The following is a 54,298-nucleotide window of genomic DNA, read 5'->3' as shown; positions in this document are numbered from 1 at the left end:
GCGCGCCGGCGAACGTCACGCCGGCCAGGCCGTGCTGCATCAGCGCACGGATATTGGCGTGGTCGCTGCCCTCGGGGGTGGCCAGCACCGAGCGGTAGTGCTCGCCGAACGCCAGCAGCGCGTGCTGGTCGCTCAGGCCTTCGAGCAGTGCCAGGCCCAGGGTCTTGCACGACCCTTCGTTCTGCCCGGCGGCGTTTTCCACACCGCCATTGGTGAAGGCCTGTGGCTGGTAGGTGTAGCCCTGGGCGATGAACGCCAGCGTGTCGGCGAATACATGTTCGCCACTGTCGAGTTGGCTGCGCAGGGTGTTCAGGTCAGTCATGGGGTTTTCCTTTGGCGAACGCCGCTTGCTGTTCGGCGCTGGCTTCTTTCTGGTAATGGGTTTTCCACTCGGCGTAGGGCATGCCGTAGACCACTTCGCGGGCGTCATCCAGGCTCAGGTCGATCTGGCGCTCGTCGGCGGCGGCCTTGTACCACTTGGAGAGGCAGTTGCGGCAGAAGCCGGACAGGTTCATCAGGTCGATGTTCTGCACATCGGTGCGCTCGCGCAGGTGCGCTACCAGGCGGCGAAAGGCCGCCGCTTCGAGTTCGAGTTGCTGTTGCGGGTCCATGGGGGTTCCCTTCACGGTGCAGCGGCTCATCCGGCCGCGATGCGGTTCTTCAAATGGCGGCCACCGTTGATGACCACGTTGCTGCCGGTGCTGTACTGGCTGTCGAGCAGGAACATCACGGCCTCGATCAGCGGCTGGGCACCGGGTTCGAATTCAAGCAGGGCCTTCTTCAGCGCCTGCTGGCGGTACTGCTCGTCGCCGTCTTCCTTGAAGATCAGCAGGCCGGGCAGGATGGCGTTGACGCGCACGCTGGGGGCGTACTTCTCGGCGAACGACAGCACCATGTTCTGCAACGCCGCCTTGGTGGCGGCATAGCCGATATGGCTCTTGCTGCCGCGCGAGGAGGTTTCGTCGCAGATGTGGATGATGTCCGACTTGTCCAGCTTGAGCAGTTGCTCACCCAGTGCCAGGTTCAGGTGGTACGGCGCTTCCACGTGCAACTTGAACATGGTGTTCAGGTTGGCCAGGTCATCGTCGAGCCACAGCGAGGCGTTGTGGATGATCGCCCGCAGGCCGTCATAGCGGCTGCGCAGGTGGTCGATCAGGGCCAGGCGGTCCTGCTCCAGGCACAGGTCGGCCTGGAACTGCACGATGTTCGGGTGGGGCGCCTGCGCGCTGATGCTGCGGCTGGCGCTGACGACCGTGTGGCCGGCCTGCGCCAGTTTGATGGCCAGCGCGAGCCCGACTCGCTGGCTGGCCCCGGTAACAAGAATTGGGCTGTTCATGTAATGGGCGGTCAACTTCAGATATTCGCTTGGGTAGGCCCCAGCATACCCGAACTCGCCGCCGTTGCACGCCCCGGGGCGCTGCGTCAGCGGGTGCCCACGGGCGGCGCGGCAACGCTCTGCGGGGCAGGCTTGGGGTGCAGCCAGCTGGCCAGCAGGTGGGTCGACAGCGGGATGAACAGGTAGACCATCAGCGGGGTCAGGGCCAGGGTGCTCAGCAGTACCCGTGGCACCAGGCCGAGCTCGCCCAGCCAGTGGCCGAACAGCAGGTTGAAGGCCAGCGACACCGGAAAGAACGCCAGCCAGATGGCCACGGCCTGTTTCCAGCGCGGTGGACGTTGTGCCAGGGCCGGGCCGAACCAGCCGTCGATGCCGCTGACCCGGTGCTCGTGGGGCTGCTGGAACAGGCCGTTGCCGCGGGCCAGCCAGGCGCTGCGCGAGGCGGAAAACTCCCAGGCATGCAGGGTTTTCTCGTCGGCGAAGCGGAAGATGATCTGGAATTCGTCGTCGTTGGGCGGCGGGGCCAGCACGCCGGAACCCAGGTAGCCGGGAAAGTCGGTAGCCAGCTGTTCGCCTTCGCGCAGCCAGGCGATCAGGTCTTCGTAGCGGCCCTCGGCAACGCGGCGCGCCACCATCAAGGTAACCGGAGGGGTAGACATCGTGTATCTCCTGGTAAAAACCGGCGCGGCGGGTAGCCACGGCCATGCAACGCTGCCCGGGGTGGTGGGTGGCGTTCGAGTGTTCGTGTGGGAACAAGCAAGGATTATTCCGCAAATAAGCTGACTCGTCAGTGCTGATGTGTCGGCTGCCCGGCGCATGGTGCTTGCGGCGGGCTGGTACAAGGGGAGTAGAATTGCCTTTCACTACGCAATCACGGTCTTTACGGCGATGATCGAGCCTGATTCGGCTTCCCTCCCTGATGCTCCCCACCGCCAGGAGGAGCTTTTCCCCATCCGTGAAGTGGCGCGCCTGACCGGCATCAACCCGGTCACCCTGCGTGCCTGGGAGCGCCGTTATGGGCTGATCCAGCCGGTACGCACCGAAAGTGGGCACCGCCTGTATTCCCAGGCCGACATCGATGACGTGCGCAGCATTCTGGGTTGGATCGAGCGCGGCGTGGCGGTGAGCAAGGTCGGCAAGATCCTTGCGCGCAACCAGGCGACCCAGCAGCAGGCCCCCTCGGCCCAGGCGCCCGGCACCCAGGCGGACTGGAAACAGTGGCAGGTGCAGCTGCGCCAGGCCGTCAAGGCATTCGACGAGAGGCGCCTGGAGCAGGTGTACGGGCAGGTCTTCGCCAGCTATCCGCTGGTGGTGGTGTTCCAGGACATCCTGATGCCGGTATGGCACGACCTGTGCGCGGCCGGCGAGGCATTCGGTGCGCAGAGCGAGTGGCTGTTTCTCGATGGTTTCCTGCGTGCCCGGGCCTTGCAGCGCCTGCAACTGGCCCGCGAACAGCAGGAGGTAAGCGTGGTGCTGGCGGCGATGCCAGGGCATTGCCGCGAGCTTGAGTTGCTGGTGGCGGCGCTGATGCTGGGCAGCAGCGAGGTGGTGATCAGGGTGTTGGCCGTGGGGCAGCCGCTGGAGGAACTGAGCCTGGTGTGCGAGCGCATGGCGCCGCAGGCACTGGTGCTGTTCTCCAACCATTCACCGACGGCCGAGCTGCCCAAGCGCTTGATGCGCCTGGCCCAGGGCCTGGATTGCCCGTTGCTGTTTGCGGGGGAGGCGGCGGAGCTGGCCCAGGATGCGCTGATGCGCTCGCAGGTGGCGTGCCTGGGCAGTGAGGGGCGCTTGATGCGTCGGCGCTTGCAGCAGTACCTGGCAGAGCACCTGGATACCTGAAACCCCTTCGCCGGCAAGGCCGGNNCCCTGCAGGGGCCGGCCTTGCCGGCGAAAGCCGCGCTGCGGTGTTAATCCGGATGCAATTCGGGATGCGCCAACCGGTGCTGGCGCAGGATGTACTGGCGCAACCGCTCGATCTCTTGGGGCTGGTGCTGGCTCAGCCGATACGCCGCCAGCCCGTCGGCCGTCTTGCGCTGCAAGGTGCCCTGCAGGTTGATCGGCGCGTCGGCCTCGGGGCTGAACCACAGGTTGAAGGTCTTGGGCGGCTTGCGATTGCGCGGTACCTGCACCAGCACACCGCGAAATGACATCTCGCACACCTTGAGGTCGGTGCTCAGGCCCAGCTCGTCGTCCAGCGCAACCGGCGGCTCCAGCGTGAGGCGCCAGGGGCGCATCATCGGCCCGTCTTCATAGATGCTCGGTGCGCCCAGTTGCAGGCTCACCGCATGGAACTCGTCTTCCACCAGCTGCAGCGGAAAGCTCATCTGCTGGTTCTCGAAATTCGCCTGCAGGGTCACCTGCTCCTGGGCCACCAGCCGGGTCAACAGTTGCTGCACCTCGCTGCCGCCATCAAGGCGCAGGCTGGAGGTGACGTCCGTCAGGTTCAGCTGTGGCGAACGGTGCATGGTCTGAATGAAATCCAGCTCATCCTGGGTCAGGAGGGCATCTGATTGCATGGGCGAACTCGGCAATTTCAATCGGGAATCATTTCTTCGTGGGTGATGGACAACGATTCGCTGGCTTTGTTAAGACCGTCCGTCGGGTTTCTGCGCGTCGAGCAGGGCGTACGCCCGGGCCAGTTCCTGCTCCAGTTCCAGCACCCGCTGCTCGGCGGCCACCTGGCGGCTCACGTCCTTCTGGATACCGATGAAGTACTTGAGCTGGTCGGCCTCGTTGAACACCGGGGTGATCGACAGCTCGTTCCAGAACGGCGTGCCGTCCTTGCGGTAGTTGAGCAGTACTTCCCGGCATGGCTGGCCGCTGCGGATGGCGTCGCGGATGCGTGCCCGGGCCGCATCGTCGCGCGGCTCGCCCTGCAGGAAGCGGCAGTCGCGGTACAGAATGTCGTTGGCCGCGTAGCCGGTCAGGCGTTCGAAGGCCGGGTTCACATAGATCAGGATGGTGTCGTCGTCGCCTTCCTGTTCGGCTACCACGATCCCGTCGTTGGAGGCATCAATCATGCGTTGCAGCAGCTTGGCGTTGATCATCGTGTCGAACCGAATGTGAAAGGGGCACCCAGGCGAAGGATTCTAGTGGATTGCCGAGCGGTCGGCATCTGCATGCGGGCCAATTGCCAGCGTCCGGTACCCGCATCAGGTGGTAGTATCCTACGCTTTTACTCAGCTTCGGGATTAGTTATGAAAGTTGCCATTCTTTCCGGCTCGGTCTACGGCACTGCCGAGGAAGTTGCACGCCATGCCGCCTCGCTGCTCCAGGCGGCGGGTTTCGAGACCCTGCTGGCCAACCGTGCCAACCTGCAGGACGTTCAGGGCTTTGTCCCGCAGGCCTTTCTGGCGATCACGTCCACCACCGGCATGGGCGAGCTGCCCGACAACCTGGTGCCGCTGTACAGCGAGATCCGCGATGTGCTGCCAGGTGCCTGGCGCGGCTTGCCCGGTGCGGTGATCGGCCTGGGCGACTCCTGCTATGGCGACACCTACTGCGGCGGCGGCGAGCAATTGCGCGAGCTGTTCGCCGAACTGGGCCTCGACGAAGTGCAGCCGATGCTGCGTCTGGACGCCAGTGAAACCGTCACCCCCGAAACCGACGCCGAGCCCTGGCTGGCCGAGTTCATCGCCAGGCTGCGCGGCTGATCACAGCGGTTGCGGGCGCTCGCGCAGCAGTGCCAGCCAGGCCTGCGCCGCCCGTGACAGGTAGGCGCCCTGGCGCCAGATGAAGGCGATGTCCCAGCGCAGGTCGCTGGGCTCGCTCAAGGTCACACGCACCACCCCCGGCCGTTCCAGGCCCCGCGCCACCACCCGTGGCAGCAACACCACGCCCTGGCCTGCCGCCACCAGTGCCGCCAGAAAATCCGCCTGGCCGCTGCGTCCGCCTTCCTTCGGGGTAAAGCCGTAGGCCTGGCAGGCCGCCAGCAGGCGATCATTGAGCACGAAGCTGCGCTGGTACAGCAGAAACGGCGTGTCGGCCAGTTGTCCCAGGTTGATGCTGGCGGCAGTGGCCAGTGGGTGGGCTACCGGCAGCAGCGCATCCAGCGGTTCGTTGCAGAAGGGCTGGCACTCGAAGCCCGGCGTGGTGGGCGTGAGGCTGCCGCCCAGCTCCAGCTCGCCGCTGCGCACGGCGTGCTCCACGTTCAGGCTGCCGCCTTCGAGCAATTGCACGGTGATGTTCGGGTAGCGCCGCCGGTACTCGGCGAACAACCCGGCAAACAGCGCGTCGCTGCCCAGCAGCGGCAGCCCCAGGCGCAACTCGCCCCGCGCCAGCTGGCCAAGGTCGTCGAGTTCGTTGTGCAGTTCCTGGCGCAGCCGCAGCATGGCCTCGCCGCGGGCCAGCACGATCTTGCCGGCGTCGGTCAGGTGCAACTGCGAGCCATGGCGATCGAGCAGGGCCATGCCCAGGTCGTGCTCCAGCTGCGCCACCTGCTTGCTCACGGCCGACTGGCTGATATGCAGGGTCTGCGCGGCCTGGGTGAAGCCGCCGCGATGAACCACTTCGACAAAACTGCGTAGTTGCTTGAATTCCATTGCCTGAATTCCATTATGGAATGCAGGCCAGTCTAACAATTCGCTTTTTGCATGGGCAGCGGGATTTTAAACTGCAGGCCTCAGAGGACCCCTTCGATGACTGCCGTTTCATTCAAGAAATTTTCGCGCTTGCTCGCTGAACTGGGCGTGCTGCTCGTGCTGTACCTGCTCGGTTGCCAGCTGTCGGCCTGGCTGCACTGGCCGATCCCGGGCGGTGTGGTGGGCATGGCGCTGTTGCTGCTGGTGTTCGCCACCGGGCGGGTCAAGCCGGCCACCCTGCAGACCGGCGCCACCCTGCTGATGGCAGAGATGCTGCTGTTCTTCATTCCGGCGCTGATGAGCCTGCTCGACTACGGCCCGCTGCTGCGCAGCGAAGGCTGGCGCATTCTGCTGGTGATCGGTGCAAGCACGCTGCTGGTGATGCTCGCCACTGCCTTCACGGTGGAGTGGGCGTGCCGCTGGAGGCTGCGCCATGACGCTTGAGCCGATGTCGCTGTTCTGGCTGGCGCTGACCCTGCTGGCCTACCTGGGCAGCCGCTGGCTGTACCGACGTACCGGGCGCTACCTGCTGTCGCCGCTGATCCTGGTCCCGGTGGTGCTGCTGGCGGTGGCGGTGCCGTTGCACACCGGTTACGCCGAGTACGCGCGCAACACGCACTGGCTGATGTCGGTGCTGGGCCCGGTCACCGTGGCCTTTGCGGTGCCGATCTGGCAGCAGCGGGCGCTGCTGGCACGCCACTGGTCGGCCCTGTCGCTGGGCATGCTGGTGGGCAGCGCGGCGTCCATCGGTAGTTCGTGGGCCCTGGCCCATGCGTTGTCGCTGGACAATCAGGTGAGCCTGTCGCTGCTGCCACGCTCGATCACCACACCCTTTGCCATGCCGCTGGCCCACGACCTGGGCGGTGTGCCGGAACTGACCGCGGTGTTCGTGATGTTCACCGGGGTGCTCGGTGCCCTGATGGGCGGGGTACTGCTCAAGTACCTGCCCTTGCGCACGCCGCTGGCACGCGGGGCGCTGTTCGGGGTGGGGGCGCACGGCGCCGGGGTCAGCCGAGCCCATGAGGTGGGCGGCGAAGAGGGCTCTGTGGCGGGGCTGGTGATGGTGCTGACGGGCATTTTCAACCTGTTCATGGCGCCACTGTTACGTCACCTGCTGTAACTATTTACTGCCCTGACCCGATGGGCCAATAAGCTGGCTGGCAATGCAACACCCGCCATCGAATCGCGCCTCTAGACTGACCGGCAGCAGAGCACACCCATGTGCCGAGGTGATTGCAATGACCGCCGCCAACCCTTTGCCCGACAACGCGCTGCCCCCAGGAAGTTGCAGCCCCGAACCAGGACCTGCGTGATGCCCCTCGCCGAGATTCCCTTGAGTGTCTGGCGTACCCGTGGTCGCAGTTTCACGTTTCGCCAGCAATCGATTCGCTACTGGAGCGCAGGGCAGGGCGAGCCCCTGCTTCTGCTGCACGGCTTCCCCACTGCCAGCTGGGACTGGCACTACCTGTGGCAACCCCTGGCCCAGCGCTTTCGCGTGATCGCCTGCGACATGCTCGGCTTCGGTGACTCGTCCAAGCCGTTGCACCACACCTACAGCCTGCTGGAACAGGCAGACGTACAGCAGGCCCTGCTCGAACACCTGCAGGTTCAGGAGCCGGTGCACCTGCTGGCCCATGACTATGGCGCCACGGTGGCCCAGGAACTGCTGGCCCGTCACCACGAGGGGGCGGCCCAGGTGGCCAGTTGCGCGTTTCTCAACGCCGGCCTGTTCCCGGAGTGCCACCGTGCGTTGCTGGTGCACAAGCTCCTGCTCAGCCGGCTTGGCTGGCTGGTGGCGCGCTCGTTCGGGCGCGACGACCTGGTCAGGAATGTCACCCACCTCTATGGCCGCAGCACACGCCCCAGTGAAAGCGTGCTGGATGACTGCTGGAGCCTGATCGCCTCCAACCGTGGCAATCGCATCCTGCACAAGCTGGCAGCCTATGTACCCGAGCGCGTCACCTGGCGCGAGCGCTGGGTGGCGGCCTTGCAGCAGTCAGGCGTACCGCTGCGCCTTATCAATGGCGCCGCCGACCCGGTATCGGGCGCGCATGTGGTGGCGCGTTACTGCGAACTGGTGCCCCAACCCGACACCGTGACCCTGCAGGGCATCGGCCATTATCCGCACACCGAGGCACCGGTACAGGTGCTGCGCCACTACCTGGCATTTCGGCAGCAACCCCTGCCAAGCCTGGCGCACAAGGTCGCCTGGTCCTGATCATCCCGCTGCCTTATCGCCTGCCATTCAGCGTCCGCCCGGTTGATTGTCCGGGGCCGGGCGCTGGCTGACACTGGCTGCCATATTCCTTGCAGTTAACGGAGTGCCGAGATGACCGAGTCGATTCGCCTGGATGAAAAAGTAGTGATTGTGACCGGCGCTGGCGGGGGCCTCGGGGGTGCCCATGCGCTGCTGTTCGCCCGTCATGGTGCCCACGTGGTGGTCAACGACCTGGGAGGCTCCACCCATGGTGAGGGCGCCAGCGCATCGGCGGCCGACCGTGTGGTGGCCGAGATTCGCGAGGCGGGCGGCACGGCGGTGGCGAGCCATGACTCGGTCACCGATGGCGAGCGTATCGTCCAGCAGGCGCTGGACACCTTCGGCCGCGTGGATGTGCTGGTCAACAACGCCGGCATCCTGCGGGACAAGACCTTTCACAAGATGGAGGACAGCGACTGGGACCAGGTGTACCGCGTGCATGTGGAGGGTGCCTACAAGCTCACCCGCGCCGCCTGGCCGCACCTGCGCGAGCAGAACGCGGGGCGGGTGATCTTCACCTCGTCCACCTCGGGCATCTACGGCAATTTCGGCCAGGCCAACTACGGCATGGCCAAGCTGGGCCTGTACGGGCTGACCCGCACTCTGGCGCTCGAGGGGCGCAAGCACGGCATCCTGGTCAATGCCATCGCCCCCACCGGTGGCACGCGCATGACCGAGGGGCTGATTCCGCCGCAGGTGTTCGAACAGCTCAAGCCCGAGCTGATCAGCCCGCTGGTGGTGTACCTGGGCAGTGATCGCTGCCAGGACACCGGCGGGCTGTACGAGGTCGGTGGCGGCTGGGTGGGCAAGGTGCGCTGGGAACGCAGCCTGGGGGTGGGCTTCGACCCGCGCCAGGGCATGAGCGTGGAAGACATCGCCGCAAGTTGGGATGCGATCGGCGATTTCGAGGGCGCGGTGCACCCGCAGGACAGCCTCGAGGCGTTGCAGCAGATGATGGCCAATCTGCACAGGCACGCAGGCTGAACCGGGCCGCACAAATAAAAAAGGCCGCTGCAAAAGCAGCGGCCAAGCAAGACGTAGATCAAGGAGCTTCAAAATCAACGTCGGTGAACCTGAAGGGGGAGGGTTCAACGTGTCAGGTGGTTACTCTAGGGGGAGAGGATTAACCTGACATTAACCGCCAAACCATCGGCCCAGCGCCTGGCGAAACCGCGTTTCGCTGCAAGCCCGGCCAGCATAGCCAGCCCCCCTACCGAAAAAAATAGACGTTTCGGACATTCACTGTTGCAAAGTGGGTAACAGTGCACCAAAACAGGTCACTGTGGTTCATAGCCCATGCGCCAGCTGATTGCCTGAGCCGCCGCCTGCAGCTGCTGCGCCGCCGGGCCCTGTTCATCGGCATGGAAAATCGAGGTAGGGCCCACCACGGTCAGCACGGCAGCGATGTTGCCCATGGCGTTGAACACCGGTGCCGACAGCGCATCCACCCCCGGCATCAGCAGGCCATGCACATGGTGCAGGCCGCGTGCGCGGATCTGCGCAAACAGCGCTTCGTAGTCTGCGGCGTCCTGGCCCAGGGCAAGCAGTTCCTGGTCGCGCAACTCGATGGTCTCGCGCTGGGGCAGGTAGGCCCCGAACACCAGCCCGGTGGACGAACTGAGCAACGGCAGCACCGAGCCGATCTGCGTCACCACCGTCACGGCGCGCACCGCAGGTTCGATGTTCACCACCGTTGCGCCCTGGTTGCCCCACACCGCGATAAAGCAGCTTTCATTGAGCGCGTCACGCAGCTGTGACAACGGCATGGCCGCCACTTTGAGCACGTCCATCCCGCCCAGCGCGGCCAGGCCCACGCGCAGGGCTTCACGGCCCAGCCCGTAGTGGTTGGTGGCCGGGTTCTGCTCGGCAAAGCCGCTGGCGATCAGGGCCTGCAGGTAGCGATGCACCTTGCTCGCGGGCATCTGCACATGCTCGGCCAGGCGCGACAGCGAGGTGGCCGGCGAGAGCTGGGCCAGCGCCTTGAGAATGTCGGTACCGACCTCCGCCGAGCGGACCTTCTGTTTGCCGTTGCTGTCGGCGGTTCTGGTTTTGCTCATGGGAAAGGGGTCCGTGTTGACAGGTGGGCGTCTTTATAGCTTGACGGGTTACAGGTATCAAATTACGTTATGCGTAATCAGTTTACGATAATAATAACGCTACCTGACTGGAGGCTCGATGAACGTCGATTCCACTCCCGCCCTCGCTTACCAGAGCGGCTTCGGCAACGAATTTGCCAGCGAGGCATTGCCCGGCGCCCTGCCGGTTGGCCAGAACTCCCCGCAAAAAGCCCCGTATGGCCTGTATGCCGAGCTGTTTTCCGGCACCGCATTCACCATGGCGCGCAGCGAGCAGCGGCGTACCTGGCTGTACCGTATCCGGCCATCGGCACTGCACCCGGCATTCGAACGCCTCGAGCGCCAGTTGAGCGGCGGCCCGCTGGGCCCGGTAACCCCCAACCGGCTGCGCTGGAGCCCGCTGGACATCCCGGCCGAGCCCACCGACTTCATCGACGGCTGGGTAGCCATGGCGGCCAACTCGGCGGCGCAAAAGCCGGCCGGCATCAGCATCTACAACTACCGCGCCAACCGTTCCATGGAGCGGGTGTTCTTCAACGCCGATGGCGAACTGCTGCTGGTCCCCGAGCAGGGCCGCCTGCGCCTCGTCACCGAGCTGGGCGTGCTGGACGTGGAGCCCCTGGAAATCGCCGTGCTGCCCCGTGGCCTGAAGTTTCGCGTCGAGCTGCTCGACAGTCAGGCGCGTGGCTACATTGCCGAAAACCACGGCGCGCCGCTGCGCATTCCGGACCTGGGCCCGCTGGGCAGCAACGGCCTGGCCAACCCGCGCGACTTCCTCGCGCCGGTGGCCCACTACGAAGAGCAGCAGGGCCCGGTGCCGCTGGTACAGAAGTTCCTCGGCGAGCTGTGGGGCTGCGAACTGCAGCACTCGCCGCTGGACGTGGTGGCCTGGCACGGCAACAACGTGCCGTACAAATACGACCTGCGCCGTTTCAACACCATCGGCACGGTCAGCTTCGATCATCCCGACCCGTCGATCTTCACCGTGCTCACTTCGCCTACCAGCGTACCGGGCATGGCCAACATCGATTTCGTGATTTTCCCGCCGCGCTGGATGGTGGCCGAGAACACCTTCCGTCCACCGTGGTTCCACCGCAACCTGATGAACGAGTTCATGGGGTTGATCAAGGGCGAGTACGACGCCAAGGCCGAAGGCTTCCTGCCCGGCGGCGCCTCGCTGCACAGCTGCATGAGCGCCCACGGCCCGGATGCCGAAACCTGCGCCAGGGCGATTGCCGCCGACCTTGCACCGAGCAAGATCGACAACACCATGGCGTTCATGTTCGAGACCAGCCAGGTGCTGCGCCCGACCCGCCATGCGCTTGAATGCCCGCAACTGCAGGCCGACTACGACACGTGCTGGGCCACCTTGCCGAGCACCTTCACCCCGAATCGGAGATAACCATGAACCAGTCCGCCATTGCCCGCAGTTGGGTCGAGCACGCCAACGGGCATAGCGATTTCCCGCTGCAGAACCTGCCGCTGGGTATCTTCAGCCGTGGCAGCGACGAGCGTCGCTGCGGTGTGGCCATCGGTGACGCGATTCTGGACCTCGACGCGGTGCTGGCTGCCGGGCTGTTCGACGGCCAGGCCCGCAATGCGGTGCAGGCCACCCGCGGTGGTGCGCTGAACGCCTATTTCGCCCTGGGCCGTGAGGCCCGCGTGGCCCTGCGCGAGCGCCTGCTCGAACTGCTGGGTGCCGACAGCCCGCACCAGGCTGCGCTGAAGCCGGCCCTGTACCCGGCCGCCGAGTGCCAACTGCACCTGCCGGCGCGCATCGGCGACTACACCGACTTCTATGTAGGCATCGAGCACGCCAAGAACGTCGGCAAGCTGTTTCGCCCCGACAACCCGCTGCTGCCCAACTACAAGTACGTGCCGATAGGCTACCACGGCCGTGCCTCGACCATTCGCCCGTCGGGTACCGATGTTCGTCGGCCCAACGGCCAGACCCTGCCTGCCGGGCAAACCGAGCCGAGCTTCGGCCCGTGCGCGCGGCTGGACTACGAACTGGAGCTGGGCATCTGGATCGGCCAGGGCAATGCCATGGGCGATGCCATCCCGGTAGCGCAGGCAGGCGAACACGTGGCCGGCTACTGCCTGCTCAACGACTGGTCGGCCCGCGACATCCAGGCCTGGGAATACCAGCCGCTGGGCCCGTTCCTGTCCAAGAGCTTCATCTCCACCGTGTCGCCCTGGGTGGTCACCGCCGAAGCGCTGGAGCCGTTCCGCTGCGCCCAGCCGGCACGCCCCGAAGGCGATCCGCAGCCGCTGGCGTACCTGCTCGACCCGCGTGACCAGGCGGGTGGCGCGTTCGACATCGAGCTGGAAGTGCTGCTGCTGACCGAGCGCATGCGCGAGCAGAACCTGCCGGCGCATCGCCTGACCCTGAGCAACACCCTGAGCATGTACTGGACCGTGGCGCAGATGGTTGCGCACCACAGTGTCAACGGCTGCCAGTTGCAGCCAGGCGACCTGTTCGGTTCGGGCACCCTGTCGGGCGCCAAGCCTGGCCAGTTCGGCAGCCTGCTGGAGATTACCGAGGGCGGCAAGGTGCCGATCGAACTGGCCAGTGGCGAGGTGCGCAGGTTCCTCGAAGACGGCGACGAGATCATCCTGCGCGCGCGCTGCAAGCGTGATGGCGTGGCGTCGATCGGTTTTGGCGAGTGCCGCGGCAAGATCCTGCCGGCACATTGAGAGGGTACGAGCATGGAACTGTATACCTACTACCGTTCTACCTCGTCGTACCGCGTGCGCATTGCGCTGGCGCTCAAGCAGCTGGATTACCAGTCGCTGCCGGTCAACCTGCTCAAGGGCGCGCAGCGCGAGGCCGAGTTCCTGGGGCTGAACCCCCAGGGGCGCATCCCGGCGCTGCGTATCGACTCGGGCGAGCTGCTGGTGCAGTCGCCGGCGATCATCGAGTACCTGGAGGAGGTTTATCCACAGCCTGCGCTGTTGCCGCAGTCGCCGGTGGCGCGGGCGCAGGCGCGCGCCGTGGCGGCGTTGATCGGTTGCGACATCCACCCGCTGCACAATGTCAGCGTGCTCAATCAGCTGCGTGAGCTGGGGCATGACGACACCCAGGTGAACGCCTGGATCGGCCACTGGATCACCCAGGGGCTGGCGGCGGTGGAGCAGATGATCGGCGAGGCGGGGTTCTGTTTCGGCGATGAGCCGGGGCTGGCGGATGTGTACCTGATCCCGCAGGTGTATGCGGCCGAACGGTTCAATGTGGACCTGTCGGGCTGGCCACGGATTCGCCGGGTGGTGGCGCTGGCCGGTGAGCATGATGCGTTCGTGCAGGCGCACCCTTCGCGTCAGCCGGATGCCCCCTGATGGCCCATTCGCCGGCCAGGCCGGCTCCTGCAGGCGCTGCGCGGCCCGTGTAGGAGCCGGCCTGGCCGGCGAAGCTTTCAGTGCACCGAAGGCGTCGGCGGCGGCAGGTGGCTCAGCCGCTCGGTCAGGCGCAACCGCTGGATCGGGTCATCCGTCAGCATCAGCGCATGCTCCAGGTCAAACCGCTCTGCCTGCGGGCAATCCAGCCGCTGATACAGTGTCGCCCGCGCCAGGTAGTCGCTGGCGCTGGCCGAGCCCAGCAACAGCACCCGCTCGGCATCCTTCAACGCCGCCAGGTCATCATCATTGCTTGCATGCAACTGACGCAGGTTGCGCGACAGTCGTTGCAGCATCTGCTGTGCGCTGGCCGTCACCAGATGCTCGGCGCTCAACGGCAACTGCGGGCCGAACTGGCGGCTGAGCAACTCGCGACAATCGGCCGGGTACAACCGGCGCCCGCCGCAGGGGTCCAGCAGGTGATCGGCCCCCGGCACGCGCAACAGGAAATGCCCCGGAAAATTCACCCCCTCCAGTGGTATCGACAGCCCGCGGGCCAGCTCCAGCGTGAGGATCGCCAGTGCCAGCGGTTGTCCGCGACGACGTTGCAGCACCTTGTTCAGCAGCGCCGCCTGCGGGCGCAATGGGTGATATTCGTCCTGCTGGAAGCCCGCCGCGCTGAGCGCCCGCAGCAACGGCTGCGCCAGTTCGCTCACCGGCAGCATGGGCAGGCTCTGGCTGACCTGCTGCTGCACGAGCTGCAATTCGCCCAGCACCTGGGCCGGCTGCACGCTGGCATCGTGTTCGGCAGCGATCCACAGCGCCGCCTCGAACAGGGCGGCGGGGTTGCGTTCCAGGCAGGCCAGGCAGGCTTGGCGTGGGGTCATGGCAGTCTCCGCTCAAGCTTCTGTTGTAGCGCCGGCAGGGGCGTTCGTCCAGTGCCGCAACGTGTGCCTTCGCGCCGCCTATACTGGTGGGAGCACTGACTCACGAGGGCTGGGCAATGTTCGCTCTCATGCAAAGCACGCGCACCCACTCACTGCACCTGTGCGTCGACCCGGCCACGGGCCTCAAGGCGGTGATCGCCATTCACAACCAGCGGCTGGGCCCGGCCATGGGCGGTTGTCGCTATCTGCCTTACCCGGACGACGACACCGCAATGACCGATGCCATTCGCCTGGCCCAGGGCATGAGCTACAAGGCTGCCCTGGCGGGCCTGCCGCTGGGCGGTGGCAAGGCGGTGATCATCCGCAACCCCCATGTGGAAAACCGCGCCGCGCTGTTCGAGTCCTTCGGGCGCTTCGTCGACAGCCTGGAGGGGCGCTACATCACCGCGACCGATAGCGGCACCTCGACCCTGGACATGGACTGCATCGCCCAGAGCACCCGGCACGTCACCAGTACCACCACCGCCGGCGACCCTTCGCCGCATTCGGCCATGGGCGTGTTCGCCGGCATCCGCGCCACGGCGATGGCGCGCCTGGGCACCGACAACCTGGAAGGGTTGCGCGTGGCTGTGCAGGGGTTGGGGAATGTCGGGTTTGCCCTGGCCGAGCAGTTGCATGCGGCGGGGGCGGTACTGCTGGTCAGCGACCATGACCCGGGGCGGGTGCAACTGGCCATGGAGCAGTTGAATGCGCTGCCGGTGGCCAGCGAAGCGCTGGTCAGCACGCCTTGCGACATCTTTGCGCCGTGCGGGCTGGGCCCGGTGCTCAACAGCCAGAGCGTCATGCAGCTGCGCTGTGCCGCGGTGGCCGGCTCGGCGAACAACCAGCTGACCCACCTTCAGGTCGCCGACCAGCTCGAAACCCGCGGCATTCTGTATGCCCCGGACTACATCATCAATTCCGGCGGGCTGATCTACGTGGCGCTGACCCACCAGGGCCAGGACCTTGGCACCATCACCGCGCACCTTGCGCGCATCCCCACGCGGCTGACCGAGGTCTTCGCCCACGCCCAGGCCGAGAAGAGTTCGCCGGCCCGCGTGGCCCAGCAACTGGCCGAGAAGCTGGTGTACAACGCCTGATGCCTACTCGGCGGGCTGCTCGGCAAGCAGCTCGGACAACGCGTCGGGCTGGCTCTTGAAGGCCTTGGCGAACACATCGCGGTTCTTCGCCATGTAGATACCCGCTTCCTCGACCTGCTGTTCGCTCAGCGACGGCACGGCCTTCTGCAGCACCTCGGCGAGCAGTTCGGCCAGCTCGAGCATCTTGTCGTGACGGTCTGCTTCAGCTTTATCCATGAACAAGCGCTCCAGATCGCGGCTGCTGCGGTATACCACTTCGACGGCCATTCATCACCTCACATGCCTTTCGATAATTGATGTGTACGAGTACTGTGTTTTTATACAGGTAAAAGCATAAGGCAAACCACCACGTTTGGGTAGTGGCATTTTTATAGCTCAATTTGCTCGCAATGGTGGGGTGGCGGGTGTCTTGCGGCAATCGGTCGCCTTCTCAAGCTGTGCCGCTGGCCTTTTTACTGCATGCAGGCAAAGCGTCACCTGGGTGGCGCATCCTCCCTTCGTCGTTTCCAAGGAATTCGCATCGTGAACATCAAATGGGCTGAAAAAGTGCGCAAGGGCCTGCATGGCTCGGCGGATTCGCTGGGCAACCTGTGCGTGGAGGCCTTTCATTACCTGGCACTGTTCGGCATCGGTGCCATCACCGCCTATGCGGCGGTGTCGGCATTCATCGAGATGATCGGCAAGGGTGGGGTGAGCGTCGATGACATCCTGCTGCTGTTCATCTACCTGGAGCTGGGGGCGATGGTGGGGATCTACTTCAAGACCAACCACATGCCCATCCGCTTCCTTTTGTACGTGGCGATCACCGCGCTTACGCGCCTGCTGATCGGCGATGTGTCGCACCACAAGGCCCCCGACGTGGGCCTGCTGTATGTGTGCGGCGGGATCCTGCTGCTGTCGTTCTCGATCCTGGTGGTGCGCTACGCCTCGTCGCGCTACCCCTCCACCAAGGCCATCGACGCCAGCGGCAAGGAAATCGAAGAGGCCAAATAGCCTTACGCCCCCGCGCGGCGCTCGCTGGCGGCGCGCAGGCCCGGGGTGCGTGCACCGTCGCGGGTCATGCTGGCCAGAATCTCCATGGCGCTGTGGCCCTGCTCGATGGCAATGCCAAAGCGCACGCTCTCGATCAGGCGCGCCAGGCGCTTGGGGTCATTGCGCTGGGCCGGGCTGATCAGGCGCTTGGCCACCACGCCCTGATCGTCGGACAGGGTCAGCATGATGCTGCCATCGAGCCGCTCGATACTCAGGTTGACCCGGTAGGTGTCGGCAAATGCAGCGTTGATCTGTTGGAAGGGGTTGATCATGGGGCTGTACCTGGCAAAGACATGTTCTGATTGACCGGGCCCTGGCCAGGTTGGTTCAGGTGGCGTTGCGGGGCAGGTGCCGAGTGGTCAATAAAAAAGGCGAGCCGTGGCTCGCCTTCTTTCATTGCCTTGGCTGTCAGGCCTGACGGGCCTGCAGGGCTTGCTCGTTCTCCAGGAATTCTTCCTGCAGCAGGGCATCGGCTGCCGGGGCGGTTGCGACCTTCTGGGTCACGCCACGTTTGCCGCGCAGTTTGCCGAACAGGTGCTCGAGGGAATGCTCGAGTTTGGTCGCGGCGCCTTCGATGGCCTGCTCCAGGCTATCGGCCTTGTGGCTGACGGAAATCGGTTGATGGCCTTTGGGGCGTGCCTCCATCTGGCAGCGCATGTCGTGGGGGCCTGGCTTGTCGCCGTTCTCATCGCGCAGGTGGACTTCGATGCGGGTGAGGTCTTCTTCGTAGCGTTCGAGCGTGCTTTCTACCGTAGTGCGTACCCACTCTTCGAGACGGGCACTGCTTTGGATATGGTTGTCGCTGTTGACTTGGATTTGCATAGTTCAATCCCTTATTCAGCTAGCTCGCAAGAGAACGATGCGGGCCATTGCGGCCTGTGGAAATCATCGCCTCTTGACTACAAGGTCAGGCAGTTGGCAGAACTTTTCAAGTGCTTGAAGAAGAAAAATATTTTGTGGCAATTAAACAGGTGAAAGGTTGTCTGGGGGTGTCCTGAGTCAATGCGCGGCCCCCCGGCAAGGTGCGCTCCTGTAGGAGCCGGCCTTGCCGGCGAAGCAGACGCTACCGATCAGAAAGCAATCGATGTCTGCAGATAGACCGTCCGTGGCTCACCCACATACTTGCCCTTGTTGTTGTCGTCGAACGAGCGCGTGAAGTACTGGTGGTTGAAGATGTTCTTCACCCCCACCGCCACGTTCAGGTTCGACAGCTGCGGCCCGAAGTCATAGCCGGCGCGGCTGCTGAACAGCATGTAGCCCGGGATGCGCCCGGCCGCGCCGTCTGCGCTTTGGGCCGAGGTGTTGGCGTTGTCGGCGAACTGGCTGCTCTGGTAGGTGCTGTCCAGGTTCAGCTTCCACGGCCCGTCGGTGTAACCCAGCCCCAGCGTGCCCTTGTGCCTGGAGGAGAACGGCACACGATTGCCCTTGTTCGGCCCATCTTCGCGGATTGTCGCGTCAACGAAGGCATAGCTGGCGTACACATCGAACCCGGCCAGCGCCGGCGTGAGGCCGTCCAGCGCGTACTTCACGCTAGTTTCCAGGCCCTGGTGGCGGGTTTCACCACGGGCGATCACGTCGTCGGTGGTCTGGTTGCTTTCGTACTGGTTGTCGAAATTGATCAGGAACAGCCCGGCCTCGGCCTGCAGGTTGCCGTTGTCGTAGCGCGTGCCCAGCTCCCAGGTGCGGGCCTTCTCGGGCTTCACTTCACCCTGGTTCACGCGGTTGGGCATCTGGCTGTACTGCACGCTGCCGAACGAACCCTCGGTGTTGGCGTAGAGGTTCCAGCTGTCGCTCAGGTGGTACATCACGTTCAGCGCCGGCAAAGCGGTGTTGTAGTCGCCCTTGTATTCCAGGCCCTTGAGCTTGTTGCTCTGCTGCGACTTGATCATCTCGTAGCGGATACCCGGGGTGATGGTCCACTGGCCGATGTCGATGCGGTCATCCAGAAACAGCGCATGGGCATCGGTGCCGCCACGGGTGTCGCGGTCGTTGGGGCTGGAGGTGGTCGGCAACTGGCCGGCGCTGATGCTCTCCATGTAGCGCAGCTCGTGCCCGGCCTCGTTGATGTAGCGGTAGCCCAGGCCCACCTCGTGGTGGCTGTCGCCCAGCGCAAAGCCCTGGGTGAAACGGGTTTCGATGCCGCGCACCCAGTACTCGCGCGGCGACAGCGAGATCGACCTGTTCTGCACCAGGTAGCCACTGCGCAGGGTCTTGGTGAAGAAGCTGTTGACGCTGAACTGGCGCTCGCCTTCCTTGTAGTCGTAACCGGCGTTGAACATCGTGCGCCGGCCCCAGAACTTGTCCTGCAGGCGGGTCGACTGGTACGGGTCGGCGTCGTAGTCGGCCACGTTGAGGCCGCCGGGCATCTGCGCCTCGCCCTCGTAATACTGCGCCATGGCATGCAGGCTGTTGGCCTCGTCCAGTTGCAGCTTGCCCTTGAGGATCAGGTCGTCGATCTGCGTGTCGCTGTGCTCGCGCCAGTCGCCACCGCGGGTGCCCGAATACAGGATCGCGCCGCCCAGGCCGTTGTCGGCGGTGCCGCCGGCCAGCAGGTTGGCGCTGCTCTTGAAACCGTCGTGGCTGGAGGAGGGGCTGGTCTGGGTCTGCAGGCCGGCCTTCAGCGTGGGTTCGTCGGGGATCGCGCGGGTCACGAAATTGACGATGCCGCCCACGTTCTGCGGCCCGTAGCGCACGGCGCCGCCGCCGCGTACCACGTCCACCGCGTCCATGTTGCCCAGGCTGATCGGCGCGAACGACAGCTGTGGCTGGCCATAGGGCGCGAACGGCACCGGAATGCCGTCCATCAGCACCGTTGAGCGCGAGGCCAGGCGCGGGTTGAGCCCGCGAATGCCGAAGTTCAGCGCCATGTCGTGGCTGCCGGTGCCGTTGTTTTCCGGCGCATTCACCCCGGGGATGCGGTTGAGCACTTCCCGTGCGCTGCTGGCGCCGGTGCGTTCGAACTCTTCACGGCGGATCACGTCTCGCGCGCCGGGGTGTTCGAACACGTTGTCCTGGGTGGCTTCACCCAGCCAGTCGCCGACCACGCTGGAGCTGCCCAGCTCCAGCGGCGCGCCGGCGGCCGGGGCCAGCGGTTGCAGGCTGTAGGCGTTGTCGCCTTCGGCGCGGGCCTGCAGGCCGGTGCCTTCAAGCAGCGCGGCCAGGCCCTGTGCAGTGGAATACTCGCCTTCCAGGCCACGGCTTTTCACGCCCTGGGTCACCTGCGAGCCGAACGAGATCAGCACGCCGCTTTCACGCCCGAACTGGTTCAGGGCGTCTTCCAGCGACATCGGGGCGATGTGGTAGGTGCGTGCCTGGGCGGCGTGCAGGGGCGCAACGGCGCCGAAGGTGAGGCTGGCGCCCAGCAGCAGGGCATGGGCGAGGGGGCTTAGGCGAAGCGGCATGCAAAGGGTCCTTGAGAAGGTCGGGGCAAAGGGTTCTGCCTTCTCTGTCACGCGAGATGAAAAAACGGCTCAAGGTTCTGAAAATAATCTCAGGCGCGGGCTTCTACCGTGACCCAGTAGCGGGTGAAGCGCCGCACGCGCACCGGCAGCGACACCTCCAGCAGGTCCAGGATGCGTTCGCTGTCGGCCAGCGGGTAGCTGCCCGACAGCAGCAGGTCGGTCACCGCCGGATCGCACGTGAGCTGGCCGCGACGGTAGCGGGCCAGATCGTCGATGAAGTCCCCCAGGCGCGTATGCGCAGCCACCAGCATGCCGTCGACCCAGGCGCCGGTGTTGGCATCCACCGCATGGGTGGCGCCCCAGCGTGGCCCGTCGAAACGCGCCTGCTGCCCGGCTTCAAGCGCATGCCCGGCAAGCATCGCCCGGCCCTGCAGCACCGCCACCCGGCTGTGGTCGGCCCACTGGCGCACGTTGAAGCGCCCGCTCGACAGCTGCAGCAGGCCGTTGCCGGTCACCACGCGCAGGGGGCGGGGGTCGTCGGCCACATTGAGCAGCAGTTCGCCTTCGAGCAGGTGGATCAGCCGCTGTTCGCGGTCCAGGCGCACGTCGGCGGCGCTGGCGGTGTTCAGGTGCAGGTGCGTGCCGTCGTCCAGGCGCATCTGGCGGCGCTGGCCCAGCGGGCTGCGGTAGTCGGCCAGCAGGGGCGGCAGCGGGTTGTGCTGCTGCAGGGCCAGCCCGCAGGCGCCGCCCACCCCGAGCAGCAACAGCGCCTTGAGCGCGCGCCGCCGGCTGGCCGAGCGTGGCGCCTGCAGGGCGGCGTGCGCCAGTGGCGAAGACAGCCCGCGCAGGCGCTGATTGACCCGCTGTATGTGTTCCCAGGCGCGGCGGTGTTCTTCGCTGGCCTGCAGCCAGCGCTCCATGGCCAGTTGCTGGCGGCTGTCGAGGGCACCGCCCTGCAGTTCGATCAGCCAGTGCACCGCCTGTTCTGCCACCTTTGGCGAGAATTCCTGGGCGCTCACAGGGCGAAGTAGCAGCGCATGGCCGCCTTGTTCAGATGGCGCTTCACGGTGGCCAGCGAAATGCCCAGCTGCCGGGCGATGTCGGCGTAGCCCAGGCCGTCGACCTGAGCCATCAGGAAGGCGCGCTTGACCACCACGGGCAGGCCGTCGAGCAGCCGGTCGAGTTCGATCAGGGTTTCCAGAATGATCGCGCGATGTTCTTCGCAAGGCGCCACCGCTTCGGGTAGCTGGGCCAGTGCCTGGTAGTAGGCGCGTTCCAGGTCCTGGCGGCGGTAGTGGTTGAACAGCACGCGCTTGGCCACCGTGGTGAGGAAGGCGCGAGGTTCGTTGAGCGTTGGTGTTTCGCGCGCCTGCAGCAGGCGCATGAAGGTGTCCTGGGCCAGGTCGGCGGCGCTGTGCGGGCAGCCCAGGCGCTGTCGCAGCCAGCCGGTGAGCCAGTTGTGATGGGCGCTGTAGAGGCCTTCGAGCGAAGCAGGGGCGGGCTGGGCACTGGGCACCGTGACAACTCCGGCGCCGGGGGTGCGCAAAAGAATAAGAATTGTTCGCATTGTAGGATTTGACGCCACAGGCTTCAAGCCACCCGCTGCAAGCGGCCATACCACCGATCTGCTTCTTCATGGCCGGTTGAAGCGGTGTCTTTGCATCTGCGAATATTAATCATTAATATTACGCCCCTCCTCACACTGGACCCGCTGTCATGAAAAGCAAAGCCGCCGGGCTGCCCTTCAGTTATCGCCTGGCCGTGACCTCGCGCAGCCTCGCGGCGCTGCTCGGCGGTTACCTGCTGGCGGCCATGGCCAGCGTGTGCATCACCTTGTTGCTGCCCATGCCCAAGGCCGACGCGGTCGTCACCGGCATGATGCTGTCGTTTCTGTTCTACCTGGTGGCGATCCTCTGGTGCTTCGCCTGTCGCAGCGCCTGGCATGCCTGGCTCGGGGTGCTGCTGCCCGGCGCCGCGCTGGCCGCCATCAACGGTCTGGCCTACTGGATGCAAACCCCATGAAAGAAGGCTTTCGCCAGGCCATGGCCTGGCTGCACACCTGGGCCGGGCTGATCTTCGGCTGGCTGCTGTTCGCGATCTTCCTCACCGGCACGCTGTCGTACTTCAAGAACGAAATCAGCCACTGGACCCAGCCGGAGATCCCGTACCGCACCCTCGACACCACCGCCAGCCTGAGCCTGGCGCAGCGCTACCTGCAAACCAACGCCGCCGATGCCGGCAGCTGGTTCATCCAGTTGCCCGAAGCACGCGACCCGACCCTGCGCGTGGGCTGGCGTGCACCCGGCGCCGGCCGGCGCGATTTCAACGAAAAGATCCTCGACCCCGCCACCGGCAATCAACTGCACCCGCGCGACAGCAGCGGCGGCGAGTTCTTCTACCGCTTCCACTTCCAGTTGCAGATGCCCTACCCGTGGGGCCGCTGGCTGTCGACCTTCTGCGCGCTGATGATGCTGGTGGGGCTGGTCACCGGCATCATCACCCACAAGAAGATCTTCAAGGAGTTCTTCACCTTCCGCCCCGGCAAGGGCCAGCGTTCCTGGCTCGACGGCCACAACGCGATCGGCGTGCTGGTGCTGCCGTTCCACCTGATGATCAGCTACAGCAGCCTGGTGATCTTCATGGCCATGGTGATGCCGGCCAGCATCAGCACGATGTATGGCGACAACCTCCAGGCCTATTACAACGAGCTGTTTTCGCGCGACGAGCCGGTCAAGCCGGCGGGCACCCCGGCACCGCTGGTGCCGCTGGCGCAGCTGTATGCCCAGGCGCGCCAGCAGGCGCCCGGCAGCGAGATCAGCTGGGTCGAGGTGCAGAACCCCGGCGACCTCAACGCACGTGTGCGCCTGGTGCGTGCCAGCAACGAGGGCATCGCCCAGAACCGCGGCGCCGGCTGGCTGTTCGACGGCGTGCAGGGTACCCCGCTCAAGGCCCCGGGCGAGCAGAGCACGCCGTTGGTGATTGCCGCCGGCATGTACGGCCTGCACATGGGCCACTTTGCCGGCCCGACGCTGCGCTGGCTTTACTTCGTGTTCGGCCTGGCCGGCACTGCCGTGATCGGCACGGGGCTGGTGATGTGGCTGGGCAAGCGCCAGCTCAAGCACGCCAAGAGTGGCACCCAGCCCTTCGAGCTGCGTCTGGTCGAGGTGCTCAACATCGCCAGCATGAGCGGGCTGATCCTCGCCGTGGCGGCGTTCTTCTGGGCCAACCGCCTGTTGCCGGTGGCCCTTGAAGGACGTGCCGATCTTGAGGTCGACAGCTTCTTTGCCGTCTGGGGCCTGGCCCTGCTGCACGCACTGTTGCGCCCCGGGCGCCGCGCCTGGGGCGAGCAACTGCTGCTGGGCGCGGTACTGTTCGCCGCCTTGCCGGTGCTCAACGCCCTGACCACCGGCACCGGCCTGCTGCCTGCGATCGCCCAGGGCGACTGGATGATTGCCGGGTTCGACCTCACGGCGCTGGGCTGTGGCCTGCTGCTGGCCTGGATGGCGCGCAAGATGCTGCGCCCGCAGGTGTTGGCGCCCAAGCGCGCGGCACGCACGCCCAGGGCCGCACCGCTGATCGAAAGCGAGGTGCAGTGATGCTGGCCATCGCGTTGTTCGGCTTTGCCGCAGTGGCGGCGTTGTGCCTGGCCATGGAGCGCCATTACACCGACCTGCTGGGGCACAAGCCTACGCCCCGCCGCCTGCGTGGCCTGCGCATGGGCGGCTGGTTGCTGATCGCCGTGGCACTGGGGCTGGCGGTGCGTCACAGCGGCTGGGCCATGGGCCTGGTGGAGCTGAGCGCGGTAGTGATGGGCGGCTTGTGCGCGTGGGTGTTCGTCCTTCCTTACGCCCCGCGCCTGCTGCTGGGCCTGGCCGCGGCCAGCCTGGTGCTGGCGCCGCTGGCACTGCTGGCGCCGTACTGAAACGATGAGCGAGCCGCTCGACAGCCACGACGACGCCCCGGGCCGCGCACGTTTCGTGCAGGTGTTCGTGGCCCAGCGTGCGCGCATGGAGCGCCTGGTCAGCCGCCGCGTGGGCTGTCGGGCCACCGCCGCCGACCTGGTGCAGGAACTGTTCCTGCGCTTCTGGCGTCGCCCGCAGGTCGAGGTCGAGGCGCTGGACACCTACCTGCTGCGCTGCGCCGGCAATATCGCCATCGACCACCTGCGCAGCCAAGGCGCCCGCGAGCGGGTCAACGACAGCCTGCTGGCGCCGCATCAAGACAGCCATGCCAGCGAGCCCGAGGCCGCGCTGGAGGCCGGCAGCGACCTGCGTCGGATCGAGGCTGCCCTGCGCGAGCTGCCCGAGCGCACCCGCCAGATCTTCCTGCTCAACCGTATCCATGGCCGCACCTATGCCGACATTGCGCGGGCCATGGGCCTGTCCCAAAGCGCCGTGGAAAAACATATGATGCGTGCCCTCGAGGCCTGCAAGGCGAGTATCGCCGCCGAGCCTGCCGTGCCCCGCAAGCCAGGGAATGCCCCGCGATGAACGCTCCAGCCCCACCTACCGCCGAACAGCAGCAGGCCGCGCTCGCCTGGCTCGGCCAGATCAACCAGCAGCCCGCGCGTGCCGAGAGCGCCGCGTTCAAGCGCTGGTTGCTGGCCGACCCTGCGCACCCGCAGGCCTGGCGCCAGGCCCAGGCGCTGTGGCAGCAGACCGCCGCGCCTGCAGCACGCCTGGCCGCCGAAGACGCCCCGGTACTGGAGGCCTACCTGCGCGCGATGGACCGGCCCCGGCGCCGTTGGCCGGCCCGTGTGGCCGGGTTGGCACTGGCTGCCAGCGTGGTGCTGGGCGTGGCGATGGGGGCGGGCTGGCACCCGGCCAACTGGGTCGATGACCTGGGCGCCGATTACGTGGCCGCGGTGGGCGAGCTCAAGGCCGTGACCCTGGCCGACCAGTCGCACCTGCTGCTGGATGCCGACAGCGCCATCGACGTGGACTTCAGCGGTGGGCAGCGTCGCGTGCAGGTGCGGCGCGGCGCGGTGTTCTTCGAGGTGACGCATACCGGTGCGCCGTTCACCGTGCAGGCCGATGGCGGCGAGGTGCGGGTGATGGGTACCCGGTTCGAGGTGCGTCGCCAGCCCCAGGGCACCACCGTTACCGTGCTCTCGGGCAAGGTCGGGGTCACGCCGGCGCCGGGGCAGGCGCAGCAGGTGCTCACGGCCGGCCAGAAGGTGGAGTACGCCCAGGGCCTGGCCGGTGCAGTGCAGGGCGTGGACAGCGAGAACCGCCTGGCCTGGCGCCAGGGCTGGCTCAACTACTACCAGGCGCCGCTGGCGCAGGTGGTCGACGACCTGGCGCGGCATTACCCCGGGCGCATCGTGCTGCTGGACGACGCCCTGGCGGCGCGCAAGGTCAGCGGCAGCTTCCCCGCCGCCGACCCGCTGGCGGCGCTGGACGCCCTGGGGGCGGTGGCCGGCTTCCAGCGCAAGACCCTGCTCGGGCGGGTCACGCTGCTGCGCTGAAAAATATTTTCACGGCCCGGTGAGGTAAGTACGTGCGACAACCGTGTAGTGATTGAAAGTGCGATTCATTCGCATGAAACAGGTTCACTCACAGGTCGACGGCATGAAGTTCAGGGCAAAATCATCGTTGGTGCGTTGCGTTTCAATCGGGCTTGGGGCGGCAGCGTGGCTGCCGCTGGGGGCGGGCGTGAGCCAGGCGGTGGCGGCGCAGCAGGTCGAGCAGGTGTACCGCTTTGCCCAGCCCAGCAAACCCTTGCCCCAGGCGCTCAACGACTTCAGCCGGGTGACCGGGTTGAGCGTGGTCTACACCGTCGAGCTGCCCGGCCTTGCCGCGCCGGCCCTGACGGGCACGTTCAGTGCCGAGCAGGCCCTGCAGCGCCTGCTGGGCAACAGCGGCTTCACCTACCGCCGCGTGAATGCGCGCACCCTCACCGTCGAACCGCTGGCCCAGGCCGGTGCACTCAACCTCGAGCCCACCACGGTCTCGTCCCAGCAGGATAGCGTCGGCAGCTACCAGCCGCCGGCCACCAGCGCGATCATGCGCAGCCAGGTGCCGAACCTGGAGATCCCCCAGGCCATCAACGTGGTGCCGGCCCAGGTGCTCGCCGACCAGGCGCCGCGCAACCTCGACGATGCGCTGAGCAACGTCAGCGGCATCACCCAGGGCAACAACTTCGGCGCCACCGCCGACACCGTGATGAAGCGCGGCTTCGGCGACAACCGCGACGGCTCGATCATGCGTGACGGCATGCCGCTGGTGCAGGGGCGCAGCCTCAATGCCAGCACCGAGCGGGTCGAAGTGCTCAAGGGCCCGGCCTCGCTGCTGTACGGCATCCAGGACCCGGGCGGGGTGATCAACGTGGTCAGCAAGCGCCCGCAACTGCAGCGCTACAACGCCGCGAACCTGCGCGGTTCCAGCTATGGCAGCGGCAAGAACGGCAGCGGTGGCGGGCTCGACAGTACCGGCGCGCTGGGCGACAGCAACTTCGCCTACCGCCTGGTGCTCGACCACGAGGACGAAGACTACTGGCGCAACTTCGGCACCCACCGCGAGACGCTGGTGGCGCCGTCGCTGGCCTGGTTCGGTGAAGACACCCAGGTGCAGCTGGCCTATGAGCACCGCGAGTTCCTGTACCCGTTCGACCGCGGCACGGCCATCGACCCGCGCACCAACCACCCGCTGAACATCCCCAGCACACGTCGGCTGGACGAGCCCTTCAACAACATGGAAGGGCGCTCGGACCTGTACCGCCTGGAGGTCGACCATCAGCTTGCCGATGACTGGAAACTCCACTTCGGCTACAGCTTCAACCGCGAAACCTACGATGCCAGCCAGGTGCGCGTCACCGCGGTTGACCCTGCCAAGGGCACCCTCACGCGCAACCTGGACGGCACCCGTGGCGCCCTGAGCAGCGACCGCTTCGCCACTGTCAGCCTGGACGGCAAGCTGCAACTGGCAGGCATGCAGCACGACGTGCTGGTGGGGGTGGATGACGAGTACCGCAAGGTGTTTCGTGCCGACCTGATTCGCGGCGCCCGCAACACCTTCGATTACCTGGACCCGGTGTACGGCCAGGTCCAGCCCGGCACCGCCGTGCGCGACAGCGACAGCGACCAGACCGACAAGCTGCGCAGCAACGCGTTGTTCTTCCAGGACTCGATCCACCTCGACGAGCACTGGATTCTGGTGGCCGGTGCGCGCTATCAGCAGTTCGACCAGTACGCCGGTCGCGGCCGGCCGTTCAAGGCCAACACCGACAACAGCGGCCAGGCCTGGGTGCCGCGTGCGGGGCTGGTGTACAAGGTCGACGACACGCTGTCGTTCTATGGCAGCTACACCGAGTCGTTCAAGCCCAACTCCAGCATCGCGCCGATGACCGGTGGCCTGGTGCTGGATTCCTCGATTGCCCCCGAAGAGGGCAAGTCGTGGGAGCTGGGCGCCAAGCTCGACCTGCCGGGGGCGATCACCGGCAGCGTGGCGTTGTTCGACATCACCAAGCAGAACGTGCTGGTGGCCAATTTCGACACGGCCACCGGCGACACCCTGTACAGCAGCGCCGGCGAAGTGAAGTCGCGCGGCCTGGAGATGGACCTCACCGGGCAGGTGAGCGAGCGCTGGAGCCTGATCGGCAGCTATGCCTTCACCGATGCCCAAGTGTCCCAGGACCCCAAGCTCAAGGGTAACCGCCTGCAGAACGTGGCGCGGCATACCGGGTCGCTGTCGGCGGTGTATGACGTGGGCAGCCTGTTCGGTGGTGATCGCCTGCGGGTCGGCGCCGGGGCGCGCTATGTGGGCGAGCGGGCCGGCAATGCGGAGAACGATTTCGACCTGCCGGCGTACACCGTGGCGGATGCGTTCGCCAGTTATGAAACCCGGCTGGATGAGCACAAGGTGCGCTTTCAGCTGAACGTGAAGAACCTGTTCGACAAGACCTACTACAGCTCGGCGGTGAACCGCTACTTCGTGGCAGTGGGGGATGCGCGGCAGGTGAGCCTGTCGAGTACGCTGGAGTTCTGAGAGCACAGGAAGAACACCCACCGTGAGGGCGGTGGGGGCCCTGTGGGAGCGGGCTTGACCCGCGATCAGCGGCGCATGGCCAACCGATAATCCCCCGGCGTGGCCCCCACCACCTGCCTGAAGCGATTGCTGAAATGGCTGGCACTGGCAAACCCGCACGCCAATGCCACCTCGCCCAACGCCCCGTCGCCACAGCGCAGCAACTGGCGTGCCCGGGCCAGGCGCCGCGCCAGCAGGTATTGGTGCGGCGGCAGGCCGAAGCTTGCGCGGAACATCCGTGCAAAGTGGTAGTGCGACAGGTTGCACAGCAACGCCAGCTCACCCAGGCTGATCGCCTGCTCAAGGTGCGCCTCGATGTAGTCGGCCAGGAGCCGGCGCTGATGCGTCGCCAACCCGCCCTTCAGGCGCAGCCCCCGACGCAGCCCCACCTGGTTGAGCACCGCATGGTCGAGAATCTCGTGGGCCAGGCTGCTGGTCAGCAGGCGCTCGCCGGGCTCGTCCCAGTTCAGCTCGATCAGCCGGCCAAAGCGCAGCGCCTGCTCCGGGTCGTCGATGAAGGTCGCTTCGTGCAGTTGCACCTCGCGCGGTTCGCGGTCCAGCAGGCGGGTGCAGGCCAGGGCGAACTGCGCCTGGCTGATGTACAGGTGCGCCAGGCGGATGCTGCCATTGATCACCCAGTTCGAGGCGTGCTCGGCCGGCAGGATGCACAGCTTGCCGGGCCCGCCCTTGGCGGCGGGGCGATCCCGGCGAAAGGTGCCGGTGCCGCCGGCGATATAGCACGACAGCGTGTGGTGGCTGGGCGCTTCGTAGTCGCGGGCGTCGTGGCGGTTGTTCCACAGGGCTGCGACCAGCTCGTCGCCGAGCTGCGCACTGTGTTCCAGGCGGGCATTGGGCGAGGCGTGCATGGCTTGAAAGACTTGCAACTGGTCCAGCGGCGTCATGGGGTCTACCTCTGTCGGCCATCCTACTCGCGGCCACCGGGCCTGACAGCCCCGCCCAGCAAAAAACCGCAAGTTTGTGCAAGCGCACGGGGCGGCCCGCGCCGGACACTTCAGGCTGTCGTGAGGAGTGCATGCCATGAACCTGTCGTTGTACCTGCTGACCGTGCTGATCTGGGGCACCACCTGGATCGCCCTGAAACTGCAACTGGGGGTGGTGGCCATCCCGGTGTCCATCGTTTATCGCTTTGCCCTGGCGGCGCTGGTGCTGTTTGCCGTGCTGTTGATCGGGCGGCGCCTGCAGGTGATGAACCGGCGCGGGCACCTGATCTGCCTGGCCCAGGGGCTGTGCCTGTTCTGCGTGAACTTCATGTGCTTTCTGACGGCCAGCCAGTGGATCCCCAGCGGCCTGATCGCGGTGGTGTTCTCCACCGCCACGCTATGGAACGCACTCAATGCGCGGGTGTTCTTCGGGCAGCAGGTGGCGGCCAACGTGCTGGCGGGTGGGGCGCTGGGGCTGGGCGGGTTGGGGCTGCTGTTCTGGCCGGAGCTGGCCGGGCATGCGGCCAGCCGCGAAACCCTGATCGGCCTGGGCCTGGCGTTGCTGGGTACGCTGTGTTTCTCGGCGGGCAACATGCTCTCGAGCCTGCAGCAGAAGGCCGGCTTGCGGCCGATGACCACCAATGCCTGGGGCATGCTCTACGGGGCCGGAATGCTGGCGCTGTACTGCGTGGTCAGCGGTATTCCGTTCGCGATGGAATGGAATGTGCGGTATGTGGGGTCGCTGCTGTACCTGGTGATCCCGGGGTCGGTGATCGGCTTTACCGCGTACCTGACGCTGGTGGGGCGCATGGGGCCGGAGCGTGCGGCGTACTGCACGGTGCTGTTCCCGCTGGTGGCGCTGAACGTGTCGGCGTTCTACGAGGGGTACCAGTGGACAGCGCCGGCGCTGGGCGGGCTGGCGCTGGTGATGCTGGGCAATGTGCTGGTGTTCCGGAAGGGGCGGGTGGTGACGCCTTCGCCGGCAAGGCCGGCGCCTACCAGGGCCGCGTAACCCTTGCAGGAGCCCGCCTTGCTGGCGAATGGCAGCCTTACTTCCACACCTGCGGGTTCACCAGGTCGCGCGGGCGCTCGCCCAGCAGTGCCGCGCGCAGGTTGTCGATGGCACGGTTGGCCATCGCCTCGCGGGTTTCGGCCGTGGCCGAGCCCACATGCGGCAAGGTCACCGCATTGGCCAGCTGGAACAGCGGCGATTCGCTCAGCGGCTCCTTCTCGTACACATCCAGCCCTGCACCGCGAATCGTGCCCTGCTGCAACGCCGCCACCAGCGCCGCCTCATCCACCACCGGCCCGCGCGACACGTTGACCAGAAACGCACTGGGCTTCATCAGCTTCAGTTCGCGCTCGCCAATCAGGTGCCTGGTGTTGGCCCCCAACGGCACCACCAGGCACACGAAGTCGGCTTCGGCCAGCAGTTGATCCAGGCTGCGGTACTGCGCACCCAGTTCCTGCTCCAGCGCGGTCTTGCGGCTGTTGCCGCTGTAGATCACCGGCATGTTGAAGCCGAACCGGCCACGCCGCGCAATCGCCGCGCCAATGTTGCCCAGCCCGACGATGCCCAGCGTCTTGCCATGCACGTCGCTGCCAAAGTGTGCCGGGCCCACGGTGGCTTTCCATTCGCCGGCCTTGGTCCAGGCGTCCAGCTCGGCCACCCGCCGCGCTGCGCTCATGATCAGCGCAAAGCCGAGGTCGGCGGTGCTTTCGGTGAGGACGTCAGGGGTGTTGGTCAGGGCGATGCCGCGCTGGTTGAAGTAGGCCAGGTCGTAGTTGTCGTAACCCACCGACACGCTCGACACCACCTGCAGCTGCTCAGCGTTGTGCAGCTGCGCTTCGCCCAGCTTGCGCCCCACCCCGATCAGGCCGTGGGCCTGGGGCAGCGCTTCGTTGAACTGGGCATTGATGTCGCCCAGCTTGGGGTTGGGCACGATCACGTTGAAGTCTTGCTGCAGACGCTCGACCATCGGGGCGGTGATGCGGCTGAAGGCCAGTACGGTCTTTTTCATCGGCGAACTCGCTGCGGGCAGGGGAGAATGGGTAGCACGCTATCATTCTCCGCCGCCCCTGTGCAGCAAGATTTCAGGTGGCGATGAGCAGCTCGTGGGTCTTGAGGTCGGCCTCGTGGGCCGCGAGGATCTCCGGCAGCGAGTTGCGCAGGTACTCGACCCAGGTCTTGATCTTCGCATCCAGGTACTGGCGCGAGGGGTAGATCGCGTACAGGTTCAGCTCCTGCAGGCGGTACTCGGGCATCACCCGTACCAGGCTGCCGTCGCGCAGGCCGTCGATGGCCGAGTAGATCGGCAGCACGCCCACGCCCATGCCGCTGCGGATCGCCGCCTTCATGGCATCGGCCGAGTTCACCTGGAAGGGCGCCTGGGTGATGTTCACCACCTCCTGGCCCTCGGGGCCGTCGAACAGCCATTTTTCCAGCGGGATCACCGGGCTCACCATGCGCAGGCAGGCGTGCTTGAGCAGGTCGGCCGGCTTGTGCGCCACGCCGTGGCGCTTCACGTATTCGGGCGAGGCGCACACGATGCTGTAGGTGATGCCCAGGCGCTGCGACACGAAACCCGAGTCCGGCAGCTCGCTGGCGAGCACGATGGACACGTCGTAGCCCTCGTCCAGCAGGTCGGGCACGCGGTTGGCCATGGTCAGGTCGAAGGTCACGTCGGGGTGGGTTTCGCGGTAGCGGGCGATGGCGTCGATGACGAAATGCTGGCCCACGCCGGTCATCGAGTGCACCTTCAGTTGCCCGGCGGGGCGCGCATGCGCGTCGCTGGCCTCGGCCTCGGCTTCCTCCACGTAGGTGAGGATCTGCTCGCAGCGCATCAGGTAGCGCTTGCCCGCTTCGGTCAGTGCGATGCGCCGGGTGGTGCGGTTGAGCAGGCGGGTTTGCAGGTGCGCTTCAAGATTGGAAACCGCCCGCGACACGTTCGCGGTGGTCGTATCCAGTTGCACGGCAGCGGCGGTGAAACTGCCGACTTGCGCGACGCAACTGAAAGCACGCATGTTTTGCAGGGTGTCCATGGGGCGCTCTCAAGGAAGACGACAGAATTGTGACATGAAGTAACCAAAGCAGTCTTCAGACTAAAGCCGGATTATCGCGGTTTTCGTAACAAAGATTCGCAGTAAAGCACGCTTATCGCCAGTGCGGCGGCCCCCTAGAATTGCGTCACCTAGCGTCATCCACCTTCTAGTCGGGAACTCGCAGCTGTGCCGCGTCGCATCATCAGAGCGCTGAATGCGCTCAGTGTCTGTGCCTTTAGCTTGACCTTGAGCGGCTGTATCGGAACCTGGGGCATCGCCCCGCAAAGCAAGACGCTGCAAGCCAATACCCTGACCACCGACGCGGCCATCCGAGCAGCCGCGCAGGATGCCCACTGGCCCGACCAGCAATGGTGGCAAGCCTATGGCGACCCGCAACTGGCGCGCTGGATCGCCCTGGCGCTCCAGGGCAGCCCGACCATGGCCATGGCCGCTGCCCGCGTGCGTGAAGCCAGGGCCATGGCCGGGGTGATCGAGGCCGACGAAAAACTGCAGGTCAGCGGCCAGTCCAGCCTCAAGCGCCACAACTGGCCCGAAGACCAGTTCTATGGCCCCGGCGCGCTGTCCGGTGCCAACACCTGGGACAACAATGCCACCCTGGGCCTGAGCTATGCGCTGGACCTGTGGGGACGCGAGCGCAATGCCAGCGAGCAGGCCGTGGACATGGCCCACATGAGCGTGGCCCAGGCGCGCCAGGCGCAGCTCGAACTGCAGAACAACATCGTCAAGGTGTACATCCAGCTGTCGCTGCACTTTGCCCAGCGCGACATCGTCAAGGCCGAGCTGGCCCAGCAGGAGCAGATCCTGGCCCTGGCCGAACGGCGCCTGGCCGGCGGCATCGGCACCCATTTCGAGGTCAGCCAGGCGCAGACGCCGCTGCCCGAAACCCATCGCCAGCTCGACAGCCTCGATGAAGAAATCGCCCTGGCGCGCAACCAGCTGGCCGCGCTGGCCGGCAAGGGCCCGGGCGAGGGCGCGCAGTTGCAGCGGCCGAATCTCTCGTTGGCCACCGCGCTCAAGCTGCCGTCGGCGCTGCCTGCCGAGCTGGTGGGGCAGCGTCCCGACGTGGTTGCCAGCCGCTGGCAGGTGGCGGCCCAGGCGCGCGGTATCGATGTGGCGCATGCCGGCTTCTTCCCCAACGTCGACCTGGTCGGCGGGCTCGGCTTCATGGCCACCGGCGGCGGTGCGCTGGAGTTTCTCACCGGGCGCAAGTTCAACTACAACGTCGGCCCGGCCATCAGCCTGCCGGTGTTCGACGGTGGCCGCCTGCGCTCGCAACTGGGCGTGGCCTCGGCCGGCTACGACATCGCCGTGGCGCGCTACAACCAGACCGTGGTCGAGGCCCTCAAGGGGGTGTCCGACCAGTTGATCCGCCGCCACTCGATGGACGAGCAGCAACACTTTGCCGCCGAGTCGGTGGCCTCGGCGCAGAAGACCTACGACATCGCCATGATCGCGTTCCAGCGCGGCCTCACCGACTACCTCAACGTGCTCAATGCGCAGACCCTGCTGTTTCGCCAGCAGCAGATCCAGCAGCAGGTGCAGGCCGCGCGCCTGACCGCGCATGCCGAACTGGTCACCGCCCTGGGCGGTGGGCTGGGCGCCGGCAACGATGTGCCGACGCCGGATAAGCAGGCCGCACCGGCCACCCCGCGCTCCCTGGCGGTGTTCGACAAATGAGCGCCATGACCCTGCCGTTTCGCTGGCTGGCATCACTTGAATGGCGTCGCGGCTTCTTCGAATGGGCGCGCAGCGACGGCGTCACCTGGGTGTACATCTTCAAGGTGCTGAGCGCGGCGTTTCTCACCCTGTGGCTGGCCATGCGCCTGGAGCTGCCGCAGCCGCGCACCGCGATGATCACCGTGTTCATCGTGATGCAGCTACAGAGCGGCCACGTGTTCGCCAAGAGCTTCTACCGCCTGCTCGGCACCCTGGCCGGCTCGTCGGTGATGGTCGCGCTGATCGCGATCTTCCCGCAGAACACCGAGCTGTTCCTGCCCAGCCTGGCGATCTGGGTGGGCATCTGCTCGGCGGGGGCGATGCGCTACCGCAACTTTCGCGCCTATGGCTTCGTGCTGGCCGGCTACACCGCGGCCATGGTCGGCCTGCCGGCCCTGCAGCACCCCGACGGTGCATTCATGGCGGCAGTGTGGCGGGTGCTGGAGATCTCCCTGGGCATCCTGGTGTCGACCCTGGTCAGCGCCGCGATCCTGCCGCAGTCGGCCAGTGCCTCGATGCGCAACGCCCTGTACCAGCGCTTTGGCGTGTTCGCCGGCTTCGTCGCCGAAGGCCTGCGCGGCGACAGCCAGCGCGACCGTTTCGAAAGCAGCAACGTGCGCTTCATCGCCGAGGCGGTGGGCCTGGAAAGCCTGCGCAGCGTGACCGCCTTCGAAGACCCGCACATGCGCCGGCGCAACGGCCGCCTGGGCCGCATGAACAGCGAGTTCATGGCCATCACCACGCGCTTCAACGCCCTGCACCAACTGCTCGAGCGCCTGCGCCAGCGCGGCCCGCTGCAGATCGTCACGGCCATCGAGCCGGGCCTCGACGCCCTGGCCAACCTGCTCGACGGCTATGCCGGGCGCTCGCTGACCCACGCCGATGCCGCGCGCCTGGCCGAGCAACTGGCCGCCTACAAGGACGACCTGCCCGAGCGGGTACGCAGCCTGCGCGCCGCCTACCTCGACACCGCGCCCAGCGACGCCGACCTGCTCGACTTTCACACCGCCTACGAACTGCTGTACCGCTTCGTCGACGACCTGCACAGCTATGCCCAGACCCACGCCTCGCTGGCCGAGCACAGCCACGCCCGTGAGCAATGGGACGAACCCTACGTGGCCCAGACCAACTGGCTGGTGTCGCTGGCCGCCGGCGTGCGGGCCGCGTTCATCCTGCTGGTGCTGGGCAGCTTCTGGCTGGCCACGGCGTGGCCCAGCGGGGCCATGATGACCCTGATCGCGGCGGCCACCGTGGGCCTGTCGGCGGCCACCCCCAACCCCAAGCGCATGTCGTTCCAGATGGCCTGCGGCACCCTGTTCGGCGCGCTGGTGGGGTTCTTCGAAACCTTCTTCGTGTTCCCCTGGATCGACGGCTTCCCGCTGCTGTGCATGGTGCTGGCGCCGGTGTTCGTGGTGGGCGCGTTCCTGGCCTCGCGCCCGGCCTACGCCGGTTACGGCCTGGGCCTGCTGATCTTCTTCTCGACCGGCTCGGTGCCCGACAACCTCACCGTGTACAACCCCTACACCTTCGTCAACGACTACATCGCCATGGTCATCGGCATGCTGGTGTGCGCGGCGGCCGGGGCGATCATCCTGCCGCCCAACAGCCGCTGGCTGTGGAGTCGCCTGGAGCAGGACCTGCGCGGCCAGGTGCTGTTCGCCATCAGCGGGCGCCTGCGCGGGCTGGGCTCGGCGTTCGAGAGCCGCACCCGTGACCTGCTGCACCAGGCCTATGGCCTGGCCGTGGGCCAGCCCCAGGTGCAGAGCAAGCTGCTGCGCTGGATGTTCGTGGTGCTGGAGGTGGGCCACGCGATCATCGAGCTGCGCAAGGAACAGGCGATACTCCCGGTGCACCCTTGCTATGCCGAGTCCCAGCCCTGGCGCCAGGCCATCCGCGTGATGGGCCGGGCGCTGGCGCGGCTGTTCCTGCAGCCCACCGCCAGCAACCACGAGCGTGCGCTGGTGGCAGTGGACCATGCGATCAGCCGCGTGCAGGCCACCGACGAACCTTTCGCCCGGCACTTCGACACCTCGGCCCTGCGCCGGGTGCAGAGCTACCTGCACTTCATCCGTACCTCGCTGCTCGACCCACAATCGCCGCTGGCCCACCTGCCCGCGACGCAAGGACTGCCCGATGCCCCGTGAAATCGCCTTCCACGGCCTGTACATGCCGACCATGACCTTGATGTTCCTGTTCGCCGCAGGGCTTGCCTGGGGGCTGGACCGGTTCATTGCCGGGCATGACGGCTACCGTTTTTTCTGGCACCCGGCGCTGCTGCGCCTGTGCCTGTTCATTTGCCTCTTTGGCGCCATGGCGCTGACCGTCTACCGTTGAGACCCTAGTCGATGAAAAAGTTTTTCAGCCTGATCGCCACCTTGCTGGTACTGGCAGCTGCCGTGGCGATCGGCCGGCAATTGTGGGTGCAGTACATGAACACGCCCTGGACCCGCGACGGGCGGGTACGCGCCGACATCATCAACGTGGCCGCCGACGTGCCCGGCTATGTGGTAGAGGTGCCGGTGCGCGACAACCAGCTGGTGAAGAAGGGCGACCTGCTGATCCAGATCGACCCCGAGCACTACGAGGTGGCGGTCAGGCAGGCGCAGGCGCTGGTAGCCTCGCGCAAGGCCACCTGGGAGATGCGCAAGGTCAATGCGCACCGGCGTGCCGACATGGACAACCTGGTGATCTCGCGGGAGAACCGCGACGACGCCAGCAACATCGCCAACTCGGCTCTGGCCGACTACCAGCAGGCCCAGGCGCAGCTGGCGGCGGCAGAGCTGGACCTCAAGCGCACGCGCATCCTGGCCACGGTGGACGGCTACGTGACCAACCTCAACGTGCACCGCGGCGACTATGCGCGCACCGGTGAGCCGAAGATGGCGGTGGTCGACAAGGACTCGTTCTGGGTCTACGGCTTCTTCGAGGAGACCAAGCTGCCGCATGTGAAGGTGGGCGATCAGGCCGACCTGCAGATGATGAGCGGCGAGGTGCTCAAGGGGCATGTGGAGAGCATCTCGCGCGGCATCTATGACCGCGACAACCCTGAAAGCCGCGAGCTGATCGCCGATGTAAACCCCACCTTCAACTGGGTGCGCCTGGCCCAGCGGGTACCGGTGCGCATCCACATCGACGAGGTGCCCGAAGGCTTCCTGCTGGCAGCGGGCACCACCTGCACGGTGGTGGTCAAGCCGCGCGATTGAGCGCGTGCCGCTGCCATGGCGAACGTTCAGCGGTGCATGAACTGCGGCTCGCGCTTCTCGGCGAAGGCGGCCATGCCTTCCTTCTGGTCCTCGATGGCGAAGGTGGAATGAAACAGCCGGCGCTCCTGGCGTACGCCTTCGCTCAAGGTGGTTTCGAAGGCGCCGTTCACCGCCTCCTTGGCCATCATTGCTACCGGTCCGGAGTAGCCGGCGATCCGCGCCGCGACACGCAAGGCTTCGTTGAGCAGCGCCGCGTCGCTCACCACCCGGCTCACCAGGCCGCAGCGCTCGGCTTCGTGGGCGTCCAGGGTGCGCCCGGTGAGCACCATGTCCATGGCCTTGGCCTTGCCGATGAAGTGCGCCAGGCGCTGGCTGCCGCCGGCACCGGGGATGGTCCCCAGTTTGATTTCCGGCTGGCCGAAGCGCGCGCTCTCAGCGGCGATGATGAAGTCGCACATCAGCGCCATCTCGCAGCCACCGCCCAGTGCGTAGCCGGCCACCGCAGCGATCACCGGCTTGCGAAAGCTGGCCAGGCGCTCCCAGTCCACGGTCACGAAGTCGCTGGTGTACACGTCGATGTAGTTGCGGTTGCGCATGGCCATGATGTCGGCCCCGGCGGCGAACACCGTGTCGGTGCCGGTCAGCACCACGGCGCGCACGCTGCGGTCCTGTTCCAGGCGGTCGAGCACGCCGGCCAGCTCCGCCGCCAGTTCGGCGCACAGGGCATTGAGCGACAGCGGCCGGTTGAGGCGAATCAGCGCCACCGCGTCAATCTGTTCCAGCAGCAGGTAATCGAGTTTCATCCGTGTAGTCTCGTTCAAGGGGTGAGTGCAAGGGGGCGTCAGAGATGACGCGCATCGACCAGTACCGGGCAACCGGCCTTGTCGATGACTTTGCTGCTGATCGAGGGGTCGAACATGCGGTCCAGCCGCGACAGGTGGCGGTGGCCCATCACGATCAGGTCGCTGCCCAGGCGCTTGGCCTCGGCGACGATGCTCGACACCGGGTCGCCATTGACCAGGTTGCCTTCGGTCTGGAAGCCGCGTTCGCGCAGGTGGGTCACCGCCTGCAGCATGCTCATGTCGGCCACCTGCTGTTCATGGCTGGCCGCCGGGTATTCGGTTTCGTCCTGCGGGCTGATGTGGCCGTCCTGTTCGGGCAGCGCGTAGGCACGGTCGACCGCCAGCAGCACATGCAGGCGATGACGGGTCTGCTCGCAGAACGTGCTGACGGTTTCCAGGATGCCGTGGCTGCGTGGCGAGCCATCGATGGCGATCAAAACGACGCTGTACATGGGGCAGGGTCCACTCACTGTGCAAAGAGCAGCATTCTTGAAAAAAGCATGCGGCGCGGTAAATGGTGCAGCGTGCAATGACTAGTTGCGCCACATGCAGGGGCTGTGAGCGCGGCGGAAACTGTTAAGCTTTGCCCCGGACTCAACGAAGCAATGAATGGATGCTTGCCATGCACTTTCCAGATATGAATTTGCTGGTCGCGCTGGATGCGCTGCTCGATGAAGGCAGTGTGGTCGGCGCGGCGCGGCGGATGAACCTGAGCCCCGCGGCCATGAGCCGTACCCTGACGCGCATTCGCCATGCGGTGGGTGACCCGATTCTGGTGCGCGCCGGCCGCGGCCTGGTGCCCACGCCCAAGGCCATGGCCCTGCGCAGTCAGGTGCGCAGCGTGGTGGAGCAGGCCAACCAGGTGTTCAGTTCCAGTGACGAGGTCGACCTGCAGAGCCTGGAGCGGGCCTTCAACCTGCGCGCCAACGATGTGTTCATCGCGCCCTTTGCCGCGCCCCTGCTGGAAACCATGCGCGAACAGGCGCCGCACACGGTGCTGCGCTTCGTGCCCGAAGGCGAGGGCGGCGACGAGGACGCCGCACTGCGCGACGGGCGCCTGGACCTGTACATCAGTGCCACGCGCAACCTCGGCCCCGAGATCAAGGTGCAGAGCCTGTTCTCCACCACCTTCGTCGGCCTGGCGCGGGTCGATCACCCGATCTTCGATGACGAGATCACCCCCGAGCGCTTCGCCGGCTACGAGCAGATCAGCGTGTCGCGCCGTGGCCGCGCCGCCGGCCCGATCGATGCGGCGCTGGCCGGCATGGGCCTGCAGCGGCGCGTGGCGCTGATCACCCCGAGCTTTCATTCGGCGATGTTCTCGCTGCCCGACTCCGAGTTGCTGCTGGCGCTGCCCGAGCACGTGCTGATGAGCGTGGCCCGGCTCGGCCTGCCGCTGCGCTCGTTCCGCATCCCGATGGCGCTGGAGGCGGTGACCATCATGCAGGCCTGGCACCCGCGCTTCGACAACGACCCCGCCCACCGCTGGTTGCGCCAGACCCTCAAGGAATGCTGCTCCAGGCACTACGCCTGAGCCCGGGGCAGGCACGCGTTATCGATGGCTTTTGTGGATTGCGTTTGACGCAGCAATAAACTGCGAATATGTCAGTTTTCGTCATCTATTGGCCTCCATAGACTTGCCGGGTACTTAACTACCCGGAGTCCTCCTGCCATGTGTGTGCCTTTTTTCTGCCGTGCTTCAGCGCCTGTGGGCGGGGGCCGGCCATGACGTCGCTGGCGGCCCAGGCGCCCTTGGGGGCCACCCCGGCGCCCGCCGCGGCGCCTGCCAAACCGGCCGCCCCGGCTGCTTTCGGCCTGCGTATCGTGGTGGGCCTGGTCGGCGTGCTGCTGGCGGTGCTGTGCGCCGGCCTCAACGAGATGGTCACCAAGATGGCCCTGGCCGACATCCGTGGCGGGATGCACATCGGCGCCGACGAAGGGGCCTGGCTGGTGGCGCTGTACTCGGCCACCTCGGTGTCGGCCATGGCCTTTGCGCCCTGGTGCTCGGTGACCTTCTCGCTGCGCCGCTTCACCCTGTGTGCCATCGGCGCCTTTGCCGTACTGGGGCTGCTCTGCCCGTTTGCACCCAACCTCGAAAGCCTGATGCTGCTGCGCACCCTGCAAGGCCTTGCCGGGGGCGCGCTGCCGCCGATGCTGATGAGCGTGGCGCTGCGCTTTCTGCCCCCCGGCATCAAGCTCTACGGCCTGGCCGGCTACGCCCTGACCGCAACCTTCGGGCCGAGCCTGGGCCTGCCGCTGGCGGGCATGTGGACCGAGTATGTCGGCTGGCAGTGGGCGTTCTGGCAGATCATCCTGCCCTCGCTGGTGGCCATGGGCTGCGTGGCCTGGGGCCTGCCGCAGGACCCGTTGCGCCTGGAGCGCTTCAAGCAGTTCGACTGGCGCGGCCTGTTGCTGGGGCTGCCGGCCATCTGCTCGATCGTGATCGGCCTGTCCCAGGGCGACCGCATGGGCTGGTTCAACTCGCCGCTGATCTGCTGGCTGCTGGGCGGCGGGGTGGTGCTGCTGGTGCTGTTCATGATCAACGAATGGTCGCACCCGTTGCCGTTCTTCAAGCTGCAGATGCTGCGCAACCGCAACCTGACCCACGCCCTGATCACCCTGGGCGGGGTGCTGGTGGTGCTGTCGGCCGTGATCATCATCCCCACCAACTACCTGGCCCAGGTCCAGGGCTATCGGCCCGTGCACATCGGCCCGGTGATGCTGCTGGTGGCGCTGCCGCAACTGCTGGCGCTGCCGCTGACCGCGGCGCTGTGCAACATCCGCGCGGTGGACTGCCGCTGGGTGCTGGCCATCGGCCTGGGCATGCTCGCCATGTCATGCCTGGGCGGCACGCAGATCACCTCGCAGTGGGTGCGCGAAAACTTCTATGTGCTGCAACTGTTCCAGATCTTCGGCCAGCCGATGGCGGTGATCCCGCTGCTGATGCTCGCCACCGGCGGCATGACCCCGCAGGACGGCCCGTTCGCTTCGGCCTGGTTCAACACCATCAAGGGCCTGGCTTCGGTGGTGGCTGCCGGGGTGCTGGAGGCCCTGACCACGGTGCGCCGGCATTTCCACTCCAACATGCTGGTGGACAACCTGGGCAACTCGCCGCTGGCTGCCAGCGATGCGCCGGGGCTGGCCAGGCGCATCCATGAGCAGGCCGTGGTGCTGACCTCGGCCGACCTTTACCTGTGCATGGCGCTGCTGGCACTGGCGCTGATCGTGCTGATTCCCTTTGTGCCTACCCGGATCTACCCGCCGCGTGCAGTGGCCTAGTCCCGTCGAGAGAGAAAGACATGACCTCAAGTAAAACTTCCAGACTCACCCTGATCGCCGTGGCGGTGATCGTCGTCGCCGGCCTGGCCTATGTGGCGCTGCCCGCGCTGTTCGGCAGCGGCGGCACGCAGTCCACCAACGATGCGTACGTCACGGCCGACTACACCGTGGTGGCGCCCAAGGTGTCGGGCTTCATCAAGGCGGTCCACGTCGAGGACAACCAGCAGGTCAAGGCCGGCCAGGTGCTGGCGCAGATCGACGACCGCGACTTCCAGGCGGCGCTGGCCGCCGCCGACGCGCAGTTGCTGATGTCCCGCGCGCAGTACCAGAACGCCCGCGCCACCCTCGAACGCCAGGCTTCGCTGATTGCCCAGGCCCAGGCCACGGTGGCTGCCGACGAGGCGGCGCTGGCGTTCGCCAACCATGAACTGACCCGTCACACCCGCCTGGCCGAGCAGGGCGCCGGCACCGTGCAGAACGCCCAGCAGGCGCGCAGCCGGGTCGATCAGGCCCAGGCACGCCTGGCCAACACCCGTGCGGCGCTGGCCGCGGCACGCAAGCAGGTGGACATTCTCACCGCGCAGGTGGAGGCAGCCCAGGGCGGCCTCAAGCATGCCGAGGCCGCGCTGGACCGTGCCCGCCTGGACCTGTCCTACACGCAGATTGTCGCACCCATCGACGGCATGGTCGGCGAGCGCGCCGTGCGCGTGGGCGCCTACGTCAACCCGGGCGCACGGCTGCTCTCGGTGGTGCCGCTGGCACAGGCCTACGTGGTCGGCAACTTCCAGGAAACCCAGCTGACCCACGTGCAGCCAGGCCAGGCAGTGCTGGTGAGCGTGGATACCTTTGCCGGTGAACAGCTGCGCGGCCATGTACAGAGCGTGGCCCCGGCCACCGGCCTGACCTTTGCCGCAGTCAAGCCGGACAACGCCACCGGCAACTTCACCAAGGTGGTGCAGCGCATCCCGGTGAAGATCGTGCTCGACGCCGACCAGCCATTGCTCAGCCGCCTGCGCGTGGGCATGTCGGTGATCGCCAGAATCGATACCCAGAGCCCGGCCAGGGCCCAGGCCGGCAACGAGGTCAGCGCTCGATGAACTTCGCACAGGCTACTTCGCCCTTGCTGCTGGGCGCCATGCTGACCCTCGGCGCCTGCAGCCTGGGCCCCGATTTCGAAGCGCCGCGCTCCACCGCGCCGTCGGCCTGGCCGACCCTGCAGGAGAAGGCCGGCCCCAGCCAGCCCGAGGCGACACCGCTGCAGGCGCGCTGGTGGGATCAGTTCAACGATGCGCAGTTGTCGTCACTGGTACAGCGCGCGGTCGAACGCAACCTGGACCTGCAGGTGGCCACCGCCCGGCTGATGCAGAGCCGCGCGGTGCGCAGCAGCATTGCCTCCGAGCAGTACCCGTCGGTCGACCTGAACGGCAACTACAGCCGCGCCCGCAACAGCGAGGACGGCCTCAACGACCCGTCCGGCAAGAACGGCAAGTCGGCCTTCAACCTGTGGCAGGGCGACTTCACCGCTGCCTGGGAACTGGACTTGTGGGGCCGGGTGCGGCGTGAGGTGGAGGCCGCCGACGCCAGCGTCGAGGTGGCCGAAAACGACCGCCAGGGCGTGCTGCTGTCGTTGCTGGCCGAGACCGCCCACGACTATATCCAGCTGCGTGCGGTGCAGAGCACCCTGGCGGTGATCCGCGAGAACCTCGACGTGTCGCGCCACAGCCTGCGCCTGTCGCAGATGCGCCTGAACGATGGCGTGGCGACCAACCTCGACGTGGCCCAGGCCAAGGCGCAGGTGGCGTCCATCGAGGCGCGCCTGCCCACCCTGGAAGACCGCCAGGCGCAACTGATCAACGCCCTGAGCCTGCTGCTGGCCGAACCGCCACGCAGCCTGCAGAACGAACTGCTGCAACCGGCACCGATGCCGCAGACCGCGCAGCGCTTTGCCATGGGCCTGCCCTCAGAACTGGCCGAGCGGCGCCCCGACATCCGCCAGGCACAGGCGCAACTGCACGCCGCCACGGCCAGCATCGGGGTGGCCAAGGCCAACTTCTATCCGAGCATCCGCCTGTCGGGCAGCGCGGGGTTCCAGTCGCTGCAACTGTCGGACTTCGGCAACTGGAGTTCGCGCCGGTTTGCCATCGGCCCGCAGTTGAGCCTGCCGATCTTCGAAGGCGGGCGCCTGACCGGCGTGCTCAAGCTGCGCGAGGCGCAGCAGCAGGAAGCGGCTGTGCAGTACCAGCAGGTGGTGCTGCGCGCCTGGCACGAGATCGACGATGTGCTGCGCCTGTACAACGCCAGCCAGCTGCGCCGCGACTTGCTCGACGAAGCGGTGCGCCAGAGCCGGGTGGCGCTGGACACCGCGCGCAACCAGTACGTGGAGGGCGCGGTCGACTTCCTCAACGTGCTGACCGTGCAGAGCGCCTTGCTGGCCAACCAGGAGCAGTGGGTCGAAAGCTCGGCGGCGGTGTCGCTGGCCATGGTCGGCCTGTACAAATCCCTGGGTGGGGGCTGGCAGTCATTTGCCCCACCGGCCCAGGCCAGCGCTGAACTCGATCGAGGGCAGCGGTCAAAGCACCCATGAGGCCTGCGCCGGCCGTGCCCCGGCACGGCCGGCGCCGCGCCGGGGTTCACATGTCATCCAGAAAAGGACGCAGGTATGAATATTTCCTTGCACGGCAAGCGTGCGATCGTCAGCGGCTCCACCGCCGGTATCGGCTTTGCCATTGCCCACGGGCTGGCCGAGGCCGGTGCCGAGGTGGTGGTCAACGGGCGCACCAAGGCCCGTGTCACGCGCGCCGTCGAACAGATCCAGCGCAAGTTGCCGGGGGCCAAGGTCAAGGGCATCGCGGCCGACCTGGGCACGGCCGAGGGGGCGGACATCCTGTTTGCCAAGGAGCCGGAAACCGACATCCTGGTCAACAACCTGGGCATCTTCGAGCCCAAGGGCTTCTTCGAGATCAGCGACGAGGACTGGCAGCGCTTCTTCGAGGTCAACGTGATGAGCGCGGTGCGCCTGTCGCGCCATTACGCCAAGGGCATGGCCACGCGCGAGTGGGGCCGGGTGCTGTTCCTGTCGAGTGAATCGGCGCTGCAGATCCCGACCGAGATGGTGCATTACGGCACCACCAAGACCGCCCTGCTGGCGATTTCCCGCGGGCTGGCCGAGACCCTGGCCGGTACCGGCGTGACCGTCAATGCGGTGCTGCCGGGCCCGACCCGCTCCGAAGGCGTGGGCGGCTACTTCAGCCAGATGGCCAGGGAGCAGGGGGTGGACAGCGAGACGCTGGAGGCCCGGTTCATTGCCGAGCACCGCCCCAGCTCGGTCATCAAGCGCCTGGCCACGGTCGAGGAGGTCGCCAACATGGTGGTCTACCTGGCCTCGCGCCAGGCCAGCGCCACCACCGGCGCAGCCCTGCGCGTGGATGGCGGCGTGGTTCGTTCCATCGCCTGATGCACCCTGCCGCGCCCGGGCGAGCGACTCGCCCGGGCGCGGCCTTCAGCCGGCAATCGCCGGCAGGCTGGCCGGTTGCAGCCCGTAGTCGAACTCGGCGAACAGCCGGGCAAAGCGCTTGAGCGATTCGGGCGCGTCCATGCGTTCCATCACCACTTCGATGAACACCAGCGTGTCGGCCTGTGCGGCCTGGGCCAGCGCATCTTCGAGCTGGTCCTCGGTGTGCACGGTGAAGCTGCGCGAGCGCTCGCGGGTGTCCAGCACGCTGGCCAGTTGCGCATAGCGCCAGGGGTTCACGTCGTTGTAGCTGGCATGCTCGCCCAGGATCAGCCGTTCGATGGTGTAGCCATCGTTGTTGATCAGGAAGATCACCGGCTTGAGGTTGTGCGCCAGAATCGTCGACAGCTCCTGCACGGTCATCTGCAACGAGCCGTCGCCGATGAACAGCAGTTGGCGGCGTGTCGGTGCGGCCAGCAGGCTGCCCAGCAGCGCGGGCAGGGTGTAGCCGATCGAGCCCCAGATCGGCTGGGTGATGCAGGTTGCCCCGGTCGGCAGGCGCAGGCCGCTGATGCCCGCCGACGAGGTACCGCTTTCGGCGATGACCAGGTCGTCGGCTTCGATCAGGTGGCCGATGCGCTGCCAGAAGCGCAGCTGGCTCAGCGGCTTGCCCGACAGCGCGGCGAACGCCGGGCTGGCACTGAACGGCGGGATGCGCTGGGCGCGGCGCTCGCGTGCCAGCGCCTGTTGGCCCAGCGCCTGGAGCACCTGGCCCAGGCTCACGGCGGTGTAGTGCTGCCTGGCGATCGAGGCCGCGTAGGCGTGCAGCTGGATCAGCGCGCCGTCCATGAAGCTGTGGGAGAACAGCGCGGTGCTGGTGTCGGTGAAGCGTGCGCCAAGGCTGATCACGCAGTCGGATTGCTCCAGTGCCGCACGCACGCCGGGCGCGGAGCCGGCACCGGCGTAGGTGCCGAGGAACAGCGGGTGCGACTCGGGCAGCATGGCCTTGGCCGGCGGCAGGCAGGCGAAGGGCAGGTCGAAGCGCTCGATCAGGTCGAGCACCTGGGGCACCAGGCCAAAGCGCGCCACGTCCATGTCCACCAGCAGCACCGGCGAGCTGGCGGCATCCAGGCGTGCCACCAGCGCCCGTACCACCGCCTGCAGTTGCCCCGGCTCGCTGCGCGGCTCGCTCAGTTGCAGCGGCGTGTCGGGCACCTCGATCGGCAGGGTGGCCAGGTCGCTGGGCAGTTGCAGGTACACCGGGCGGCGTTCGCGGTAGCAGGTCTGCAATACACGGTCGATTTCCATGGCGGCGTTTTCCACGGTGATGCGCGCCTGGGCCACGGTGAACTGGCGCAGGGTCACCATGATGTTGTCGTAGTTGCCGTCGCCCAGGGTGTGGTGCATCAGGGCCCGGTCGATGATCGCGTGCAGCGGCGGCATGCCCGACACCATGATCACCGGCACCCGCTCGGCATAGGCGCCGGCGATGCCGTTGAGTGCACTGAGGTCGCCCACCCCGTAGGTGGTCAGCACCGCGCCGAAGCCCTGGGTGCGGGCGTAGCCGTCGGCCGCGTAGGCCGCGTTGAGTTCGTTGCAGTTGCCGATGAAGTCGAGCGTGGGCAGCGCCTCGACCTGTTCGAGCAGGGTCAGGTTGTAGTCGCCGGGCACGCCGAACAGGTGGCGGATGCCGAATTCCTGAAGGCGGCGCAGCAGAAAATCGCCAATGGTCATGTCCATGAGTAGGGGAGCCTCGTGATCCTTGAGAGAGGGTGCGCCGCTAGGGCTGGCGGCGCAGGTCGATGACGTTGCCGGCCTTGCCTTCGGAACGCTTGAGGGTGTGGCACGGGTGCAGCTGGATGTGGGTGCTGATGCCCACGTGCACCTTGATCTGGTGGCTCAGCTGCTGGCAGGCGGCCTGTTGCTGCTGGGCGCTCAGGCCGCTGTGTTCCGGGCGCAGCTCGACGTGTACGGCCAGCACGTCGAGGTTGCCCTGGCGGCTGACATGCAACTGGTACACCGGGCTGAACATCAGCAGCTTGAGCAGTTGCTCCTCGATCTGGCTGGGGAACACGTTGACCCCGCGGATGATCAGCATGTCGTCGCTGCGCCCGGTGATGCGGTCGATGCGGCGCATGGCGCGACCGTTGCCGGGCAACAGGCGGGTGAGGTCGCGGGTGCGGTAGCGCACCATCGGCAGCGCTTCCTTGCTCAGGGTGGTCAGCACCAGTTCGCCGAACTGCCCGTCGGGCAGCACCGCGCCGGTGACCGGGTCGATGATCTCGGGGTAGAAGTGGTCTTCCCAGAGTGTCGGGCCGTCCTGGGTGTCGAGGTGCTCCATGGCCACCCCCGGGCCCATCACTTCCGACAGGCCGTAGATGTCCAGGGCCTTGATGCCCAGGCGCTGTTCCAGCTCGCCGCGCATCTGTCCGCCCCACGGCTCGGCGCCGAAGATCCCGGCGCGCAGCGACAGCGACTGCGGGTCGATGCCCTGGCGTTCGATCTCTTCGGCGATGTTGAGCATGTAGGACGGCGTCACCATGATGATGTCCGGCTGGAAGTCCTTGAGCAGCTGCACCTGGCGTGCGGTCTGCCCGCCCGACATCGGGATCACCGTGCAGCCGAGTTTCTCGGCGCCGTAGTGTGCGCCCAGGCCGCCGGTGAACAGGCCGTAGCCATAGGCGATATGGATGCGGTCGCCGCGCCGCCCGCCCGCAGCGCGGATCGAGCGCGCCACCAGCGAGGCCCACACGTCGATATCGTTGCGCGTGTAGCCGACCACGGTGGGCTGGCCGGTGGTGCCGCTGGAGGCATGCAGGCGCAGCACCTGGTCCATCGGCACGGCGAACAGGCCGAAGGGGTAGTGGTCGCGCAACTGTGCCTTGCTGGTCAGCGGGAAGTGCGCCAGGTCGTCGAGGTGCTTGAGGTCGTAGGGGTGCACGTCCAGTGCATGGAACTGCTCGCGGTACCAGGCCACATGGGTATAGGCATGCAGCAGGGTCTGGCGCAGGCGCAGCAATTGGTGCTGGCGCAACTCGTCGAGGCCGGCCTGTTCCAGGTGGTCATCGAACGGTTGGGCGAAGGGCACCGGGGCTAGGGCGGCGACAGGGCTTGCGTGCAGTAAAGTCGATTCGATCGGCATCGGGTCTGTTCTCTACCAGGAAGGGGAGTGGTCAAGGGCGCCCACGCTCGCGCTGCCATGCCCGCGCGCCGGGTGGGGCCGGGCGCGCAGGTGGCAGGGGCGGGCGCTGCGGGGTCAGCCGGCCTGGGTCAGGCGCAGCAGCTGGTTGAAGATGTTCTTCTGGTGCATCTCTTCGGTGCCGCCCACGCTGGCAAAGCCCAGCGCGTCCTTGACCAGGGTGGCGATGTCGCCTTCGTGGTAGCCCAGGCTGCCGTACAGCTTGAGCAGGCTGATGGCGCTGTGGATGAAGTCCTGTGCGGCGCCGAGCTTGGCGATCGAGCAGCTCATCAGCGCCTGGGGGTCGTTGCCCAGCAGCTGGTCGAGCGCGGCGTACACCATCCAGCGGTTGCGCTCCATGCCCATGGCGATGTCCACCAGGCGCTTCTGCACGTACTGGTGGGTGTCGATGGCGCTGTTGAAGCTCTGGCGGTTGGCCGCGTAGTGCATGGCCTCGGCCAGGAACGGCGTGGGCAGGTTGGCCGCTACCAGGCCGTAGTACGCACGCCCCAGCGAGATGATCCTGATCAGTTGCTGCAGGCCGCGGCCCGGCTCGCCCAGTACCTGTTCGGCCGGCACCGGCAGGTTGTCGAAGTGCAGCGGGCCGGTGGGCAGGTGCTTGTTGCCCAGCTTGTCGTCCGGCTCGCCACGGGTCAGGCCGGGGGTGTCCTTGTCGATGATCACCAGGGCGATGTTGTGCTTGGAGTCGGTGGCCAGGCGGGTCACGATCAGCAGGAAGTCGGCCACCGGTGCATGGGCGATGTTGAACTTGCTGCCGGTCAGCCGGTAGCCGTCCTCGCACGGGGTCAGCAGGCTGTGGATACTGCGCACGTCGGTGCCGGTGCCCGGTTCGGCGATGCCGGTGGCGCTCAGCGCGCCGGCCAGGATTGCGCTCAGGTAGCGGTCCTTCTGGGCGTCGCTGCCGTAGAGCATCAGGGCACGGACCATGCCGGCCTGGGCAATCACCGACAGCAGCAGCTCGGGCGTGCGGATCGACGAGGCCAGGCCTTCCAGCGCGGCACTGAAGCCCCACCAGTCTTCACCCAGGCCGCCGTATTCGAGCGGGATGACCAGCTTCCACAGGCCCGCGTCGCACAGGCGCTGCCAGCCGTAGTGATCGAAACCGGGGGCGGCGCTGCGCCGCGCCTCGGCCAGTTCCACGCCGATGGCGCGGTAGGTCGACAGCAGCGCGAGCTGCTGTGGAGTCCAGGAGAGTTTCATTGAGCGTACCTTTGCAGTCGGTTCGCCGGGGCGCCTGAGCGTCGGCGAACGGTTCGTCCCTGAGCGCCGGCTCAGCCTTCCTGGAAAGCCAGGACCTGATCCTTGAATGCCTGGGGCACAGGCACGGTGGCCTGTTTGTCGTAGTCGAACATCACGTGGTACGACTTGGCCCTGGCCACCACCTCGTGGGTATCGTCCTGGCGGCGCATGGTGTGCTCGATCTCGAAACTCTTGGTGCCGAATTTCACCACGGCGCTGCTGACCACCAGGGTTTCGCCGTACATGGCCTGCTTGAGGTAGTCGCACTCGCTGCGCACCATGATGTGCGGCAGTTTTTCGCTCTTTGGCAGTTGCAGCAGGTGGTGCATGTAGCAGAGGTAGGCATGTTGCATGTAGTCATAATAGATGGGGCTGCTTACATGGCCCATCGAGTCGGTGTCGCGGTATTTGATTTCAATGACGGTCTCAAAGCCTTTCTGGCTCATGCTGCACTTCCTTTTGTTTGTTCTGTTTGAAGTTGGCGAAATGTTATTGAAACTTCTCGGCAACTTGTTCGGTCCCTTGAAAGTGGGTTTCAAGTTGTTTCAAATGCTAGGCAAGTTGAACTTGCAAGGCTACTCGCGTTTGTTTGCAGGGAACTCGCTTTCGCGCTGCAGCGCTTGTCTGTCGTGGGGTTGCTGGCTGCTGGTTGTACGCCATGGTTCGTTTGTGGGGGCGGCCTTGAGGGTGGCGTTGAATTGCTCGCATTTCGCCGCCGACAACGAACTTTGGTCATGAATATTTAATATTCCTGGCAATGCGAGCAATCCACGGCGGGTACACGGGCACGGCTCTTGTGTGTGGGGTTTTTAATGCGAGTAGTTGTTCGGCAGGCATTCTTTTAGCATGGCCGCCACTCAGGCGCCGTTGTTGTAGCGGCCCTGTATCGCCATTCAGGGAGTGCAGTGTTCATGACCAATCAAGACAGGGTGGCGGTGGTCACCGGTGCGGCCAGCGGTATTGGCGCGGCGACCGCCCTGCAGCTGGCACGGGAGGGTTTTCAGGTGGCGTGCCTGGACCGTGACGAAGGCGGCCTGGATCGCACCCTGCATGCGCTGGGCCCAGGCCATCGGCCGTTCGCCCTGGACCTGTGCGATGAACAGGCAGCGGCCGCGGTGTTCGCCGAAATCGCCCGGTGGCGCGGGCGCATCGATGGCCTGGCCACCTGCGCCGGGGTGGTCGACACCACGGCATTCGACGACCTGAGCGTGGCGCGCCTGCGCCAGTTGCTGGAGGTCAACCTGCTTGCCACCTTCAGCGTGGTGCAGCACAGCGTGCCCTTGATGCGCGCCGGCGGGCATATCTGCACCGTGGCCAGCGTCGCCGGCATTCGCGGCGGCGGCCTGGCCGGCACGCTCGGCTACGCCACCAGCAAGGGCGCGGTAATCACCCTGAGCAAGGGCCTGGCGCGCGAACTGGGCCCGCGCGGGCTGACCGTCAATTGCGTTGCCCCGGCGGTGATCCGCACGCCGATGCTCGATGACACCACGCGCGTCGCCGGCAAGCTCGAACAGCTGCACGGCATGACCGCCTTGCGCCGCGAGGGCCGTGCCGAGGAAGCCGCCGAGGTGATCGCCTGGCTGCTGTCGGGCAAGGCCTCGTTCGTCAGCGGCACCACCATCGCCGTGGACGGCGGCCTGGCGATGCTCTGAGGCGCTTTCTTTTCTTCCTTTTCTTCTCTGTACAGGACGTCAACCATGGCAGTTTCCAAGGACAACCCACTGGCGCTTTGCCGCACCTTTTTCTTCATTCCCGGCGCCGACGAGCGCGCGTTGCTGGCGGCACTCGACGGCGATGGCGACGTGCTGGTGCAGGAGCTGGAGGACTTCACCCCACCGGCGCGACGCCCCGAGGCGCGTGCACTGGCGGTGGATATCCTGCAGCGCTGGCGCGCCTGCGGGCGGGTCAGTGCGGTGCGCATCAACCCGTTTGAAACCTGTGGCCACGAGGACCTGGCGGCAGTGATGGCTGGCCGCCCGCAGGTGGTGATGATGTCCAAGGTCGAGCGCCGCGAGCAGATGATCGAGCTGGACCAGATGATCACCGAGCTTGAGGGGCGCCATGGCATCGCTGCCGGCAGCACGTTGATCGTGCCGAACATCGAGACCGCGCTGGGCGTGGTGCGCGCCATCGAGATCGCCGCCGCCAGCCCGCGTATCAAGGCGATGCTGGTGGCCACCGAGGATATGGTGGCCGACCTGGGCGCCGGGCGCAGCCGCGCCGGCACCGAGCTGTATTACCCGCGCTCGCGCTTTCTGCTCGAATGCGCGGCGGCGGGGGTGCTGGCCATCGACTCGCCCTACACCTTTGCCGACGCGCAGGGTGCCGAAGCCGACATGCAGTTCGCCCGCTCCATCGGCTACCAGGCCAAGGGTGTGGTCAACCCGGCGCACGTGGCGGTCGCCAATCGCTACCTCACCCCCGCTGACGCGGACGCCGAGCTGGCGCGCCGGCAGGTGGCGGCGTTCGAGGCGGCGGCCCAGGGCGGCAACGTGCGTGCCGAAGTCGATGGCCTGGTGGTGGAAGTGCCCAGCTACCTGCAGGCTCTGCGCTTGCTGGAGCGTTACGAGCAGTTGCAGGCGCGCCAGGCGCTACGCCGCTGAGCTGTGCGGCTGCGCGCGGGCGCGGGCGGTGGCCAGCGGCATGGCCGGCGGGAGGCACAACAGCCCGATCAGCGAGCTGCTGATCGCATCCTCGATCTGCGCCTGGCTCATCTGCGGCGAGTCGAGGATGTAGGCCTTGACCATCGAGGTGATCACCTGCGCCGCCAGCCAGGCGGCCAGGTGCAGGTTGCTGTGAGCCAGCGTGGCCCGCCAGCGGTCCAGCAGGCGCTCGATGGACAGGGTGATGCGGGCCTTGTGCTGCAGGTCGTCGACGCTGCGGCTCAGGTTGGCCAGGTCGGTGTCGAGCAGCCGGTGCAGCTCCGGTTCCTGCTGGTGCAGGTGCAGCAGGGCTTGCACCAGCAGCCTGAGGTGGGCCGGCAGGTCGGCCACCTCGTGTGCGCCGGCGACCTCCAGAATCACCCGATTCATGGCCTGCGCATGGCGCTCATGCAACGCCGCGATCAATGCATCCTTGTTCGGGAAGTACTGATAGACCGAGCCCACGCTGACCCCGGCGCGCTGGGCCACCAGGTTGGTGTTGGTGCCCTGGTAGCCATGCTTGACCACCACCTTGGCGGTGGAGGTGAGGATGGTTTCGACCATCATCCGCGAGCGGGCCTGGGTGGGGATCTTGCGCGGAAGGTTAAGGTGTTTCACGAATGTCTCCAGAAAGGGCCTGATTGCATTTGTGAGAAAGGCTGCCAGCAGGCAGCGGTGCTCCGACCTTGGAGATTTCTCCCTGATTGCCTGGAGCGCGCCGCCGCTGTGGCAATGCAGCCGATCCAGTACGAGGGCGATTCTTGGCCTTGGAGACGCTTTGGAAAATGCTCTGGTGTGCACTTTATAGTTAGCGATAGGGTCAGCTATCGCCGGCGCAGGCCCCCGCAAACCGGGCAGATCACAGGCTGCGGTCGAGGCCGAAACGTTTCTTCAGCACCTTTTCCAGCAGCCGTTTGGGCAGCACGCCGGCCAGCAGCGGCAAGGCGCGGCTGCCGTTGCCCAGGCGCAGCAGGTCGGGCGGGGTACGCTGCTGTACGGCCTTGAGCAGGCCTTGGGCGAACGCGCTGGCGGGGGTCGGTCTGTCCTGCGAGGCGCGGGCGCGGGCGCGCACCTGCTCGCGCAATGGCCACCACGGCGAGTCTTGCGCCAGCACCTGCTCGGCCTCGCGCCCGGCATTGCTGGCGAAGCTTGAGGCGATGGCGCCGGGCTGCACTTCCATCACGCCGATGCCGAACGGCGCCAGTTCCAGGCGCAGCGCATCGCTGAGCGCATGCACCGCCGCCTTGGATGCGCAATAGGCGCCGGCGAACGGGGTGACCAGCACACCCGACACGCTGCCGATGTTCACCACCAGGCCGCGATTGCGTCGCAGCAAGGGGAACAGTGCACGGGTCACACCGATCAGTGCGAACACGTTGGTCTCGAACTGGCGCTGCATGGCCTCGACACCGCCGTCCAGCAGCGGCCCCATCGCGCCGTAGCCGGCGTTGTTGATCAGGATGTCGAGGCCGCCATGGGCCGTTTCGATGGCGTCGGCCAGGCGTACCAGGGCGTCCTCGTCGTTGACGTCCAGCTGGCGGCTGCTGAAGCCGGCCTTGATCAGCGTGGCGACGTCATCGGCCTTGCGCGCGGTCGCCCACACGTCGTAGCCGGCGGACTTGAAGCTGTCGGCGAGGGCACGGCCGATGCCGCTGGAGCAACCGGTGATCAGGACGACGGGCATGGAAGGGGGCTCTCCTCAGAATGTGGTGTTCGGTCAGGGCGTCGATCAGCCGGGTGATGCTCGTGGCGCACACCACGAGGTTGGGGCCGGCGACGGGCAACAGGATATGTGAAGGCAGGTAGTGCAGCGACAGGCTCTGGAACAGGCCGGTCAGGGCCGGTTCTTGCGGGTGATCCTCGAACAGGTCGACGTTGAAATAGTGGAAGTCGACCTGAGGATGTTGACTGCCAAGCCGTGCAACACCGGGATGAATCGTGCGGCAAGGCGGGCAACTGGCCGAGCCCACCATGACCATGGCCGGGCGTTGGCGTGTGCAATCATCGAGCAGCGCCTGGAGCTGGTCGAGGCGGGTCACGGGCCTGAGTGACATGGTGGTGCCTCCTGCAAGATTTCCGGTGCGCTCCATTCAACCCCGGCTGGCGTGTCTCAGGTAACTGACAAAAATACTAGTTGGCAAACCCACCCTGCAGGTGCTCGGCACGAAATTCCAGGGTTTGCGGGCGGTAGCCTGAGCGCAGGGGGGGCAGGGGCAGGCAGTCGTGCCAGCTGGCCTCGGGCTGCAGGTCGCCGGGGCCGCGGTAGCGCGGTGCGGCGTAGGTGTTCTCGGCCAGGTTGACGGTGTCGCCGGGGGCGTAGGCGGCCACGCGCCAGCGCAGCTCGACCAGCGGCACGCGGTTGGCGTTCTTTATCTGTACGCGCAGCGGCCGGTCGGCCGGGCAGGCGTCGGGGGCGTAGTCCAGGCGCAGTTCCAGGCGGGCCAGCTGGCTGGCCTCGCGGTTGTCCAGCCACACCACCCACAGCCCCACCAGGCCCAGGCCGAGCAGCGCGGCCATGGAGATCGGCAAGGCCTTGGCCGGGTAGCGCAGCAGCAGGACCAGCCAGGTGAGGATGAGCAGGATACCGATGAACATGGAGGGCGCCTTGGGTGCGGATGAAGGATCATCCTACCCTGATAAAAGCATCGCGGGTCAAGCC

Annotated in this window: 57 protein-coding genes (1 of these 57 cut by a window edge); 29 read left to right on the top strand and 28 right to left on the bottom strand. The window is 66.5% G+C overall.

Going from position 1 to position 54,298, the window contains the following annotated elements; all coding sequences use genetic code 11:
• The 4 genes from B4I46_RS24495 to B4I46_RS24480 all read right to left on the bottom strand — a co-directional run.
• Positions 1–322, bottom strand: the 5' portion of a protein-coding gene (locus tag B4I46_RS24495) for a HopJ type III effector protein (RefSeq protein WP_043860432.1). Its footprint begins 20 nt before the window's first position; the window shows 322 of its 342 coding nt (coding positions 1–322); the start codon lies at positions 320–322; its stop codon lies off the left edge, out of view.
• A complete protein-coding gene (locus tag B4I46_RS24490) occupies positions 315–611 on the bottom strand; it encodes a DUF1244 domain-containing protein (protein WP_123752868.1) in 297 nt (98 codons plus the stop codon). Before B4I46_RS24490 ends, B4I46_RS24495 begins: the two co-directional genes overlap by 8 nt.
• Positions 612–637: 26 nt before the next feature.
• Entirely contained in the window at positions 638–1,336 is a 699-nt protein-coding gene (gene folM / locus B4I46_RS24485) for a dihydromonapterin reductase (protein WP_054914885.1), read from the bottom strand.
• 86 nt (positions 1,337–1,422) lie between these two features.
• Entirely contained in the window at positions 1,423–1,995 is a 573-nt protein-coding gene (locus tag B4I46_RS24480) for an antibiotic biosynthesis monooxygenase (protein WP_043860429.1), read from the bottom strand.
• A 229-nt stretch (positions 1,996–2,224) separates the two neighbouring features.
• On the opposite strand from B4I46_RS24480, the gene B4I46_RS24475 reads away from it, so the two are divergent.
• Entirely contained in the window at positions 2,225–3,175 is a 951-nt protein-coding gene (locus B4I46_RS24475; protein ID WP_043860428.1) for a MerR family transcriptional regulator, read from the top strand.
• A gap of 68 nt (positions 3,176–3,243) precedes the next feature.
• On the opposite strand, the gene B4I46_RS24470 is transcribed toward B4I46_RS24475, so the two are convergent.
• A complete protein-coding gene (locus tag B4I46_RS24470) occupies positions 3,244–3,852 on the bottom strand; it encodes a hypothetical protein (protein ID WP_043860427.1) in 609 nt (202 codons plus the stop codon).
• Positions 3,853–3,921: 69 nt separating this feature from the next.
• Entirely contained in the window at positions 3,922–4,383 is a 462-nt protein-coding gene (locus B4I46_RS24465; RefSeq protein WP_078479492.1) for a PAS domain-containing protein, read from the bottom strand.
• A gap of 150 nt (positions 4,384–4,533) precedes the next feature.
• Here B4I46_RS24465 and B4I46_RS24460 point away from each other — a divergent pair, with 150 nt between their 5' ends.
• Positions 4,534–4,989 carry a flavodoxin gene (locus tag B4I46_RS24460; RefSeq protein ID WP_286902242.1) on the top strand — a complete coding sequence of 152 codons (456 nt, stop codon included), beginning with the start codon at positions 4,534–4,536 and terminating at the stop codon, positions 4,987–4,989.
• Here B4I46_RS24460 and B4I46_RS24455 read toward each other — a convergent pair whose 3' ends face one another.
• Positions 4,990–5,877: a LysR family transcriptional regulator gene (locus tag B4I46_RS24455; RefSeq protein ID WP_210014846.1), complete on the bottom strand. Its 888-nt coding sequence runs from the start codon at positions 5,875–5,877 to the stop codon at positions 4,990–4,992. It lies immediately after the preceding gene.
• A gap of 96 nt (positions 5,878–5,973) precedes the next feature.
• On the opposite strand from B4I46_RS24455, the gene B4I46_RS24450 reads away from it, so the two are divergent.
• The 4 genes from B4I46_RS24450 (at position 5,974) to B4I46_RS24435 (ending at position 9,157) form a co-directional block, all read left to right on the top strand.
• On the top strand, positions 5,974–6,360 hold the full coding sequence (locus B4I46_RS24450) for a CidA/LrgA family protein (protein WP_043860423.1): 387 nt from the start codon (positions 5,974–5,976) through the stop codon (positions 6,358–6,360).
• Positions 6,350–7,036: an LrgB family protein gene (locus B4I46_RS24445; RefSeq protein WP_286902241.1), complete on the top strand. Its 687-nt coding sequence runs from the start codon at positions 6,350–6,352 to the stop codon at positions 7,034–7,036. Before B4I46_RS24450 ends, B4I46_RS24445 begins: the two co-directional genes overlap by 11 nt.
• 192 nt (positions 7,037–7,228) lie before the next feature.
• Positions 7,229–8,134 carry an alpha/beta fold hydrolase gene (locus tag B4I46_RS24440; protein ID WP_043860421.1) on the top strand — a complete coding sequence of 302 codons (906 nt, stop codon included), beginning with the start codon at positions 7,229–7,231 and terminating at the stop codon, positions 8,132–8,134.
• A 111-nt stretch (positions 8,135–8,245) separates the two neighbouring features.
• On the top strand, positions 8,246–9,157 hold the full coding sequence (locus B4I46_RS24435; RefSeq protein ID WP_286902240.1) for an SDR family oxidoreductase: 912 nt from the start codon (positions 8,246–8,248) through the stop codon (positions 9,155–9,157).
• A gap of 293 nt (positions 9,158–9,450) precedes the next feature.
• On the opposite strand, the gene B4I46_RS24430 is transcribed toward B4I46_RS24435, so the two are convergent.
• Positions 9,451–10,230, bottom strand: a complete 780-nt coding sequence (locus B4I46_RS24430) for an IclR family transcriptional regulator (protein ID WP_286902238.1) — start codon at positions 10,228–10,230, stop codon at positions 9,451–9,453.
• Between the two features lie 118 nt (positions 10,231–10,348).
• Between B4I46_RS24430 and hmgA the strand changes: the two genes are divergently transcribed.
• The 3 genes from hmgA to maiA are packed head-to-tail and all read left to right on the top strand — an operon-like array spanning position 10,349 to position 13,584.
• Positions 10,349–11,650: a homogentisate 1,2-dioxygenase gene (hmgA, locus tag B4I46_RS24425; protein ID WP_043860418.1), complete on the top strand. Its 1,302-nt coding sequence runs from the start codon at positions 10,349–10,351 to the stop codon at positions 11,648–11,650.
• A gap of 2 nt (positions 11,651–11,652) precedes the next feature.
• Positions 11,653–12,945, top strand: a complete 1,293-nt coding sequence (gene fahA, locus B4I46_RS24420) for a fumarylacetoacetase (protein WP_043860417.1) — start codon at positions 11,653–11,655, stop codon at positions 12,943–12,945.
• A 12-nt stretch (positions 12,946–12,957) separates the two neighbouring features.
• The gene (gene maiA / locus B4I46_RS24415; protein WP_253086573.1) at positions 12,958–13,584 is read left to right on the top strand and encodes a maleylacetoacetate isomerase; all 627 of its coding nucleotides are present in this window, start codon (positions 12,958–12,960) and stop codon (positions 13,582–13,584) included.
• 77 nt (positions 13,585–13,661) lie between these two features.
• Here the strand turns inward: maiA and B4I46_RS24410 are convergent, their stop codons facing one another.
• Entirely contained in the window at positions 13,662–14,468 is an 807-nt protein-coding gene (locus B4I46_RS24410; protein WP_043860415.1) for a SirB1 family protein, read from the bottom strand.
• 116 nt (positions 14,469–14,584) lie between these two features.
• Between B4I46_RS24410 and B4I46_RS24405 the strand changes: the two genes are divergently transcribed.
• Positions 14,585–15,607 carry a Leu/Phe/Val dehydrogenase gene (locus tag B4I46_RS24405; protein WP_286902237.1) on the top strand — a complete coding sequence of 341 codons (1,023 nt, stop codon included), beginning with the start codon at positions 14,585–14,587 and terminating at the stop codon, positions 15,605–15,607.
• A gap of 3 nt (positions 15,608–15,610) precedes the next feature.
• On the opposite strand, the gene B4I46_RS24400 is transcribed toward B4I46_RS24405, so the two are convergent.
• Positions 15,611–15,874, bottom strand: a complete 264-nt coding sequence (locus tag B4I46_RS24400) for a YebG family protein (RefSeq protein WP_043860413.1) — start codon at positions 15,872–15,874, stop codon at positions 15,611–15,613.
• 255 nt (positions 15,875–16,129) lie between these two features.
• On the opposite strand from B4I46_RS24400, the gene B4I46_RS24395 reads away from it, so the two are divergent.
• Positions 16,130–16,600: a phosphate-starvation-inducible protein PsiE gene (locus B4I46_RS24395; protein WP_043860412.1), complete on the top strand. Its 471-nt coding sequence runs from the start codon at positions 16,130–16,132 to the stop codon at positions 16,598–16,600.
• Between the two features lie 2 nt (positions 16,601–16,602).
• On the opposite strand, the gene B4I46_RS24390 is transcribed toward B4I46_RS24395, so the two are convergent.
• From B4I46_RS24390 to B4I46_RS24370, 5 genes are all read right to left on the bottom strand, one after another.
• Complete coding sequence (locus B4I46_RS24390; protein ID WP_043860411.1) at positions 16,603–16,911, bottom strand: DUF3509 domain-containing protein; 309 nt, start codon at positions 16,909–16,911, stop codon at positions 16,603–16,605.
• A gap of 136 nt (positions 16,912–17,047) precedes the next feature.
• Positions 17,048–17,461, bottom strand: a complete 414-nt coding sequence (locus B4I46_RS24385) for an HPF/RaiA family ribosome-associated protein (RefSeq protein WP_043860410.1) — start codon at positions 17,459–17,461, stop codon at positions 17,048–17,050.
• Between the two features lie 248 nt (positions 17,462–17,709).
• Positions 17,710–20,040: a TonB-dependent Fe(3+) dicitrate receptor FecA gene (fecA, locus tag B4I46_RS24380; RefSeq protein ID WP_286902236.1), complete on the bottom strand. Its 2,331-nt coding sequence runs from the start codon at positions 20,038–20,040 to the stop codon at positions 17,710–17,712.
• Between the two features lie 89 nt (positions 20,041–20,129).
• Positions 20,130–21,032, bottom strand: a complete 903-nt coding sequence (locus B4I46_RS24375; RefSeq protein ID WP_286902235.1) for a FecR domain-containing protein — start codon at positions 21,030–21,032, stop codon at positions 20,130–20,132.
• Between the two features lie 23 nt (positions 21,033–21,055).
• The gene (locus tag B4I46_RS24370) at positions 21,056–21,556 is read right to left on the bottom strand and encodes a sigma-70 family RNA polymerase sigma factor (protein ID WP_054914873.1); all 501 of its coding nucleotides are present in this window, start codon (positions 21,554–21,556) and stop codon (positions 21,056–21,058) included.
• A 200-nt stretch (positions 21,557–21,756) separates the two neighbouring features.
• Between B4I46_RS24370 and B4I46_RS24365 the strand changes: the two genes are divergently transcribed.
• The 6 genes from B4I46_RS24365 to B4I46_RS24340 all read left to right on the top strand — a co-directional run bounded on the left by B4I46_RS24365 (position 21,757) and on the right by B4I46_RS24340 (position 28,025).
• Positions 21,757–22,062, top strand: coding sequence for a DUF3649 domain-containing protein (locus B4I46_RS24365; RefSeq protein WP_043859706.1), 306 nt, complete (start codon positions 21,757–21,759; stop codon positions 22,060–22,062).
• The gene (locus B4I46_RS24360; RefSeq protein ID WP_286902234.1) at positions 22,059–23,636 is read left to right on the top strand and encodes a PepSY-associated TM helix domain-containing protein; all 1,578 of its coding nucleotides are present in this window, start codon (positions 22,059–22,061) and stop codon (positions 23,634–23,636) included. The genes B4I46_RS24365 and B4I46_RS24360 overlap by 4 nt, the downstream gene beginning before the upstream one ends.
• Positions 23,636–23,962, top strand: a complete 327-nt coding sequence (locus B4I46_RS24355; protein WP_043859708.1) for a DUF3325 domain-containing protein — start codon at positions 23,636–23,638, stop codon at positions 23,960–23,962. Before B4I46_RS24360 ends, B4I46_RS24355 begins: the two co-directional genes overlap by 1 nt.
• Before the next feature lie 4 nt (positions 23,963–23,966).
• Complete coding sequence (locus B4I46_RS24350; RefSeq protein ID WP_100633479.1) at positions 23,967–24,530, top strand: RNA polymerase sigma factor; 564 nt, start codon at positions 23,967–23,969, stop codon at positions 24,528–24,530.
• Complete coding sequence (locus B4I46_RS24345) at positions 24,527–25,507, top strand: FecR family protein (RefSeq protein WP_286902233.1); 981 nt, start codon at positions 24,527–24,529, stop codon at positions 25,505–25,507. Before B4I46_RS24350 ends, B4I46_RS24345 begins: the two co-directional genes overlap by 4 nt.
• 103 nt (positions 25,508–25,610) lie before the next feature.
• Positions 25,611–28,025 carry a TonB-dependent siderophore receptor gene (locus B4I46_RS24340; protein ID WP_286902232.1) on the top strand — a complete coding sequence of 805 codons (2,415 nt, stop codon included), beginning with the start codon at positions 25,611–25,613 and terminating at the stop codon, positions 28,023–28,025.
• Positions 28,026–28,090: 65 nt separating this feature from the next.
• On the opposite strand, the gene B4I46_RS24335 is transcribed toward B4I46_RS24340, so the two are convergent.
• The gene (locus B4I46_RS24335) at positions 28,091–28,966 is read right to left on the bottom strand and encodes a helix-turn-helix domain-containing protein (protein ID WP_058540853.1); all 876 of its coding nucleotides are present in this window, start codon (positions 28,964–28,966) and stop codon (positions 28,091–28,093) included.
• Between the two features lie 136 nt (positions 28,967–29,102).
• On the opposite strand from B4I46_RS24335, the gene B4I46_RS24330 reads away from it, so the two are divergent.
• Complete coding sequence (locus B4I46_RS24330) at positions 29,103–30,017, top strand: DMT family transporter (RefSeq protein ID WP_286902231.1); 915 nt, start codon at positions 29,103–29,105, stop codon at positions 30,015–30,017.
• Between the two features lie 37 nt (positions 30,018–30,054).
• Here the strand turns inward: B4I46_RS24330 and B4I46_RS24325 are convergent, their stop codons facing one another.
• Complete coding sequence (locus B4I46_RS24325) at positions 30,055–31,026, bottom strand: 2-hydroxyacid dehydrogenase (protein ID WP_058540854.1); 972 nt, start codon at positions 31,024–31,026, stop codon at positions 30,055–30,057.
• Positions 31,027–31,099: 73 nt separating this feature from the next.
• A complete protein-coding gene (locus tag B4I46_RS24320) occupies positions 31,100–32,047 on the bottom strand; it encodes a LysR family transcriptional regulator (protein ID WP_043860975.1) in 948 nt (315 codons plus the stop codon).
• A 186-nt stretch (positions 32,048–32,233) separates the two neighbouring features.
• Here B4I46_RS24320 and B4I46_RS24315 point away from each other — a divergent pair, with 186 nt between their 5' ends.
• Genes B4I46_RS24315 through B4I46_RS24300 form a run of 4 tightly spaced genes read left to right on the top strand, consistent with a single transcriptional unit; the run spans position 32,234 to position 36,987 of the window.
• Complete coding sequence (locus tag B4I46_RS24315; protein ID WP_286902230.1) at positions 32,234–33,745, top strand: efflux transporter outer membrane subunit; 1,512 nt, start codon at positions 32,234–32,236, stop codon at positions 33,743–33,745.
• Positions 33,742–35,928 carry an FUSC family protein gene (locus B4I46_RS24310; RefSeq protein WP_054914863.1) on the top strand — a complete coding sequence of 729 codons (2,187 nt, stop codon included), beginning with the start codon at positions 33,742–33,744 and terminating at the stop codon, positions 35,926–35,928. Before B4I46_RS24315 ends, B4I46_RS24310 begins: the two co-directional genes overlap by 4 nt.
• Positions 35,918–36,118 carry a DUF1656 domain-containing protein gene (locus B4I46_RS24305; protein ID WP_043860978.1) on the top strand — a complete coding sequence of 67 codons (201 nt, stop codon included), beginning with the start codon at positions 35,918–35,920 and terminating at the stop codon, positions 36,116–36,118. The genes B4I46_RS24310 and B4I46_RS24305 overlap by 11 nt, the downstream gene beginning before the upstream one ends.
• A gap of 11 nt (positions 36,119–36,129) precedes the next feature.
• Complete coding sequence (locus B4I46_RS24300; protein WP_286902229.1) at positions 36,130–36,987, top strand: HlyD family secretion protein; 858 nt, start codon at positions 36,130–36,132, stop codon at positions 36,985–36,987.
• Between the two features lie 26 nt (positions 36,988–37,013).
• Here B4I46_RS24300 and B4I46_RS24295 read toward each other — a convergent pair whose 3' ends face one another.
• Positions 37,014–37,790 (bottom strand): enoyl-CoA hydratase, encoded by a 777-nt coding sequence (locus B4I46_RS24295; RefSeq protein ID WP_043860980.1) that lies wholly within the window; start codon positions 37,788–37,790, stop codon positions 37,014–37,016.
• 38 nt (positions 37,791–37,828) lie between these two features.
• Complete coding sequence (locus B4I46_RS24290) at positions 37,829–38,281, bottom strand: universal stress protein (RefSeq protein WP_043860981.1); 453 nt, start codon at positions 38,279–38,281, stop codon at positions 37,829–37,831.
• 170 nt (positions 38,282–38,451) lie between these two features.
• Here B4I46_RS24290 and B4I46_RS24285 point away from each other — a divergent pair, with 170 nt between their 5' ends.
• The 5 genes from B4I46_RS24285 (at position 38,452) to B4I46_RS24265 (ending at position 44,562) form a co-directional block, all read left to right on the top strand.
• Complete coding sequence (locus B4I46_RS24285) at positions 38,452–39,363, top strand: LysR family transcriptional regulator (RefSeq protein WP_043860982.1); 912 nt, start codon at positions 38,452–38,454, stop codon at positions 39,361–39,363.
• A gap of 191 nt (positions 39,364–39,554) precedes the next feature.
• Complete coding sequence (locus B4I46_RS24280; RefSeq protein ID WP_286902228.1) at positions 39,555–41,108, top strand: MFS transporter; 1,554 nt, start codon at positions 39,555–39,557, stop codon at positions 41,106–41,108.
• A gap of 20 nt (positions 41,109–41,128) precedes the next feature.
• Positions 41,129–42,205 carry an HlyD family secretion protein gene (locus tag B4I46_RS24275; protein WP_054914861.1) on the top strand — a complete coding sequence of 359 codons (1,077 nt, stop codon included), beginning with the start codon at positions 41,129–41,131 and terminating at the stop codon, positions 42,203–42,205.
• A complete protein-coding gene (locus B4I46_RS24270) occupies positions 42,202–43,692 on the top strand; it encodes an efflux transporter outer membrane subunit (protein ID WP_286902227.1) in 1,491 nt (496 codons plus the stop codon). The genes B4I46_RS24275 and B4I46_RS24270 overlap by 4 nt, the downstream gene beginning before the upstream one ends.
• Before the next feature lie 75 nt (positions 43,693–43,767).
• The gene (locus tag B4I46_RS24265; protein WP_043860986.1) at positions 43,768–44,562 is read left to right on the top strand and encodes an SDR family NAD(P)-dependent oxidoreductase; all 795 of its coding nucleotides are present in this window, start codon (positions 43,768–43,770) and stop codon (positions 44,560–44,562) included.
• A gap of 45 nt (positions 44,563–44,607) precedes the next feature.
• Here the strand turns inward: B4I46_RS24265 and B4I46_RS24260 are convergent, their stop codons facing one another.
• The 4 genes from B4I46_RS24260 to B4I46_RS24245 form a co-directional block, all read right to left on the bottom strand.
• Positions 44,608–46,299, bottom strand: coding sequence for an alpha-keto acid decarboxylase family protein (locus B4I46_RS24260; protein ID WP_286902226.1), 1,692 nt, complete (start codon positions 46,297–46,299; stop codon positions 44,608–44,610).
• A 40-nt stretch (positions 46,300–46,339) separates the two neighbouring features.
• Positions 46,340–47,701, bottom strand: a complete 1,362-nt coding sequence (gene paaK, locus B4I46_RS24255; protein ID WP_100633482.1) for a phenylacetate--CoA ligase PaaK — start codon at positions 47,699–47,701, stop codon at positions 46,340–46,342.
• A 114-nt stretch (positions 47,702–47,815) separates the two neighbouring features.
• Complete coding sequence (locus tag B4I46_RS24250; RefSeq protein WP_043860989.1) at positions 47,816–48,958, bottom strand: acyl-CoA dehydrogenase family protein; 1,143 nt, start codon at positions 48,956–48,958, stop codon at positions 47,816–47,818.
• A 71-nt stretch (positions 48,959–49,029) separates the two neighbouring features.
• The gene (locus B4I46_RS24245; protein WP_043860990.1) at positions 49,030–49,443 is read right to left on the bottom strand and encodes an acyl-CoA thioesterase; all 414 of its coding nucleotides are present in this window, start codon (positions 49,441–49,443) and stop codon (positions 49,030–49,032) included.
• 465 nt (positions 49,444–49,908) lie between these two features.
• On the opposite strand from B4I46_RS24245, the gene B4I46_RS24240 reads away from it, so the two are divergent.
• The gene (locus B4I46_RS24240) at positions 49,909–50,649 is read left to right on the top strand and encodes an SDR family NAD(P)-dependent oxidoreductase (protein WP_286902225.1); all 741 of its coding nucleotides are present in this window, start codon (positions 49,909–49,911) and stop codon (positions 50,647–50,649) included.
• 45 nt (positions 50,650–50,694) lie between these two features.
• Positions 50,695–51,600 carry an HpcH/HpaI aldolase/citrate lyase family protein gene (locus B4I46_RS24235; RefSeq protein ID WP_286902224.1) on the top strand — a complete coding sequence of 302 codons (906 nt, stop codon included), beginning with the start codon at positions 50,695–50,697 and terminating at the stop codon, positions 51,598–51,600.
• Here the strand turns inward: B4I46_RS24235 and B4I46_RS24230 are convergent.
• The 4 genes from B4I46_RS24230 to B4I46_RS24215 all read right to left on the bottom strand — a co-directional run bounded on the left by B4I46_RS24230 (position 51,589) and on the right by B4I46_RS24215 (position 54,234).
• Entirely contained in the window at positions 51,589–52,257 is a 669-nt protein-coding gene (locus tag B4I46_RS24230; RefSeq protein ID WP_052504232.1) for a TetR/AcrR family transcriptional regulator, read from the bottom strand. The genes B4I46_RS24235 and B4I46_RS24230 overlap by 12 nt on opposite strands.
• A gap of 241 nt (positions 52,258–52,498) precedes the next feature.
• Entirely contained in the window at positions 52,499–53,323 is an 825-nt protein-coding gene (locus B4I46_RS24225) for an SDR family oxidoreductase (protein WP_054914855.1), read from the bottom strand.
• Positions 53,214–53,693, bottom strand: coding sequence for a thioredoxin family protein (locus B4I46_RS24220; protein ID WP_286902222.1), 480 nt, complete (start codon positions 53,691–53,693; stop codon positions 53,214–53,216). The genes B4I46_RS24225 and B4I46_RS24220 overlap by 110 nt, the downstream gene beginning before the upstream one ends.
• A 76-nt stretch (positions 53,694–53,769) precedes the next feature.
• On the bottom strand, positions 53,770–54,234 hold the full coding sequence (locus B4I46_RS24215; RefSeq protein ID WP_043860996.1) for a hypothetical protein: 465 nt from the start codon (positions 54,232–54,234) through the stop codon (positions 53,770–53,772).
• Positions 54,235–54,298 lie beyond the last annotated feature (64 nt).

This window comes from Pseudomonas sp. UBA7500 (assembly GCF_002478435.1).
In the GTDB taxonomy this organism is placed as follows: Bacteria; Pseudomonadota; Gammaproteobacteria; order Pseudomonadales; family Pseudomonadaceae; genus Aquipseudomonas; species Aquipseudomonas palmensis.
Note: the sequence above shows the minus strand (reverse complement) of the source record. Positions and strands in the feature narration are given on the sequence as shown.

Coding starts and splice junctions, on each gene's coding strand:
- B4I46_RS24385 (WP_043860410.1), bottom strand. CDS start 17,461: ATGCAAATCCAAGTCAACAGCGACAACCATATCCAAAGCAGTGCCCGT.
- B4I46_RS24265 (WP_043860986.1), top strand. CDS start 43,768: ATGAATATTTCCTTGCACGGCAAGCGTGCGATCGTCAGCGGCTCCACC.
- fecA (WP_286902236.1), bottom strand. CDS start 20,040: ATGCCGCTTCGCCTAAGCCCCCTCGCCCATGCCCTGCTGCTGGGCGCC.
- B4I46_RS24460 (WP_286902242.1), top strand. CDS start 4,534: ATGAAAGTTGCCATTCTTTCCGGCTCGGTCTACGGCACTGCCGAGGAA.
- B4I46_RS24435 (WP_286902240.1), top strand. CDS start 8,246: ATGACCGAGTCGATTCGCCTGGATGAAAAAGTAGTGATTGTGACCGGC.
- B4I46_RS24455 (WP_210014846.1), bottom strand. CDS start 5,877: ATGGAATTCAAGCAACTACGCAGTTTTGTCGAAGTGGTTCATCGCGGC.
- B4I46_RS24285 (WP_043860982.1), top strand. CDS start 38,452: ATGCACTTTCCAGATATGAATTTGCTGGTCGCGCTGGATGCGCTGCTC.
- B4I46_RS24250 (WP_043860989.1), bottom strand. CDS start 48,958: ATGAAACTCTCCTGGACTCCACAGCAGCTCGCGCTGCTGTCGACCTAC.
- maiA (WP_253086573.1), top strand. CDS start 12,958: ATGGAACTGTATACCTACTACCGTTCTACCTCGTCGTACCGCGTGCGC.
- B4I46_RS24355 (WP_043859708.1), top strand. CDS start 23,636: ATGCTGGCCATCGCGTTGTTCGGCTTTGCCGCAGTGGCGGCGTTGTGC.
- B4I46_RS24220 (WP_286902222.1), bottom strand. CDS start 53,693: ATGTCACTCAGGCCCGTGACCCGCCTCGACCAGCTCCAGGCGCTGCTC.
- B4I46_RS24330 (WP_286902231.1), top strand. CDS start 29,103: ATGAACCTGTCGTTGTACCTGCTGACCGTGCTGATCTGGGGCACCACC.
- B4I46_RS24300 (WP_286902229.1), top strand. CDS start 36,130: ATGAAAAAGTTTTTCAGCCTGATCGCCACCTTGCTGGTACTGGCAGCT.
- B4I46_RS24280 (WP_286902228.1), top strand. CDS start 39,555: ATGACGTCGCTGGCGGCCCAGGCGCCCTTGGGGGCCACCCCGGCGCCC.
- B4I46_RS24235 (WP_286902224.1), top strand. CDS start 50,695: ATGGCAGTTTCCAAGGACAACCCACTGGCGCTTTGCCGCACCTTTTTC.
- B4I46_RS24445 (WP_286902241.1), top strand. CDS start 6,350: ATGACGCTTGAGCCGATGTCGCTGTTCTGGCTGGCGCTGACCCTGCTG.
- paaK (WP_100633482.1), bottom strand. CDS start 47,701: ATGCCGATCGAATCGACTTTACTGCACGCAAGCCCTGTCGCCGCCCTA.
- B4I46_RS24240 (WP_286902225.1), top strand. CDS start 49,909: ATGACCAATCAAGACAGGGTGGCGGTGGTCACCGGTGCGGCCAGCGGT.
- B4I46_RS24360 (WP_286902234.1), top strand. CDS start 22,059: ATGAAAGAAGGCTTTCGCCAGGCCATGGCCTGGCTGCACACCTGGGCC.
- B4I46_RS24275 (WP_054914861.1), top strand. CDS start 41,129: ATGACCTCAAGTAAAACTTCCAGACTCACCCTGATCGCCGTGGCGGTG.
- B4I46_RS24310 (WP_054914863.1), top strand. CDS start 33,742: ATGAGCGCCATGACCCTGCCGTTTCGCTGGCTGGCATCACTTGAATGG.
- B4I46_RS24350 (WP_100633479.1), top strand. CDS start 23,967: ATGAGCGAGCCGCTCGACAGCCACGACGACGCCCCGGGCCGCGCACGT.
- B4I46_RS24270 (WP_286902227.1), top strand. CDS start 42,202: ATGAACTTCGCACAGGCTACTTCGCCCTTGCTGCTGGGCGCCATGCTG.
- B4I46_RS24475 (WP_043860428.1), top strand. CDS start 2,225: ATGATCGAGCCTGATTCGGCTTCCCTCCCTGATGCTCCCCACCGCCAG.
- B4I46_RS24320 (WP_043860975.1), bottom strand. CDS start 32,047: ATGGACACCCTGCAAAACATGCGTGCTTTCAGTTGCGTCGCGCAAGTC.
- B4I46_RS24465 (WP_078479492.1), bottom strand. CDS start 4,383: ATGATCAACGCCAAGCTGCTGCAACGCATGATTGATGCCTCCAACGAC.
- B4I46_RS24225 (WP_054914855.1), bottom strand. CDS start 53,323: ATGCCCGTCGTCCTGATCACCGGTTGCTCCAGCGGCATCGGCCGTGCC.
- B4I46_RS24450 (WP_043860423.1), top strand. CDS start 5,974: ATGACTGCCGTTTCATTCAAGAAATTTTCGCGCTTGCTCGCTGAACTG.
- B4I46_RS24260 (WP_286902226.1), bottom strand. CDS start 46,299: ATGGACATGACCATTGGCGATTTTCTGCTGCGCCGCCTTCAGGAATTC.
- B4I46_RS24410 (WP_043860415.1), bottom strand. CDS start 14,468: ATGACCCCACGCCAAGCCTGCCTGGCCTGCCTGGAACGCAACCCCGCC.
- B4I46_RS24470 (WP_043860427.1), bottom strand. CDS start 3,852: ATGCAATCAGATGCCCTCCTGACCCAGGATGAGCTGGATTTCATTCAG.
- B4I46_RS24290 (WP_043860981.1), bottom strand. CDS start 38,281: ATGTACAGCGTCGTTTTGATCGCCATCGATGGCTCGCCACGCAGCCAC.
- B4I46_RS24295 (WP_043860980.1), bottom strand. CDS start 37,790: ATGAAACTCGATTACCTGCTGCTGGAACAGATTGACGCGGTGGCGCTG.
- B4I46_RS24390 (WP_043860411.1), bottom strand. CDS start 16,911: ATGATCAACCCCTTCCAACAGATCAACGCTGCATTTGCCGACACCTAC.
- B4I46_RS24430 (WP_286902238.1), bottom strand. CDS start 10,230: ATGAGCAAAACCAGAACCGCCGACAGCAACGGCAAACAGAAGGTCCGC.
- B4I46_RS24305 (WP_043860978.1), top strand. CDS start 35,918: ATGCCCCGTGAAATCGCCTTCCACGGCCTGTACATGCCGACCATGACC.
- B4I46_RS24400 (WP_043860413.1), bottom strand. CDS start 15,874: ATGGCCGTCGAAGTGGTATACCGCAGCAGCCGCGATCTGGAGCGCTTG.
- fahA (WP_043860417.1), top strand. CDS start 11,653: ATGAACCAGTCCGCCATTGCCCGCAGTTGGGTCGAGCACGCCAACGGG.
- B4I46_RS24490 (WP_123752868.1), bottom strand. CDS start 611: ATGGACCCGCAACAGCAACTCGAACTCGAAGCGGCGGCCTTTCGCCGC.
- hmgA (WP_043860418.1), top strand. CDS start 10,349: ATGAACGTCGATTCCACTCCCGCCCTCGCTTACCAGAGCGGCTTCGGC.
- B4I46_RS24405 (WP_286902237.1), top strand. CDS start 14,585: ATGTTCGCTCTCATGCAAAGCACGCGCACCCACTCACTGCACCTGTGC.
- B4I46_RS24480 (WP_043860429.1), bottom strand. CDS start 1,995: ATGTCTACCCCTCCGGTTACCTTGATGGTGGCGCGCCGCGTTGCCGAG.
- B4I46_RS24325 (WP_058540854.1), bottom strand. CDS start 31,026: ATGAAAAAGACCGTACTGGCCTTCAGCCGCATCACCGCCCCGATGGTC.
- B4I46_RS24215 (WP_043860996.1), bottom strand. CDS start 54,234: ATGTTCATCGGTATCCTGCTCATCCTCACCTGGCTGGTCCTGCTGCTG.
- folM (WP_054914885.1), bottom strand. CDS start 1,336: ATGAACAGCCCAATTCTTGTTACCGGGGCCAGCCAGCGAGTCGGGCTC.
- B4I46_RS24365 (WP_043859706.1), top strand. CDS start 21,757: ATGAAAAGCAAAGCCGCCGGGCTGCCCTTCAGTTATCGCCTGGCCGTG.
- B4I46_RS24335 (WP_058540853.1), bottom strand. CDS start 28,966: ATGACGCCGCTGGACCAGTTGCAAGTCTTTCAAGCCATGCACGCCTCG.
- B4I46_RS24245 (WP_043860990.1), bottom strand. CDS start 49,443: ATGAGCCAGAAAGGCTTTGAGACCGTCATTGAAATCAAATACCGCGAC.
- B4I46_RS24440 (WP_043860421.1), top strand. CDS start 7,229: ATGCCCCTCGCCGAGATTCCCTTGAGTGTCTGGCGTACCCGTGGTCGC.
- B4I46_RS24345 (WP_286902233.1), top strand. CDS start 24,527: ATGAACGCTCCAGCCCCACCTACCGCCGAACAGCAGCAGGCCGCGCTC.
- B4I46_RS24340 (WP_286902232.1), top strand. CDS start 25,611: ATGAAGTTCAGGGCAAAATCATCGTTGGTGCGTTGCGTTTCAATCGGG.